The sequence below is a fragment of the Winogradskyella luteola genome (assembly GCF_019203985.1).
Taxonomy (GTDB): Bacteria; Bacteroidota; Bacteroidia; order Flavobacteriales; family Flavobacteriaceae; genus Winogradskyella; species Winogradskyella luteola.
The window spans coordinates 173,015-228,981 of sequence record NZ_JAGSPD010000007.1; the positions used below are offsets into that span (position 1 = coordinate 173,015).

At 33.6% G+C, this 55,967-nt stretch carries 45 protein-coding genes, 1 tRNA gene and 1 pseudogene (1 of these 47 cut by a window edge); 12 read left to right on the forward strand and 35 right to left on the reverse strand.

What is annotated here, in order from left to right; genetic code table 11:
• The 20 genes and pseudogenes from KCG49_RS10360 to KCG49_RS10450 all read right to left on the reverse strand — a co-directional run.
• Positions 1-691, reverse strand: the 5' portion of a protein-coding gene (locus KCG49_RS10360) for a DUF932 domain-containing protein (RefSeq protein WP_069831876.1). The gene continues 146 nt to the left of window position 1, outside the view; 691 of the gene's 837 nt are visible here — the first part of the coding sequence; its start codon is at positions 689-691; its stop codon lies off the left edge, out of view.
• 301 nt (positions 692-992) lie between these two features.
• Positions 993-2,957: a heavy metal translocating P-type ATPase gene (locus KCG49_RS10365; RefSeq protein WP_069831877.1), complete on the reverse strand. Its 1,965-nt coding sequence runs from the start codon at positions 2,955-2,957 to the stop codon at positions 993-995.
• 30 nt (positions 2,958-2,987) lie between these two features.
• Complete coding sequence (locus tag KCG49_RS16470; protein ID WP_083253427.1) at positions 2,988-3,197, reverse strand: GDCCVxC domain-containing (seleno)protein; 210 nt, start codon at positions 3,195-3,197, stop codon at positions 2,988-2,990.
• Positions 3,197-3,790: a mercuric transport protein MerTP gene (merTP, locus tag KCG49_RS10370; protein ID WP_069832103.1), complete on the reverse strand. Its 594-nt coding sequence runs from the start codon at positions 3,788-3,790 to the stop codon at positions 3,197-3,199. Before merTP ends, KCG49_RS16470 begins: the two co-directional genes overlap by 1 nt.
• Before the next feature lie 58 nt (positions 3,791-3,848).
• Positions 3,849-4,265, reverse strand: a complete 417-nt coding sequence (locus tag KCG49_RS10375; RefSeq protein ID WP_069831878.1) for a Fur family transcriptional regulator — start codon at positions 4,263-4,265, stop codon at positions 3,849-3,851.
• A gap of 2 nt (positions 4,266-4,267) precedes the next feature.
• Positions 4,268-5,473: an efflux RND transporter periplasmic adaptor subunit gene (locus KCG49_RS10380; protein WP_069831879.1), complete on the reverse strand. Its 1,206-nt coding sequence runs from the start codon at positions 5,471-5,473 to the stop codon at positions 4,268-4,270.
• A 4-nt stretch (positions 5,474-5,477) separates the two neighbouring features.
• Positions 5,478-9,812 carry a CusA/CzcA family heavy metal efflux RND transporter gene (locus tag KCG49_RS10385; protein ID WP_218546344.1) on the reverse strand — a complete coding sequence of 1,445 codons (4,335 nt, stop codon included), beginning with the start codon at positions 9,810-9,812 and terminating at the stop codon, positions 5,478-5,480.
• A gap of 97 nt (positions 9,813-9,909) precedes the next feature.
• Positions 9,910-10,221: a DUF6660 family protein gene (locus KCG49_RS10390; RefSeq protein ID WP_203255967.1), complete on the reverse strand. Its 312-nt coding sequence runs from the start codon at positions 10,219-10,221 to the stop codon at positions 9,910-9,912.
• Positions 10,222-10,326: 105 nt separating this feature from the next.
• Positions 10,327-10,767 carry a heavy-metal-associated domain-containing protein gene (locus KCG49_RS10395; RefSeq protein WP_218546345.1) on the reverse strand — a complete coding sequence of 147 codons (441 nt, stop codon included), beginning with the start codon at positions 10,765-10,767 and terminating at the stop codon, positions 10,327-10,329.
• Positions 10,768-10,802: 35 nt separating this feature from the next.
• Positions 10,803-12,581 carry an efflux RND transporter periplasmic adaptor subunit gene (locus KCG49_RS10400; protein WP_218546347.1) on the reverse strand — a complete coding sequence of 593 codons (1,779 nt, stop codon included), beginning with the start codon at positions 12,579-12,581 and terminating at the stop codon, positions 10,803-10,805.
• Entirely contained in the window at positions 12,571-13,065 is a 495-nt protein-coding gene (locus KCG49_RS10405; RefSeq protein WP_218546348.1) for a DUF305 domain-containing protein, read from the reverse strand. Before KCG49_RS10405 ends, KCG49_RS10400 begins: the two co-directional genes overlap by 11 nt.
• 19 nt (positions 13,066-13,084) lie before the next feature.
• On the reverse strand, positions 13,085-15,580 hold the full coding sequence (locus KCG49_RS10410; RefSeq protein WP_218546350.1) for a heavy metal translocating P-type ATPase: 2,496 nt from the start codon (positions 15,578-15,580) through the stop codon (positions 13,085-13,087).
• A gap of 14 nt (positions 15,581-15,594) precedes the next feature.
• Entirely contained in the window at positions 15,595-17,862 is a 2,268-nt protein-coding gene (locus tag KCG49_RS10415) for a multicopper oxidase domain-containing protein (protein WP_218546351.1), read from the reverse strand.
• Positions 17,863-17,865: 3 nt separating this feature from the next.
• Positions 17,866-19,101, reverse strand: a complete 1,236-nt coding sequence (locus tag KCG49_RS10420) for a TolC family protein (RefSeq protein WP_218546353.1) — start codon at positions 19,099-19,101, stop codon at positions 17,866-17,868.
• Positions 19,098-22,838 carry an efflux RND transporter permease subunit gene (locus KCG49_RS10425; protein WP_218546354.1) on the reverse strand — a complete coding sequence of 1,247 codons (3,741 nt, stop codon included), beginning with the start codon at positions 22,836-22,838 and terminating at the stop codon, positions 19,098-19,100. Before KCG49_RS10425 ends, KCG49_RS10420 begins: the two co-directional genes overlap by 4 nt.
• A gap of 108 nt (positions 22,839-22,946) precedes the next feature.
• On the reverse strand, positions 22,947-23,360 hold the full coding sequence (locus KCG49_RS10430) for an HYC_CC_PP family protein (protein ID WP_203255973.1): 414 nt from the start codon (positions 23,358-23,360) through the stop codon (positions 22,947-22,949).
• 89 nt (positions 23,361-23,449) lie between these two features.
• Positions 23,450-24,552: pseudogene (locus KCG49_RS10435) on the reverse strand (DUF4238 domain-containing protein).
• A gap of 4 nt (positions 24,553-24,556) precedes the next feature.
• Positions 24,557-26,242, reverse strand: coding sequence for a hypothetical protein (locus KCG49_RS10440; protein WP_203255975.1), 1,686 nt, complete (start codon positions 26,240-26,242; stop codon positions 24,557-24,559).
• The gene (locus KCG49_RS10445; RefSeq protein ID WP_203255976.1) at positions 26,239-27,819 is read right to left on the reverse strand and encodes a hypothetical protein; all 1,581 of its coding nucleotides are present in this window, start codon (positions 27,817-27,819) and stop codon (positions 26,239-26,241) included. Before KCG49_RS10445 ends, KCG49_RS10440 begins: the two co-directional genes overlap by 4 nt.
• A 218-nt stretch (positions 27,820-28,037) precedes the next feature.
• Positions 28,038-28,119: transfer RNA gene (locus KCG49_RS10450), tRNA-Leu, on the reverse strand.
• Positions 28,120-28,329: 210 nt separating this feature from the next.
• Between KCG49_RS10450 and KCG49_RS10455 the strand changes: the two genes are divergently transcribed.
• Positions 28,330-29,718, forward strand: coding sequence for a dipeptidase (locus KCG49_RS10455; protein WP_218546355.1), 1,389 nt, complete (start codon positions 28,330-28,332; stop codon positions 29,716-29,718).
• A 3-nt stretch (positions 29,719-29,721) separates the two neighbouring features.
• Here KCG49_RS10455 and KCG49_RS10460 read toward each other — a convergent pair whose 3' ends face one another.
• Positions 29,722-31,110 carry a M28 family peptidase gene (locus KCG49_RS10460; protein WP_218546356.1) on the reverse strand — a complete coding sequence of 463 codons (1,389 nt, stop codon included), beginning with the start codon at positions 31,108-31,110 and terminating at the stop codon, positions 29,722-29,724.
• A gap of 218 nt (positions 31,111-31,328) precedes the next feature.
• On the opposite strand from KCG49_RS10460, the gene KCG49_RS10465 reads away from it, so the two are divergent.
• From KCG49_RS10465 to KCG49_RS10480, 4 genes are all read left to right on the forward strand, one after another.
• Positions 31,329-31,694: a BlaI/MecI/CopY family transcriptional regulator gene (locus KCG49_RS10465; RefSeq protein WP_218546357.1), complete on the forward strand. Its 366-nt coding sequence runs from the start codon at positions 31,329-31,331 to the stop codon at positions 31,692-31,694.
• Between the two features lie 2 nt (positions 31,695-31,696).
• The gene (locus KCG49_RS10470; RefSeq protein ID WP_218546358.1) at positions 31,697-34,375 is read left to right on the forward strand and encodes a M56 family metallopeptidase; all 2,679 of its coding nucleotides are present in this window, start codon (positions 31,697-31,699) and stop codon (positions 34,373-34,375) included.
• 124 nt (positions 34,376-34,499) lie between these two features.
• Positions 34,500-35,597, forward strand: a complete 1,098-nt coding sequence (locus KCG49_RS10475; protein ID WP_218546359.1) for a DUF4407 domain-containing protein — start codon at positions 34,500-34,502, stop codon at positions 35,595-35,597.
• A gap of 94 nt (positions 35,598-35,691) precedes the next feature.
• Positions 35,692-36,159 (forward strand): YybH family protein, encoded by a 468-nt coding sequence (locus KCG49_RS10480; protein ID WP_218546360.1) that lies wholly within the window; start codon positions 35,692-35,694, stop codon positions 36,157-36,159.
• 93 nt (positions 36,160-36,252) lie between these two features.
• Here KCG49_RS10480 and KCG49_RS10485 read toward each other — a convergent pair whose 3' ends face one another.
• The 9 genes from KCG49_RS10485 to KCG49_RS10525 form a co-directional block, all read right to left on the reverse strand.
• Positions 36,253-36,543, reverse strand: a complete 291-nt coding sequence (locus KCG49_RS10485) for an STAS domain-containing protein (RefSeq protein ID WP_218546361.1) — start codon at positions 36,541-36,543, stop codon at positions 36,253-36,255.
• A 216-nt stretch (positions 36,544-36,759) separates the two neighbouring features.
• Positions 36,760-37,023 carry a DUF1272 domain-containing protein gene (locus tag KCG49_RS10490; protein WP_218546363.1) on the reverse strand — a complete coding sequence of 88 codons (264 nt, stop codon included), beginning with the start codon at positions 37,021-37,023 and terminating at the stop codon, positions 36,760-36,762.
• Positions 37,024-37,207: 184 nt separating this feature from the next.
• Positions 37,208-37,780 (reverse strand): PhnA domain-containing protein, encoded by a 573-nt coding sequence (locus tag KCG49_RS10495; protein WP_218546365.1) that lies wholly within the window; start codon positions 37,778-37,780, stop codon positions 37,208-37,210.
• Between the two features lie 28 nt (positions 37,781-37,808).
• Entirely contained in the window at positions 37,809-38,171 is a 363-nt protein-coding gene (locus KCG49_RS10500; protein WP_218546366.1) for an MmcQ/YjbR family DNA-binding protein, read from the reverse strand.
• Between the two features lie 58 nt (positions 38,172-38,229).
• Positions 38,230-38,844 (reverse strand): DUF4230 domain-containing protein, encoded by a 615-nt coding sequence (locus tag KCG49_RS10505; RefSeq protein WP_218546368.1) that lies wholly within the window; start codon positions 38,842-38,844, stop codon positions 38,230-38,232.
• Positions 38,845-38,955: 111 nt separating this feature from the next.
• Positions 38,956-39,705: a cyclase family protein gene (locus tag KCG49_RS10510; RefSeq protein WP_218546369.1), complete on the reverse strand. Its 750-nt coding sequence runs from the start codon at positions 39,703-39,705 to the stop codon at positions 38,956-38,958.
• Positions 39,702-40,901, reverse strand: a complete 1,200-nt coding sequence (gene hemW / locus KCG49_RS10515; RefSeq protein ID WP_218546371.1) for a radical SAM family heme chaperone HemW — start codon at positions 40,899-40,901, stop codon at positions 39,702-39,704. The genes KCG49_RS10510 and hemW overlap by 4 nt, the downstream gene beginning before the upstream one ends.
• Positions 40,902-40,907: 6 nt before the next feature.
• On the reverse strand, positions 40,908-41,486 hold the full coding sequence (gene ruvC / locus KCG49_RS10520) for a crossover junction endodeoxyribonuclease RuvC (protein WP_218546372.1): 579 nt from the start codon (positions 41,484-41,486) through the stop codon (positions 40,908-40,910).
• Between the two features lie 4 nt (positions 41,487-41,490).
• A complete protein-coding gene (locus KCG49_RS10525; RefSeq protein WP_218546374.1) occupies positions 41,491-42,129 on the reverse strand; it encodes an outer membrane beta-barrel protein in 639 nt (212 codons plus the stop codon).
• A gap of 27 nt (positions 42,130-42,156) precedes the next feature.
• On the opposite strand from KCG49_RS10525, the gene KCG49_RS10530 reads away from it, so the two are divergent.
• The 4 genes from KCG49_RS10530 (at position 42,157) to KCG49_RS10545 (ending at position 45,979) form a co-directional block, all read left to right on the forward strand.
• Positions 42,157-43,125, forward strand: a complete 969-nt coding sequence (locus KCG49_RS10530) for a lysylphosphatidylglycerol synthase domain-containing protein (RefSeq protein ID WP_218546375.1) — start codon at positions 42,157-42,159, stop codon at positions 43,123-43,125.
• Entirely contained in the window at positions 43,122-44,288 is a 1,167-nt protein-coding gene (locus KCG49_RS10535) for a glycosyltransferase family 2 protein (protein WP_218546377.1), read from the forward strand. Before KCG49_RS10530 ends, KCG49_RS10535 begins: the two co-directional genes overlap by 4 nt.
• Before the next feature lie 89 nt (positions 44,289-44,377).
• Positions 44,378-45,241 (forward strand): hypothetical protein, encoded by an 864-nt coding sequence (locus KCG49_RS10540; protein ID WP_218546378.1) that lies wholly within the window; start codon positions 44,378-44,380, stop codon positions 45,239-45,241.
• On the forward strand, positions 45,242-45,979 hold the full coding sequence (locus KCG49_RS10545) for a Bax inhibitor-1/YccA family protein (RefSeq protein WP_218546380.1): 738 nt from the start codon (positions 45,242-45,244) through the stop codon (positions 45,977-45,979). It begins immediately after the preceding gene.
• A 36-nt stretch (positions 45,980-46,015) separates the two neighbouring features.
• Here KCG49_RS10545 and KCG49_RS10550 read toward each other — a convergent pair whose 3' ends face one another.
• Together KCG49_RS10550 and KCG49_RS10555 are read right to left on the reverse strand one after the other, a co-directional pair.
• A complete protein-coding gene (locus tag KCG49_RS10550) occupies positions 46,016-46,492 on the reverse strand; it encodes a hypothetical protein (RefSeq protein ID WP_218546381.1) in 477 nt (158 codons plus the stop codon).
• 173 nt (positions 46,493-46,665) lie between these two features.
• Positions 46,666-47,025: a BlaI/MecI/CopY family transcriptional regulator gene (locus KCG49_RS10555; RefSeq protein WP_218546382.1), complete on the reverse strand. Its 360-nt coding sequence runs from the start codon at positions 47,023-47,025 to the stop codon at positions 46,666-46,668.
• Between the two features lie 115 nt (positions 47,026-47,140).
• Here KCG49_RS10555 and KCG49_RS10560 point away from each other — a divergent pair, with 115 nt between their 5' ends.
• A complete protein-coding gene (locus KCG49_RS10560) occupies positions 47,141-47,638 on the forward strand; it encodes a DUF456 domain-containing protein (RefSeq protein WP_218546384.1) in 498 nt (165 codons plus the stop codon).
• Between the two features lie 239 nt (positions 47,639-47,877).
• Here KCG49_RS10560 and KCG49_RS10565 read toward each other — a convergent pair whose 3' ends face one another.
• The 3 genes from KCG49_RS10565 to KCG49_RS10575 form a co-directional block, all read right to left on the reverse strand.
• Positions 47,878-48,546, reverse strand: a complete 669-nt coding sequence (locus KCG49_RS10565) for a response regulator (protein WP_218546385.1) — start codon at positions 48,544-48,546, stop codon at positions 47,878-47,880.
• Positions 48,543-50,501: a tetratricopeptide repeat-containing sensor histidine kinase gene (locus KCG49_RS10570; RefSeq protein WP_218546387.1), complete on the reverse strand. Its 1,959-nt coding sequence runs from the start codon at positions 50,499-50,501 to the stop codon at positions 48,543-48,545. The genes KCG49_RS10565 and KCG49_RS10570 overlap by 4 nt, the downstream gene beginning before the upstream one ends.
• Positions 50,502-50,715: 214 nt before the next feature.
• Positions 50,716-50,886: a hypothetical protein gene (locus KCG49_RS10575; protein ID WP_218546389.1), complete on the reverse strand. Its 171-nt coding sequence runs from the start codon at positions 50,884-50,886 to the stop codon at positions 50,716-50,718.
• A 952-nt stretch (positions 50,887-51,838) separates the two neighbouring features.
• On the opposite strand from KCG49_RS10575, the gene KCG49_RS10580 reads away from it, so the two are divergent.
• On the forward strand, positions 51,839-54,871 hold the full coding sequence (locus KCG49_RS10580; RefSeq protein ID WP_218546391.1) for a T9SS type A sorting domain-containing protein: 3,033 nt from the start codon (positions 51,839-51,841) through the stop codon (positions 54,869-54,871).
• A 463-nt stretch (positions 54,872-55,334) separates the two neighbouring features.
• Positions 55,335-55,967: hypothetical protein (locus KCG49_RS10585; RefSeq protein WP_218546393.1), on the forward strand; the 633-nt coding region annotated here is incomplete at its 3' end.

The following is a 55,967-nucleotide window of genomic DNA, read 5'->3' on the forward strand; positions in this document are numbered from 1 at the left end:
CGTAGTTCAAGGTTTCAATAACTTCACGGGATTTCTTTGAAGGCTCTTCGTTTTTATCACTACATTCATATTTGAACAGCTTAGTTTTATCCAAAATTGCTTTTACAAATTCTTTTGTGTCGATGATTTTAAAGTCTTTCATCTTTTCAAATTTCTTGACGATGGTATAAAACTCATTGTTCAGGAACTTATCGAATAAGCCATTCATTCTTGGCATAATCAATTCTGTATTATTTTTGCTATGCTTTATGGAAAACTCAATTTCTGCTTGCGAAACGTGCAGTCCATTTGAGCATACTTTTCTGTAAAAACCAAAATGTCCGGAAGTCTTCTCACTACCATCATAAGAATTTTTAAATCGTAGCATGGGTAGTATTAAATCTTCCTTGTTTTTCAATTTAAACTGATTGCTATCTTCAATGATAAAATCTATTATGAAAGACCTATCATTTCTATTAACGCTTCGTTTGTGATAGTTTAGTCCAGCATCCAAAAGCATCTGTTCCGCTTTTTTGAAGAATAATTGATTGGGAATATGGCCATAACTGTTTGATACCACATTAACGATTTTACCATTTGAGATAATGGCATTTTCAAGTCCTCTACGAGATTCCATCTGCGTGAGGCTTTTTAAGGATTTCATTTCTGAAGAAACAAAAATCTCATCTTGTTGTAAATTACTTAAATACATAATATTTGATTTTAGATTAAACAATATTTAAGCTAGAACCAAACGGAAGCTGAAATCACAGCTCAAAAGGAAACGGAATAAATAAGCGTTGGATATTGCAATGGCTTTATGCCGTAGTCTTTTGATGGGTGTATTTTACGAGTTTAACTTGCTTCACATATTGTATGAATAACTCTTTTTTTTAATAACGCTCTTGTTACTAAATATAGATTAATAAAATAAAAATCAGGTATAATTTAAAAACTAAAAACCCTCACAATTGTGAGGGTTTTTAGTTTACAAAAATACGCTTCAATAAGCTTTAATCAACCCATTTCATGCGCTGTAATCTAACAGCATTCAATATTGCTAACAATGCAACACCAACATCTGCAAAAACCGCTTCCCACATAGTTGCTAAACCACCTGCACCTAATATTAGAACAATTACTTTTACACCGAATGCTAATATGATATTTTGCCATACAATTTTGCGAGTGGAACGACTAATTTTAATAGCCCTAACTACTTTTGAAGGTTGGTCTGTTTGAATAATAACATCTGCGGTTTCTATTGCGACATCACTTCCCAATCCACCCATTGCAATTCCTACATCACTTGCTGCTAAAACTGGTGCATCATTAATGCCATCGCCTATAAAAGCAATCTTATTATTAGGGTTTTGTTTTAAAATTTCAACTTCATTTAGCTTATCTTCTGGTAACAAACCGCCTTTAGCGATTTCGATATTTAACTCGGAAGCTACTTTTTGAGTAATGGAATCCTTATCGCCAGAGAGCATCATTATATTTTTGACACCTACTTTATGTAATGCTGTAATCGTTTCTTTTGCATCCTCTTTTAATTCATCTGCAATAACCACATAGCCTGCAAATGTATTGTCTATAGATACCAAAACAATCGATTCTACAATAGTTTCTGTTTCTTCTAAAACATTAATATTATTGGCTGTCATTAGGGCTTTGTTACCAACTAAAACAGTCTTACCGTTTACGATACCTTTTAGGCCTTTACCTGCTATTTCAGATACTTCTGAAGCTTCATAATCTGTACCTTCATCTTTATATTCTAAAATGGCTTTTGCGATTGGATGTGTGGATTGTTCTTCCATCGCCATCAGGTATTTCATAAACTCTTTCTCATCCCAATTGATAGCTTCAATCTTTTTAATTTTAAAGACGCCTTTCGTAACCGTCCCTGTCTTATCCATTACCAATGTATTTATCTTGGTCATGGCATCTAAAAATGAAGCGCCTTTAAACAAAATTCCGTTTTTTGAAGCTGCTCCCAATCCCCCGAAATAACCCAACGGAATGGATATAACCAAAGCACAAGGACAAGAAATTACCAAGAAAATTAAGGCTCTGTATAACCAATCTCTAAACACATAATCATCTACAAAAAAGTATGGTAAAAATGTAACTGCAATAGCTAGAAACACAACTATTGGCGTATAAATTCGAGCAAATTGTCTAATGAATAATTCTGTTTTCGATTTACGAGCTGTTGCATTCTGCACCATATCGAGGATACGTGCAATGGAACTATCCTTAAATTCTTTGGTGGTTTCTATTTCAATAACTCCATCCATATTAATACTTCCTGCAAATACTTTTTCGCCTTTTGCAATCGTATCAGGTTTGCTTTCGCCTGTCAATGCCGCTGTATTAAATGAGCCTTTTTCGGAAAGCAGAATACCATCTAAAGGGATTTTTTCTCCAACACGGACTTGAACTTTTTCTCCAATTTCAACCGTTTCTGGGCTTACAGAAATGTAATCATTATTGCGATATACCAAAGCTTCATTAGGACGAACATCGAGCAAAGCTTTAATATTACCCTTTGCTTTATTTACTGCTGCACTCTGAAATAATTCTCCAACCGCATAGAATAACATTACTGCTACTCCTTCAGGGTATTCGCCAATCACGAATGCACCTATGGTTGCTATAGACATTAAGAAAAACTCTGTAAAAACATCTCCTTTTTTAATGCTTTTCCACCCTTCCTTTATAACAGGAAAACCTACGGGAATATATGCCATAACATACCAAAGTATGCGAATCCATCCTTTAAAATATGGGAACATATCGAAATAGTCGATTGCAATACCAATCATTAACATTACAAAACTGAAAATTGCCGGCAAATAAATATTAAACTTCCCTATGTTCTCTGAACTACTATGATTGTGACCATCGTTTTGATTGTGATCTATTTCAGAATTTGGTTTTATATCTCGTAAATTGACTTTCTTTTTTTTCATTTGGTTTCCTTACTTATTGAAATTATTTTGTTAGCAGCAGCAGTTTTTTCCTTTTTGAATTGGCGGACATGGAACCGTTCCAAAAGAACAATACACACAACAATCTCCTTCATTCGGTTTCAAAACCGTTTTACATTTCTCGCATTCGTAGAAAAACTGACAAGCGTTTGTTGGCATCTCTTCAACCTTTTTATGTTTGCAATTTGGACAAGTAATTTCTGATTTTAATATGACTTCCATTAATTCTGTTTTTTGTTAATTACTTTATAACCTGTTGCGTTAATTGCAATTTCAACTTCAGTTTCATTGGTTTTAGTTCTGTCGAACTCAACAACTGCATTTCCATTTTCGTAGGACGCTTTTGAGCTTAGAATTCCATTAAGTTTATTTACTTCGTGATTTACATGCTCTTCACAACTCGTACAAGTCATTCCGCTAATTTGAAATTTAGTTGTTTTAATGTCCGATTTGTCAACTACGACTATTTGCTTCTCTGTATTTGAGTAAAAAAATTTTGAATAAAATGGAAAAGCCAACATCACAATTGCAAAAACAGTTACTATTCCTAAAAACGCTTTTGACTGTATAAATTTCGAGTTTTCTTCAGTATCACATTCGCAATCAATTTTCTTTTGAGGTCTTAGTTTTTGATACCAAGCAAAACCAAGAATTAAAATTGTTAACCCTATTAGATAAGGTCTAAAAGGTTCTATCCAAGAAAACATTGAAGCAATCCCGCTTGTACCTGCAATCATTGCTAAAAAAGGTGTTATACAACACAATGAAGCTGCGATTGCTGAAATTAAACTCGTCCCTATTAATTTACTTTTCATCATTATTGTACTTAATTAAAACAAAGATGAGTTAAAATACAATGCAACGGAAGTGCATTTATAATCCACTACATTTATCACAAACACCTTTTACAACCAAGTTTATGTCTTCGGAAATAAAGCCATTTGGCACTTTTATTTGTGGAATTTTATGCTCGGTAAGACAAACCGTTTCGTTGCAGTTATTACAATGAAAATGTAAGTGTAAATCGGTTTCAATATCACAGTTACAGCCTTTTTCACAAAGCGCATATTTAGTAATGCCTGTGCCATCATCTATTTGATGTACAATCGTACTTTCTTCAAATGTTTTTACTGTTCTATACAATGTAGTTCTATCTGCTTTATCAAAAGCATTTTCGATATCACTTAATGTTACTGCTACTTGTTTCTCAGCAAGAAATTTATAAATTAATAAACGCATTGCCGTAACACGTATATTTTTTGACTCTAATAATTGTTCTATGGTTTGCATAATTAATGTTCGTGTTCTGCTTCTCCTTTTTTCATTTCAGCAATTAAATAATACGCATTATTATAAGCGAATTTTGTGGCTTTATCTTGTTCTTCAGCAAATTTAACCGCTATCCAATTACCATCTTTTTCTCCTAAAAGCACTTCAACTGGCTTAAAACTCCAATCGTCATTTTCTTTTTCTACTGAAAAGACATAAAATCTATCGCCTTCTTTTATAATTGCGCTTTCTGGCAATGCATGAGTTTCTGCGTTCTCAACTTGAATTTTACCTTTAATATACATTCCTGGAATTAGATTCCCTTTTTTGTTTTCAATTTCAGCATGGACGTGTAGTGCTTTAGGATTATCTTCAAAAGTTTTGCTTACCGAATAGATTTCTGCTGTAAGATCTTCGTCTGTATTAGATTGTAAATTGAAAATCACTTTTTGACCTTTCTTTACTTTATAAACGTCTTTTTCGAACACCATTAAATCTGCATGAACGTGATGCGTGTTTACGATTTCAAAAAGTTCGGTTTGCGGTTCTACATATTGTCCTGTTTTTACTTCAACTTTTTGGACAAAGCCTTCTATTGGGCTACGTAATGATATACTTTGAGCAATGGTTCCATTTCGTACTGATGACGTGTTTATGTTTAATAGTCTCAATTGAGCTTCCAATCCATTTACCATAGCTTTAGAGGCATCATATTCTGCTTCGGCTTTTTGAAAACTTGCACCAGAGCCAACTCCTGCATCATATAATTTTTGCTGACGTTCATAGTTCTTCTTTAAAAAATTACTGTTGCTAAAAGCATTTAAATAATCGGTCTGCATTTTTATAATATTAGGATGAGATAAATATGCAACCACTTGACCTTTATTAACTTTATCGCCTTCAATAACTTTTATTGATACCACATTTGCACCAACTACAGAAGTTATTGCTGCTTCGTTTTGTGGTGGTACTTCTAATGTGCCATTGGCTTCTACATAACCGCTCATATTACGCAATGCTAGGGTGTCTGTTTTCATTTTTAAGGCATCAAACTGTTGTTGTGATAGCATCACTTCTTCTTCATCACTATGAGCTTCTTCGGCTTCTGGCTTTACATCTTCATTGTGTGCATGACCATCGCCTTCTTTATGGCTTTCTTTATTTCCACAGGCAACTACTAAAAGTGAAACTGTTAGTAATGTTAAGATTATATATCGTGTGTTTTTCATTTTCTTATTTATTAAAATATTGTAGTTGAAATGTGCTTTCTAAATAATTTATTAATGCTTCTTGAGCTTGTAATTCAGATTGAATAGCTTCTTTTATGAGTTGTGTAAACCCTGTATAATCTATCTCTCCTTCTTTATAGGCAAATAAAGCCCCCAATTTTTGTTCTTTCACAAGTGGTAACACCTCATTTTTATAGAAAAACCAAGACGTTTTCCATTTTTGATAATTCTCTTTTGATTGTACAAACTTGGATTGTACTTCTTGTTTTTTGAACTGAATGTTCGTATCAGCAATTTCCTTATCGATTTTTGCGGTTTTAACCTTTGCTTTATTTGTACCAGACAAAAAAGGAATGGAAACACCTGCTTGATAGGTATAAAACCCTGAATTACCATTTAAGTTTTGTAAACCACCTTGAAAATTTAACTTGGGTAAATTATCTGCTTTGGCAGCTTTATATGTGGCTTCTGCTTCTGTTACCTGTAATTGTGCTATACCATATAAGGGATGTTCTTCTAAGTTAAAAGTATCAACATCAATTTCACTAGTGATTTCAAAATCATTGGGAACGGTATAGAATGTATCAGAAACCAACCATAGGTTTAACTGTTGTAATGCAATACTATATTCACTTTTTGATTGCATAAATTTATTTTGAATCTGTAAAGCTTGATTTTTAGCTGCTGAATATTCTAACCTTGAAATCGCTTCTACTTCATAATTTAATGCTACTGCTTTTTCAAAATTGGTATAAATTGAATCTAACTCTCTGTATAAATTATAATTCCTTTTACTCTGCAAGGCATTTGCCCAGGCTTTTTTCACTTCCAATTCTAAATCTAATTCTGAAAGTTGAAACGCTTTTTGAGCTAGTTGAATGCGTTGTTCTTGCAATCGTTTTTTTGCAGAAATACCAAACACATCAATGTTGCTTTGACCAATTCCTATAGTTGTATAAATACCATTTCCGTTATTAATTTCCTCGCCTCCAGTAAAAATTTGAGTCGTTCCAAAATCATAAGCTGTACTTTTTAACTGCTCTTGTTTGCTGATTTCTAATTGCTTTTGTTTTAAAAGTGGAAAATTTTCTTTTGATAATTTAACCGCTTCATTCATCGAAATGATTGGCAACGTATCGTTAACTTCTTGGGCGTTTCCTGTTATTGGTAACAAAAACATAAAAGCTACCATAGCAGTAACTGTAATCACTTTTTTGTCTGCTCTAAACTTGAATGATTTGTTTTCTACCCAATGATATAATATAGGTAAAACGAACAATGTTAATAGTGTAGATGTTAATAAACCACCAATTACAACCGTTGCTAAAGGCCGTTGTACTTCTGCACCAGCTGATGCCGAAATTGCCATAGGTAAAAAGCCTAAAACATCTGTAAAAGCGGTTAGCATAATTGGTCTAATTCTTCGTTTTGTTCCCTCTATAATTCTATCTTTAAGATTGGTAACACCTTCATCTTTCAACTCATTCAAACCACTAATCATTACTAATCCATTTAAAACCGCAACACCAAATAAAACGATAAAACCGACTCCTGCCGAAATACTAAATGGCATATCTCGTAACCACAACGCTACGACACCACCAATGGTTGCCATAGGAATTGCGATATAAATCATTAAGGTTTGTGGCAATGATTTTAAAGCAAAATAAATAAGTACAAAAATGAGCAATAACGCAATTGGTACAACTGTTTGCAGTCTATTACTAGCACGTTCTAAATTTTCAAAAGCACCACCATAACGAATAAAATAACCTGATGGCAACTCTAGTTTAGCATCTAACTTGGATTTTATTTCTGTTACCAATGATTTTACATCACGTCCCCTTACATTAATACCAACATAGGTTCTTCTGTTTGTATTATCCCTACTTATTTGCATTGGACCGGCTTTGTAGCTTATATCTGCAACTTCCCTAAGTGGAATTTGAGTACCAGACGGTAAGTTGATGTACAAATTTTGAACATCTGAAATATCCTTTCGATTTTGGGAATTTAATCTTACTACTAAATCGAATCGTTTTTCGCCTTCAAAAATAATTCCTGCTGTACCACCTGCAAAAGCCGATTGCACAATTTGATTTAAGGTGTTTATTTGCAGTCCGTATTGGGCTAATTTATTTCTATTGTAAGTAATAGTCATTTGTGGCAACCCTGTTGTGGCTTCGGCTTTCATATCTCCAATACCTTCAGTTCCTGCAATGATTTTGGATATTTCTTCTGCTTTTTGAGACAGGACATTTATATCTTCTCCATAAAGTTTTATGGCAATGTCTTCTCTAACACCTTCCAGCAATTCATTAAAACGCATTTCGATAGGTTGTGTAAATTCATAGTTAACACCAGGAACCATTTCTACCGCTTCTTTCATCTTCTCTATTAATTCATCTTTTGTAGTGGCTGTTGTCCATTCGCTTTTTGGTTTTAAAATCACAAAAACATCGGCTAAATCCATTGGCATTGGGTCTGTTGGGATTTCTGCAACACCAATTCGACTTACAATTTTTTCGACTTCTGGAAACTTTGCTTTTACAATTTGTTCAATTTTTGTGGTCGTTTCAATCGTTTCTGTAAGCGAGCTTCCAGGTTTTAAAATGGCGTGAAATGCAATATCTCCTTCATCGAGTTGTGGGATGAATTCGCCTCCCATTCGACTAAACATAAAAACTGTTAGTCCGAATAGCACGACTGCAATGCCTATAATCCATTTTCCTTTTTGTATCGCTTTAACTAATAAAGGTTGGTATTTTTCTTCTACCCAATGCACAAATTTATCGCCATAAGATTTTTTGTCTGACTTTGGTGCTCTTAAAACCAAGGCAGACATCATTGGCACATACGTCAAACAAAGTACCATTGCACCAATCATTGCAAAAATGAAAGTCAATGCCATCGGTTTGAACATTTTTCCTTCAATCCCTTCTAATGCCAAAATAGGCAGAAAGACAATTAGAATAATTAGCTGACCAAAAAAGGCTGCATTCATCATTTTTTTTGAAGCATTAGAAGCCACTTTATCTCTTTCTTTTGCAGTAAGTTTCTTCTTTTTTAGCACTTGTGATGCAATAAGAAAAACGGTACTTTCTACTATAATTACTGCACCATCGACAATAATACCGAAATCTATTGCTCCTAAGCTCATTAAATTAGCCCAAACATCAAACACATTCATAAGGATAAATGCAAACAACAACGATAACGGAATAGTGGATGCCACTATTAAACCACCTCTCCAATTTCCTAATAAAAAGATGAGTACAAATATTACTATTAATGCACCTTCAATAAGGTTTGTTGCTACAGTTGATGTAGTTTCTGCTATTAACTTACTTCGGTCTAATAAAGGTTCAATAATCACACCTTCTGGTAATGACTTTTCTATTAGAGCCATGCGTTCTTTTACATTCTCGATAACATCGTTTGAGTTTGCGCCTTTAAGCATCATTACCAAACCACCTACAACTTCTCCTTCTCCATCTTGTGTTAATGCGCCATAACGAATAGCAGACCCAAATTGTACTTTGGCAATGTCGCCAATAGTTATAGGAATATTATTGGTGTTTTTTACTGTGATTTTTTTAATATCATCCAAACTACGCACTAAGCCTTCGCCACGAATAAAATTAGCTTGATGATTTTTTTCAATATATGCACCACCTGTATTTTGATTATTGTTTTCCAACGCTTCAAAGATATCGGTAATTGTTAATCCGATTGCTCGCAACTCATTTGGATCAACAGCGACTTCATATTGCTTAATTTTTCCGCCAATAGCATTAACTTCAACAACACCTTCTACCATTGCCATTTGACGTTGTATAATCCAATCTTGCATGGTGCGCAAATCAGTAACTGAATATTTCTCTTTGTATTCTGGTTTGACTTTAAGTGTGTATTGATATATTTCTCCTAGACCAGATGAAATAGGACCCATTGAAGGTTCTCCAAATCCCTCGGGAATTTGTTCTTTGATGTCGTTGAGTTTTTCAGCGACTAATTGACGTGGCAGATACGTTCCCATATCATCGTCAAAAACAATGGTAACAACTGATAAGCCAAAACGAGAAATTGAACGAATTTCTTGGACATTAGGTAGATTGCTCATTGCTACCTCTACTGGATAGGTTATGATTTGCTCAATATCCTCTGTTCCTAAATTTGGTGCTTGCGTAATGACTTGTACTTGGTTGTTGGTAATATCTGGTACCGCATCTATAGGTACTTGAGTCATACTCCAAATACCAGCTCCAACAATGGTAAGCGTTAGCAAACCAATAATGAATTTGTTATTGATTGAAAAATCAATGATTTTATTAATCATAGAATTATAGTTATAATGAATTTATAAATAAAGAATAGTTACCAAAGAGTATCGATGGTAGCATAGATTTATAATACACCTGCGTAGCAGGTGCTCATTACACTTGTGGTGGTTGTAAAACGGAATTCGTGAAGTCTTTTTCTGAACCGCTTAGGTATAAAACATCTTTTGTGGAAATAAAAGATAATTCTAATTTTAAATCCGGTATATCAAAATGCACAGCACTTACATGGCAGCATTGACAAATACAAAAAGGCGAACATAAATCTGAATCTTGATGTTGATGGTCTTTGTCCATTCCTTGTGAAATTTCTGTTTGAACCTCATTATCAAGCGTAACATTATCTTCGCAGGGTGCTAAATTAAGCGCGAAAATATAAATTGATAATATAAAAGCTAAAAATTTCATCGTAGCAAAGATATAAATTATTTAATGCAATGGTATTGCAAATAACGTTAGTATGATTTTTTTATAATAGAAGAGCCTTTCGAAAAAGACTCTTAAATTATTGGCTTAATGGTCGTGATTTGAATGGTCTTCCGATTTCATTTCACCTGACTGATTCATCATCATTTCGTGGTCGTATTGACAACAACCTGGTAAACCATCATAAGCTTCTACACTTCCTGCAACTTTTTCGGTATCGTAACCTGAAGCTGAAATAGCTTTGTGAATTGTCATAGCATCTGTTTTTGAATCATCAAAAGAAACATCAATCTTCTTTTTATCGACATCCCAATTGGCACTTGCAACACCTTCAACACTATTGGCTGCTTTTTCAATGGTACTTTTACACATACCACAATTTCCTCTTACTCCAAAAGATAAATCCGTCATTGCGATTTCTTTTGACACTTCTGTTGTCGTAGTATCTTCAACTTTTTTAGTTTCGTTTTTACAACTTGTTAAACCTAATGCTGCTATTGCAACTACACTTAAAATTACTTTCTTCATTGTTTAAAATTTAATTGTTATTATTTGATTTATTATTATTCTATTACTTGTTTTACTTCTCCACAGGTTAGCATTGCTTCACCAAAATATGGATTGATTACTTTTTCTTCTTTACTCAACCAGTATGCGCCATTGTTATTATCTGCCATTGGACAAAATTCCACATACACTTTTTCATTAACACCAAACAGTTGTACAGCATTTATTAAGTGTGATGATAGATGTTTGAAGTGGTCTCTTTGTCCTTTTATATCTGACGTTTTAGAAATAGCTGTTGCAGAAGATTGTATTTCTTTTACTAATGACATCCAATGTGCGTGAGCATTATTGTCTGATAATAATTTCATATCAACTTTAGCTAAATTTTCTAATAAACTTGTTGCATTAACTGAAGTAATTTTTGAATCTTCTTTAACTAAAGCATCTTTTAAATTGATATAGTCATTGAAAACAACTTTTAATTGTTCTTGGAATTTCTCTGATACTGTCAATCTTTGGTTCATATTAGTATGGTCACTTTCTTTTTTTGATGTCTTATTATCCATTCCTAAATGTCCTTCGTGACCAGTCATTACTTTGCCACCATCTTTATTCATCATTGATTTTTTGCCTTGTAATTGAGCTGCTGCATCAACCGTAAAAGTTCCGTTAGTTACGATTTCATTTCCAACAAATAATCCTTCTAAAACTTCATATTCATTACCAATTTGATTACCTAAAACAACTTCACGCATTTCAAAAACGGTTTGGTCTGGATTGGTTTTTAAATAAACCACAGAACGTTCACCTGTCCAAAGTATAGCAGATGCTGGGATTGTTAATACCTCATCATTACTTCTTGAAACTTGTTCAATATTGGCGGTTACAAACATTCCTGGTTTAAATACATCGTTTTTATTATTAAGCACCACACGTAAGGTTACTGTTCTTGTTTTGGTATTTAATATTGGTTCAATGAAATCTACTTTCCCTTTAAATTCCTTATTAGCATAAGCGTTTGTAGTCACTAAAACTTCTTGTCCCTTTTTAAATACATCTATTTGATTTTCATAGACATCAAAGTTTGCCCAAACCGTATTGAGATTTGCAATTTTAAGCAATGGTTGACCTTGTTTGATGTAGTCGCCTTGTTCTACTAATTTTTCGGTAACTGTTCCTGAAACGGTTGCATAAACTGGAAAGTTTTCTTTTACTTTTTGGGCTTCTTCAATCTGATTGATTTGACTTTCCGATAGCTTCCACAACTTCAATTTATTACGAACTGCCTTATATAATTCAGGTTGGGATTCCTTTAAAGATGATGCTGTAATTAACTCTTGCTGTGCTGCATACAATTCTGGCGAATAAATGGTTGCTAATAATTGACCTTTACGAACTTCTTCGCCTGTAAAACTAACATTCAAACGTTCTATTCTACCGGAAAAATAACTGACTTGTACTGCGTTTGCTTCTTCATTTTCAGCAATTTTACCAGATAATTTAAGGGTGTTGCCATCAACATTACCTTTGCCTACAACAGTTGTTTGAATATTGGCTAAAGCCATCGCATTTTCGGTTAATTTGAATTGGTCTGCTAACAGGCCATCACTTCCACTTTCGGCAGGAATTAAATCCATTCCACAAATAGGACAATCACCTGATTCTGGTTGCATAATTTGTGGATGCATAGAACACGTCCACATTTGATTGGTTTCTGAAACCTTGTCGTGATTATGCTCTGTTTCTTCTTTTGATGAACCACCAAATAGGAACCAACCCAAGAGCAAACCTACTGCCAATAAACCTATGTATATGACTATTTTATTATTTTTCATTTTCTAATCGTTTTATCATTGCTTTCATTTCTTCTATTTCCTTTTTCTGTGCTTTAATAATATCCTCTGCTAATTGTTTAACTTCTGGGTCTTTTATATCTGCTCTTTCGCTTGTTAGAATTGCTATGGAATGATGTGGTATCATACCCTTCATCCAAAGTACATCACCTACGGTTGATTTTTGGTCACGTACTAAACCTAAAGCACCAAGGAAAAGGATGATGCTACCTAATACAATACCCAAATTTTTCCTTTTATTCTTGTACATATTCTTCATAAAGAAAAACATAATTAAGGCCATAGCTGCAATACCTAAACAGACCATATAAAATCGTGTTAGACTAAACCATACGTGGTCAAATTCATAAGTATTTAAGTACATTGTGATATACATTGCAACAAATGATGAGCCTAACATCAAAAAGAATTTAGTGTAATTGCTCATACCTTTATTATCGTTGTTTGTGTGTTCTTGTGTGTTCATAATATTTTGATTTTAATGGTTAAACTTTAATTGTTCTTAATCGTAGTGCATTACCTATAACCGAAACAGAGCTAAAACTCATTGCTAACGCAGCTATCATTGGCGAGAGTAGTATTCCGAAGAATGGAAACAACACACCTGCTGCAATAGGTACTCCTAATGTGTTATAAATAAGTGCAAAAAATAGATTCTGCTTAATATTCTTCATTACGGAATGACTTAAATTTTTAGCCTTTACTATTCCGTGTAAATCGCCTTTTACTAACGTTATCATTGCACTTTCTATCGCCACATCTGTTCCTGTACCCATTGCAATACCTACATCACTTTTTGCTAATGCTGGTGCATCATTAATACCATCACCTGCCATAGCAACTACTTTGCCCTTTTCTTGCAGTTTCTCTACTTCTTTGAGTTTATCTTCTGGTAGCATACTGGCTTTAAAATCTGCGAGATTCAATTCTGATGATACAGCTTGTGCTGTATCGTGATTATCGCCTGTAAGCATTATAACATCAATGCCTTTATCTTGAAGTGTTTTAATTGCTTTGGCACTTGTTTCTTTTATTTTATCTCCAATAACTACATAGCCAACAACGGTTTTATCTATCGACAAATAAGAAACTGTCTTACCTTGTTTTTGGTAAGATTTAGCTTCGTATTTCATTTTAGAAGTAATATCTGCTTTGGCATATTCCATCATTTTAGGATTTCCTAATGCTATTTTTTTATCATTTATTATCGCTTCAACACCTTTTCCTGTGACAGCACTAAAGTTTTCAGATTTTATTATTTCAGCGTTATGTTCTTTTCCATATTTAACTGTCGCTTCTGCCAAAGGATGTTCACTATTGGTATTTAATGAAACGATGTATTGAAGTAGCTCATTTTTGTTTAAAGTATCACTAAAAGCTCCTATTGTTTCTACCGTTGGTTTTCCTTCTGTAATAGTTCCAGTTTTATCAACTATAAGTGTATTTACCTTATCCATTTTTTCAAGAGCTTCTGCATTTTTAATCAATACACCATTTTGAGCACCTTTGCCCACACCAACCATTACAGACATTGGTGTTGCTAAACCTAAAGCACAAGGACACGCAATAATTAGTACTGCTATTGCATTCACAAACGCATACACATAAACTGGTTCTGGACCCCAAATTGCCCAAACAATAAATGTGATAATAGAAATAAGAACTACAACTGGCACAAAATAACCTGATACCTTATCTGCTAAATTTTGAATAGGTGCGCGACTTCTACTGGCATCATTAACCATATGAATGATTTGTGAGAGTAACGTATCACTTCCTACTTTTTCCGCTTTCATCAAGAATGATTGATTCCCATTAATTGTTCCGCTACTTACTTTATCATCTTGAGATTTGTTTACAGGAATAGGTTCTCCCGTAATCATAGATTCATCAATGGTTGTTTCGCCTTCAGTTATTACACCGTCCACAGGAATTTTATCACCTGGTTTTACTTTTAGAATATCATTTAATTCTATCTTATCTATACTGACTTCAACTTCTTCACCATCTACCATTTTTATGGCTTTATTAGGTGCTAACTTTAGTAACTCTTTTACTGCCGAATTGGTTTTACTATGCGCACGAGCTTCTAACAACTGTCCTAAAAGCACCAAGGTTAGAATAACCGTTGCTGCTTCAAAATAGACGTGTACTGCACCTGATTCAGTTTTAAATTGTTCAGGAAATACATCTGGAAATAACATCCCAAACACACTAAATAACCAAGCCACACCTGCACCAATCCCAATTAGGGTAAACATATTGAGATTCCACGTTTTTATACTTCTATAAGCACGTTCAAAGAACATCCAAGTCGCATAAAATACAACTGGAATGGATAGTGCAAACTGAATCCAATTCCAATATTTCTGTTCCATTATATCGTACAATGGATTGTTATTAAGCATTTCGCTCATTGCGATTATAAAAATTGGTAAAGTGAAAACGGAAGCTATCCAAAACTTCTTTAATAATTTTTTATAGGTCTTTTCTTCTGCTGAAAGGTCAGGTTGCATTGGTACTAAATCCATACCGCAAATAGGACACGAACCTGCTTCATCTTTTACAACTTCTGGGTGCATAGGACACGTCCATTGTTCTGTTGTAGCTGTTGTTAGATTTTGTTCTTCTACCAAATCCATGCCGCAGACTGGGCAATCTCCTGCTTTATCATAAGTTTTATCGCCTTCGCAATGCATAGGACAATAAAATGTACCTGTGCCTTTTTGCTTTGGTTGTTTTTCCTTTTCTACTATGTGATGATGTTCTCCTTGTTTATGAATACTGTATCTACCTCCATCATTTTTTAAGGCTTTTTGAAAGGTTTCTATTGGAATATGAGATGCCATTTCGATTGTAGCTTCTGCCTTTTCTAAATTGACTGTTGCTTTTGAAACACCTTCCACTTTAGAAAGTGTTTCTTCTACGTGAGTACGACAACCGTTGCAAGTCATTCCGTGTATGTGATATGTGTGTTTCATAGTTTTGTTTTTATTTAAAATCTAATTGAAAGTCCTCCACCCCAACCATATCGGTTGTTATAATTTCCTTGAATTGAAAAGTTACGGGATAAGATGTACGACGCTCCAACTAACCATTGGGTTTCACTTTCATAAGATGTGTTATTTTCTAAATCATTGACCCAGCCAAAGTCAGCTCTATATTCGTATTCTCCTTCCAAGAAAATTCTTGGGAAAATCAATAATTCCCTGTCCAGTCGTATTCTTGGGCGCAATTGGTGGTCCATACTCAAGTCTACATTAAATCTATAGGGCGTAAAATATTTTATACCAACCAACCCTACGGTATTAAACTCATCGTAGGAATTTGGAATTTCGGTTTCGGTATTTACACCTACATATAGACGAACCCAATCATTGAGGTATCTATTGTAGTTAACTTCAGCTTCAAGATTTTTGTCATAATCTAACTCTGCTCTTAAACCAAATTCATTTCTTATATTACTTGTAGTTAAAAAAAGTTCATTAAAGTTTGAACCTGTTCGAGCCATTCCCCAAGAATAATAATGGTCTGTCTCGTCAATTAGGTTTTGTACTGGATAAGGCTTCATCCTTTCATCTCGTGGTGTATCATAACTAAATACTCTTGCCATACCACCCATCATATGATATAAAATGTGGCAATGAAAGAACCAGTCACCATATTCTTCATTATAAAATTCGATGACCATTTTTTGCATTGGTGGTACGTTAACCGTATGCTTTAATGGCGAACGCTCTCCATTTTCATTAATCACTCTAAAATAATGACCGTGCAAGTGCATTGGGTGATGCATCATTGTCAGATTATTTAAGGTGATTCTTGTAACCTCATCACTTTTAATTTTAATCTTGTCTGTTTCGGACAATGGTGTACCATTCATACTCCAAACATATCGTTGCATATTACCAGTTAGATTAAGTAGAATTTCATTTACTGGCGCATCTGTCTTAAAAGTGGTGTTTTCCTTTGCCTTTAAAAAATCATAATTGAAATAAGTTTTACGTGTATCATAATTAAACGAACTGGTGTCCTTTTGCATCATAGACATCTTATGATTCATTGGCATCACATCCTTTTTCATTTCATTCTTCATCTTCATCTGTCCGTCTTTTATATTCATCTTCATTCCATATTTCTGCATTAGGACTACTGGTGTGTTTCTGTTTTTATTTCCCACTAAAGCAGGTGCACCCATCTTCATATCCATTTTTGCCATTTGCTTCATCATCGCCACCTTGTCTGGCCTGTCTATTACAGTTGCTGGATATAATTTTCCGCTACCCAAGTGAATGGACGTATCACCAGAACCATCTTGTGCTGTTGCGGTTATTTCTAATGTACCTTCTGGAATGGTTACAATCACATCATAGGTTTCGGCAATAGCAAAAAGAAATCGGTTTTTATATTCTGGTGTTACATCCACACCATCACTTGCAACTATCATCGGGTTACCACCACCAAAATCCACCCAATAATAAGATGAAGCAGATGCATTGATAAAACGCAGCCTTATTTTTTCTCCAGGTTTAAACTCTGGATATTCCGCCATTTTTTTACCATTAGACAGAAAAGCAGGATAATAAATGTCTGCAATATCTGCGCCTTCCATTCTATCGCGCCAAAATTTGAATTGTGCGCCTAATGCACCTTCTTTTATAACTCTGCTTAATGGTACTGCTGTCCCTTTTTTAACCTGATACCATTCGTTTCCACGTTTAAGGCTTCGTAGTACATTCATTGGTTCTTCATTTGTCCAATCGGAAAGGACTACGACTAAATCCTTATCATAGTCCAACGTCTTTTCTTTGGGGTGAATGACTATAGAGCCATAAACTCCTTTTTGCTCTTGCAACATCGTGTGAGAATGATACCAATACGTACCCGATTGGTTGATAGGAATTCTATACTGAAATGTTGTACCAGGCTTTATTGGTGGCGTGGTTAAATAGGGCACACCATCATAAAAATTGGGAAGTATCAGTCCGTGCCAATGTACCGAGGTTTCTTCATCCATTTTGTTTGTAACATTAATTATGGCAAGGTCTCCTTCATTAAATTCCAAAACTGGTCCGGGAATAATACCGTTGATAGTCATACCTTTTGCTGTTACACCAGCAAGTGTGATTTCATTTTCTTCTATAGTGAGGTTATACTCTTTTATATTTCTTCCTTCTTCGTTTCTATCATCTCCATTAGTCCCTACTTGGGCAAATGCGATTGACGTTAGGAATAAAAGAAGTATTGTGTTTAATGTTTTCATTGTTTACTGAATTAAATAATTAATTATAGTACTCTGAACATAGTAGGTCTTCACAGATTCTATTTGGTTCATTTGAAACTTTAGTTGCAATTCCTGAATATCCAAAACATCATTAAAATCTATCGTTCCTGTTTCGTAGCTTTTGATTAAAATGTCTTCAGCATCTTTGGCTTGTTTTAAGTTCTTGGTTTGCGTTGCATAACTTATTCTTGCAGAAATACGTTCATTAATCGCTTTACTTAAAAGCGTTTCCAAAGTGTTTAAACGTTCCTGTTTTTGAGCTGTTATTTCTTGCTGTTCTAACTCATTTTGCTTGGTTTGGGATTTATATTTTTTATTAAAAATTGGGATTGACACCGAAACCATAGGCATTACAATATCTTTACCGTTATCCGAGAAATTCATATCTGGTCTTTCTGAAACATTGATATAGTCCAAGCCAAAACCAATCATAGGACTACTTTCTTTTTGGTTTAGTAATTCTGATTGTTCTATGGACTGATAGAGTTTATCATACTTCAATAGTTCAGGATGTAATGCTAAATTTTCAGAATTAATTTCAAAGTCTTCTGAAGGCATCATTAAGCTCTCTACCACAGTAACAGCAATATCATTTTCCCTATTTAAAAGCTTATTCAAATTAGTTTGTTCTGCTAAAAACTGTTGACTTAAAACATCTTTTAATTGTTGCATTTCATTTTGACGCATTTGTAATCGCAATACATCTACAGCGGATGCTTTATCAACCTCAACAGATGTTATTGCTAATGTTTCGTAAGTTTCTAATAGTTTGATGTTTTCAGTTAAAACCTCTTGCTTTGCTTTGTTGGCGTATAGATTATAATAGGATTGTGATACCGAAGCCATTAGTTTTCGCTTTGCGATAACAATGTCCTCGTATTTAGCATCTGCCAATGAACTCACATAATTTTCTCTCGATGTAATGGTTCCGAACCACGGTAACATTTGTTTAGCCGATACTTTAAAGCGTTGTGCTCCTGTTCGTGTTTCCGGCTCACTTACAAAGTAACCTACACTAAATTCGGTATTAGGAATGGTGTTGACCTCGTTTACTTTTTCGGAAGCTCTTTTGTATTGTAACTCGAATTTTTGAATTTCTGGATTGTTTGTTAAGGCTTCATCTATGAGCACTTCTAATTGTTGTGCATTTCCTTTGAGAACAAAGAATAACGAACAAAGAATAAAGACTGTTTTTATGTATGATTTTATCTGTTTCATTTTACAGTTCTTTTAAGTTGAACTTCGGATTTCCAGCTGTATAATACTGGAACTACAAATAAGGTTATTAAGGCTATAAGCATTCCACCAAAACTTGGTATTGCCATCGGAATCATAATATCGCTTCCTCGTCCTGTAGAGGTTAATACTGGTAATAATGCTAAAATGGTTGTAGCTGTAGTCATTAAACAAGGTCTGATACGTTTTTCTCCTGCTTCTACTATGGACGCTCTAATTTCCTTTTTATTCTCTGGTGTATTTCTATCAAAAGTTTGCGTTAAATACGTTGCCATTACTACACCATCATCTGTTGCAATACCAAAGAGTGCAATAAACCCAACCCAAACCGCTACACTTAAATTAATGGGATGCATCTGAAATAAGTCTCGCAAATTTTCGCCAAAGAAACTGAAGTTTAAAAACCAATCTTGACCATAGAGCCATATCATTACAAACCCACCTGCAAATGCTACTGCAATACCAGTAAACACCATTAATGAGGTTGCCACAGAACGGAATTGGAAATACAGTATTAAAAAGATAATTGCCAATGCTAATGGCACAACAACAGATAGTGTTTTTTCTGCTCGTAACTGATTTTCGTAAGTTCCTGTGAACGCATAATTGATACCTTTTGGAACTACCAATTTACCAGAAGCTATCTTTTCTTGAATCAATGCTTGTGCATTTTCAACAACGCTTACTTCTGCAAAACCATCTAATTTATCAAACAAGACATAACCTACTAAAAAGGTGTCTTCACTTTTAATGACTTGTGGACCTTGTTCGTAGCGAATAGTTGCCAATTCGCTTAATGGAACAGGACTGCCTTTTTCAACTGGCACATAAATCTGTTGTAAGTCTGTTGGGTTTGCTCGTAATTCTCTTGGGTATCGTACTCGAACACCATATCGCTCTCGACCTTCGACTGTTTGGGTTAATACCATACCGCCAACTGCGACTTTTAATACATCTTGAACATCTTGTATAGAAATGCCATAACGTGCAATTTTATCTCTATCAATATCAATTAACAAATAGGGTTTACCAACGATACGGTCTGCAAAAACAGCTTCTTTTTTAACACCTTCAGCTTCCTTGATGATGTTTTCTAATTGTACTCCAAACGCTTCAATTTGCTTTAAGTCTTGACCTTTTACTTTAATTCCCATAGGTGCTCGCATTCCTGTTTGAAGCATTACCAATCTTGTTTCAATAGGTTGTAGCTTTGGTGCTGACGTAACACCTGGTAATTTGGTAACTCTTACAATTTCATTCCAAATATCGTCTGGTGATTGGATTTCTGGTCGCCAATTACGGTAGTATTCGCCATCATCATCTTCGATTAGTTGAGAGCTTTGGATATTTAATAAAGTTGACTTGATAATCGCTTTGTTCTCAACTGCGCTTGAACTGACAGCTATATTTTCGTTATGAATTAATCGACCATCTTTTAATTCAAACAAACCATCACCATTTACTTTGTAGCGTTGCCGTTCTCCATCTGCATTCAGCAAATATTCTGATTTATACTGAATGATATTCTCGTACATTGATAGTGGTGCTGGGTCTAAAGCTGATTCTGTTCTTCCTGCTTTACCAACAACTGTTTCAATTTCTGGAATACTGGCTACTGCCATATCTAATTGTTGTAAAACTCGTTTGTTTTCTTCTACGCCAGAATGAGGCATTGAGGTTGGCATTAGTAGAAATGAGCCTTCATTTAAGGATGGCATAAACTCCTTGCCTGTGTTCTTCATAATGAAAAACCCTGCAATTACAATAGCTGTTGGCACAGATAGAAACAATAATTTATTATCTAAACACCACCTTAAAATACGTGTGTAGAATTTTATGAATAGTGAAAAAACACCTAATAAACCAAAGCATATAACACTTACAAAAATGAGATTCCAAAAGATGCTTTTATCAACGCCTAATGGTCTCCAATATTCTGCTAAAAGGAATACTATCGCAGATGCTGAAATAATGATATTGACAAGATTAGTTTGTTTGTCCGTTATCTTATTTTGAAGATTGAGAAGTGCTGTAATTCCGAAAGCTATCAAAATCAATCCTAACCAATACCCATATACTATTGCTATGATTCCTAAAGCTATTAAAACACCATTTAAACCATATTTAAAAGTGGTTTTAATACTTTTCTTTCTGAATAAAAATGCTGCAAATGGCGGAATTAAAAACAAGGCTACAATTATAGAAGCTGTTAATGCAAAGGTTTTAGTAAATGCTAACGGTCTAAATAGTTTTCCTTCTGCACCAATCATTGTAAATACAGGAATGAAACTGATGATGGTTGTCATTACTGCGGTTACAATAGCACCTGAAACTTCTGCTGTCGCATTATAAACTACTGTATTAATAGATTGTGTTCCATCATCTTCATCTAAATGCCTTATAATGTTTTCTGAAAGTATAACACCAACATCGACCATTGTTCCAATAGCAATTGCAATACCTGATAAAGCGACAATGTTTGCATCTACTCCAAAGAACTTCATAGCTATAAAAACCATTAAAACCGCAACAGGCAATAATCCAGAAATTAATACTGAAGCTCGAAGATTAAATACCATAATGATAATAACCAAAATGGTAATAAGTATTTCTAAAGTCAATGCCTCGTTAAGTGTACCTAATGTTTCTTGAATTAATACGGTTCTATCGTAAAATGGTACAATGGTTACTTGTGATGTTCTACCATCTGCTAATACTTTTGAAGGTAATCCTGCACTTAATTCGTTAATTTTCTCTTTTACATTATTGATTACTTCCATTGGGTTTGCGCCATATCGCGCCACGACAACAGCACCTACAACTTCCGCACCTTCTTTATCTAATAAACCACGTCGTGTTGCTGGACCTAATGATACTTTTCCAATGTCTTTAATTCGTATTGCTGTATAATCTTCGGAAGTAACGACTGCATTTTCTATGTCTGAAATAGACTTTACATAACCTAAACCACGTACTAAATATTCTGCATTATTGATTTCAATAGTTTGTGCACCAATGTCTTTATTACTTTCCTTAACTGCTTTTACAACGTGATGTAATCCAATATTATATTGACGCATCAATTCTGGATTAACATCTACTTGATATTCCTGAACATAACCACCAATTGAAGCTACTTCAGAAACACCACTTGCAGAGGATAGTGCATATTTAACATAGTAATCTTGAATACTTCGTAGCTCTTGTAAATCCCAACCACCAGTTACGTTTCCGTTTTCATCACGTCCTTCAAGTGTGTACCAAAATATTTGTCCTAATCCTGTTGCATCTGGTCCCAAAGCAGGATTAACACCTTCAGGTAATAAACCACTTGGTAATGAGTTTAGTTTTTCGAGAATACGACTTCTACTCCAGTAAAATTCTATGTCTTCTTCAAAAATGATATAGATACTTGAAAAGCCGAACATAGACGAACTACGAATGGTTTTTACTCCAGGAATACCTAACAAGGATGTGGTTAATGGATAAGTGATTTGGTCTTCTATATCTTGTGGCGAACGACCATCCCACTTTGTAAATACAATTTGTTGATTTTCTCCGATATCTGGGATGGCATCAACCGCTACAGGGTTGCTTGGCAAAAATCCTGTATCCCAATTAAAAGGTGCGTTTACAGTTCCCCATCCTACAAAAAGGACGAGTAACAGAACTGCTACGAGTTTATTTTCTATTAAAAATTTGATGCTTTTATTTAGCATTGGCTTTGATTATTAAACAGTTAGACATTGGCGTTAGAAAAACACCGAATACAGCAAATTATCCTTATGACATAAATTCATAGGATAAATCAGTCTATTGTTTAAAAATCAAATTAAATACGTCTCGTCAATTTTGTAGAGTTGCCTTATGACGAGTGGCGGTTTGTATTCTTCAAAAGAAGATACATTGTTATCTAAACCTTCAAAAAGGTTAATATAAGTATAAACAAATGAAGCGATGAATACTTGTTGTTCAAAAGAAATTTTGTCAACTTGTAATTGTAGTTCGTCTTGACCATCAACTACCAATTGTTCATCATTACAACAATTCTTTTTTGTAATAGAACAACCTTCAGTTGAAGGATTATCCATTTCCATTCCGCATCCTTCAGCTTTATGGAACATAGCAGTTTCTACCAAAGTATCTCCACAATAATGCATACTGAGCGTAAATGACATTGTAGAGAGTAACACTACAAAAGCCATTGCCAAAGACATTGCTTTATGGAATACTTGTTTCATATTGAGTACAAAGGTATAAAATTTTAACAACTCCTAAATTTTGTTTAACAGAAGTTTAGATATAAAACTGCAAAAAACAAATAATCAATTTACCACTTACCCATTTTTGATAGCACCTTTTTGTACTTCAACATTTGGATATCGTCTTTACAATATGGATGTTCTAAAAGTTCTTTAAGTTTACCTATAAACTCTTTTGAAACAAACCCTTTTTTCTTTAAAACATCAAATAAAACGAGGGCTTGCTCTGCCCTATATTTAGCTTTTTTCAAAAACTCTTCTCCATTTTCTGGGTTTTCATAATGGTTTTGAATATCAAAATGTTTATCAATATCTCCTTTGTATGCTACTAATAAGTTTTCAGCATTCTGTTGTGTAACTCCATTTGTTGTAAATACATAGTCTCTGTCTTGAGTAAGTCTATTAATTCTCGTTTGTCCATCTGCGTAATCATTAGGATGAATCTCTAAATAATGTGAACGATCCAAGGGTAAAGTAATAACTGCTTTGGGATCATATAAACCTTGAAATTTATTAGTTTCAAAATGCCTAATTGAAACTGGATTATCGCAAGTAATTATTGGCGCATTTGAATCTTCTATTTTAATTACATTTATTGTACAATCGTATTTGTATTTAACAAAGTTTCCCCATTGTTCAAGATGGTTAACTAAGAAGGCAGTTCTTGAACGTTCATCGTACTGTTTTTTAACCTCCTCTATTTCATCAATATGAAATTCCATTTTCTCTCCAAATAAATTCATTTTTATCAAACCATGTTCATTTGCTGTATGAGCTGCCCTATCAAAGATTTGTTTATTCATACCTTTTTGAAGATTTAAAATTCTTGGTGTACGAAAATATAATGATAGACATACATATAGTATTTGAATTTTTTGCTCTTGACTAACTGTCAATACCTTTTCATCAACAAGTAATTTATATATTTTTGGAAACTCGCTATCAACATTTTCAGCATAATGTTTTTCTAAGGCGTATTTTACTTCATCTGATTCGGCAGGAATTGTATAAATGTTTTTTTCAAACAAATATCTTTTGTGCTTATTTGCTCTAAAAGCATATCATTGTCCATTTTATAAACATCGACAAAATGATTTCTTTTTCTTCCTTCAACTGCAAAGTTCTTTAAATATGAACGTGGTATATAATGTTGCTTTATTGGATTTGACATTATTCTATTCTTTTGTTGAGACTTCTTGTTTCATTAAAACTCGCCACGTTAAAGGAAAAGGCTGGCTTTTGTAGTGCCTACTTGCAACGTGAGCAACAATATCGAAACTATGCTTAAAAATTTTAAAGTCCTTTTCTGGTCCGAAGAGTTCCATTTCTGATACCATTTCTTTTTTGTACTCTTCTACATTCTCGTATATTGTTACAGAATGTTTTAGTGTTCCTTCGCCACGACTATAATCCTGAACACATATTTTATTTTCCATTTCTTCAAGTGGAAACCATATTTGCAAGTTCAAATCTGGAAAAAGTTCAGTAGGGATCTTGCGGACAAACTGATATAGGTCTTCATCCTTTAAAACTAAAGTGTATTCTGCCAATATAAGAACTATCATTGAAGACTGAATTTCACATTCTTCATCTCCATTATGAATATCCACCAGCTTATCATAACTTTTTCTAAACAATGGGAAAAACTTATTTATTTTATATCTGTTATTAAAACCTAAAGTCATTTCAGAAATCCATTTTTTGGCTGGGTTAAAGTTTCTTGTAAAATTCATTAAGTTAAGTGCTAAAGCTATTTCAATACTATGCACATCGTATTCTGGATATTTTGAAGGTGGATTGTTTTTTATAAACAAACATAATCCGTTACTAATTGAAAGAGCGCTTTGGTAATATGTTTGAGCATGCTCTTCATTACCTTCTCTATAATGGATTCTAAACTCTTGTATTTCCGTTAACCCTATTGTTGCTATAATTCCTATTTCTTCCCAAACATTAAGACTGTACTCTAGACTATTTCTGCTGTATTTATATATACTGTGCTCTGTTTTGTAATGTTTAGCAACTTTGTTAAAATAATAGACACCTATATTTCTTTTTAAAGAATGGATTTTGTAAAATTCCTGTCTTACAAAATTTTTCTCCAAATGATTACCTTCTTGCATAAAGTGCCAGCTTAGTAACAAACATCGTTCACTTGCATAAATTGAAGGTTTCAAATTATTATTGTCTTGAGACCATTTATATATAATGTTAAGGCATAATCGTACCAGTCTTAACTTTTTTAATATTTGTCTTTTTTGTTTGGGTTGTTTGTCTAAAATTTTTTGAATCAGCGTATAGAAATGTGATAAATCATAATCTGGTAAATCTAAAAATGCCAAAGACTTTCTTAATAATGATTGATATTCTTGTGGAAATAGTTTTTCACTAACAAGATAGTCGTCAAGCATTGCAGTTATTTCGCCTGTACCCCAAAAATCATATTCAACAGCATCTGTAGTATTCTGGTCGATATATTGTGTCCAATCAACTAAAACATTTTGATTTATAACACCATTAGTACAAACTATTATTTTTTTAGGAAGTTTTTTTAAACGATTTGTAAGTGATGTTGGAATAAACGTGTCTTTAATTTGGTTTAGAGTTGAGCGTATGGCGTTGACATCTCCATCCCAAGTGGTTCTTGTTAGATTACCTTGTTTTACAGCGAACAAAAACACCTTCTTAATACCATCTTCTGGATCAATACCTACAGCTGAAATATCTACACCAAATTGACGACCTTTCATTGGCTTTGAGATAGTTGTAAATTTCATTCCAACTAGCAGATCAGTCAGCAACACATCAAGTTCTTTATCTTCTTTTAAAAGATTAATATATTCACTCAGTAAAAATCTCATTGCCTTCTTTTAAAATTTTGCCATAGTAACCGTTCTGTTGCTTGACCTATGGGGTCTATAAATTCGCCTCTTGGCATTTCGCCACTATGCGAAATAAGTGCTGGTGTCATCTTTTCGGTGTATTTGCCTTGGTATTTTGAAAATGTAGACTTTCCCGTTCTGTAATTGATATTCGTAATCATACTTAAAAATGATGAACTTTCTGACTCACTCTCTTTATAGGATTTATTAAATTTTCTATTCTGTATTTTATTATAATATATCATTCTTCTCTCTGAAGGCGCAAACTCTTTTAGGTTTTCTAGATCTGAATACGCCTTGTATTTATCTTCCCCTTCATCAACAATATCTTTTATTATTTTTTTAAGTTTTCTATTGGCAGTCTTCTTTTTTAAATTTAAAAACTCAATAGTTGAATAATAATTAAAAATTAAGTGGTTAATAAATAAATCAGCTAAGAAAATTACAACCTCTTTATTGTCTACTTTTTGTTCGAGTATGGAATATATCAAAGATAAAGAGGTGTCTTTATCATAAACATAGGCAAGTATTTTGTACGTGATATATTCAATATCGTAATCTGAAAAGTCCTTTATTAGAACTTCTGAAACCGTCAATCCTGATAAATCTCTCATATATCTAGCACTATTCATTTCAAAAATGGCAATATGAAAATTTGGATTGTCTTTATTTAACCAATTTGTATATAGCTTTTGGAAATCTGAATAAAAATCATCGCAAAGTGTATTCAGCAAATGGCTGAAATATTCTATTTTTCTAGCATTTTTTGGACTTATCCCTACCCAATCTGTAATAAAACCAACTACCAAATCTAAATTGGTTTTAGCCACATTTTCCAATCGATAAGCCAATTGATTATACGCTCCTGCATGTTCTATATCAATGTGAAGCAACAATGGAAGATATTTTTTAAAGAGGTGTATTTCGTTACCTAAATCTATATTGTAATCCAAAAAGTAAATGAGCTCTAATTGAATTTCAATAGTCTTAATACTTGATAGCTTATCTATAATTTTATCTGTATTTTTTAATTCATTTCTTTTATTTCTAATGGTAAAGAAAACTGATGGCCATAACTCCTTAAGAGTCTTATTATTAATAATACTATTGAATTGTTTCTCAATCCAGCTCACAAATGTTTTTGGTGTTGTTTTCGCTATCAAATCAATTTTGACGATAGATTTTATTCCTATTTCATTTAAGCTTATGTTATCATCTTCGATTAGGCGTTTAATTTCATCTATTGAAAACTTTTGGTCTGAATGATATAATCCGGATAGAATATCCATTAATGTAAAATACGAATCAGGATTTTTCGTTTCAAGTGTTTTTAAATAAATTTCTTTACCAAAAGAAGCATCCTCTTTTGCTTCGCGAGTAATGGCTATTTGAAGATTTCTTACAGGATAGTTACTTTTTAAGTTTTTAAGCAATTCTGGTAGTGCCTTAACATAAAGGTCTATATCAACATTTTTAATATTGTCACAAAAGGTTCTATAATCTTGCCATCGATTGGAAGGCTCTTTATTGTCTAATAAGTCTTGTAGAAATTGCAAATGAAAAGGGTTATAATTTTGACTAAAGTTAAAAAAGAATTGATACCGTTCTGAAAAAGAGTAACAAAGTTTTTTTCCATTCTACCAAAAGAAATCAAACTATATCAAATACTATTAAATGGACAAAAAGAAACAAAATGTTGTACCTATGTTGTACCCAAACATTTTTCCGAGCTTATTTTAAATAAAAAAAGCCGAAGATTTCTCTTCGACTTTTGTACAGGCGGCGAGACTCGAACTCGCACACCTCGCGGCATTAGATCCTAAGTCTAACGTGTCTACCAATTCCACCACGCCTGCATTTTATTTTTTTTAACACTAATAATTAGGTTAAATCCTAAGTCTAGCGTGTCTACCAATTCCACCACGCCTGCATTTAGCAGTTAAACTGCTACTATCCATTATAAAATGGGATGCAAATATAAACAATAGTTTCAATATTCAAACAGCAATTAATCAAGAAATATTCAGGTTAGTTTTTCTTATTTTTGTTAGAAATCAAATCCTATCATGCAAAATATAAATTCCTATATCAAAGTAAACAAACAACGCTTTTTAGATGAACTCATTGAACTTTTAAAAATTCCATCGATAAGTGCGGACTCAGCTTACAAAGCTGATGTTTTAAAAACTGCTGAAGTGATTAAAACCCGTCTAAAAAAAGCAGGCTGTGACCATGTAGAAATCTGTGAAACCGATGGTTATCCTATAGTATATGGCGAAAAAATTATAGACGAAAATCTGCCTACTGTTTTGGTATATGGCCATTATGATGTACAACCACCAGATCCATTAGATCTTTGGAACTCTCCACCTTTTGAGCCTGTAATACAAAACACGGACTTGCATCCAGATGGTGCTATTTTTGCTCGTGGAGCATGTGATGACAAAGGGCAAATGTATATGCACGTCAAGGCTCTTGAATATATGACGACCCACAACGAGCTGCCTTGTAATGTTAAATTTATGATTGAGGGGGAAGAAGAAGTTGGAAGTGAAAATCTAGGCGTTTTTGTAGCCAACAACAGAGAGAAGCTTAAAAATGATGTCATCCTAATTTCTGATACAGGAATGATTGCTAAGGATGTTCCATCGATTACAACTGGGCTGAGAGGTTTAAGCTATGTTGAAGTTGAGGTTACTGGGCCAAACCGCGATTTGCATTCTGGTCTTTACGGTGGCGCAGTGGCAAACCCAATAAATGTTTTAACTAAGATGATTGCATCGCTCCACGATGAGAATAACCAAATTACTATTCCGGGATTTTACGATAAAGTCGAAAATTTATCTAATGCTGAACGTGCCGAAATGGCGAAAGCTCCATTTTCTCTAGATGCCTATAAAGAAGCCCTAGACATTGATGCGGTTTATGGAGAGAAAGGCTACACCACAAATGAGCGCAACGCTATCAGACCAACATTAGACGTTAATGGAATTTGGGGAGGTTATATAGGAGAAGGTGCTAAAACCGTTATAGCCAGCAAAGCTTATGCTAAAATCTCTATGCGTTTGGTACCACACCAAGATTGGGAAGAGATTACAGAATTGTTCAAAACACATTTTGAAACTATTGCACCAAAAGGCGTTAAGGTAAAAGTAACCCCTCATCATGGAGGACAAGGCTATGTGACCCCAATAGACAGTATTGGCTACCAAGCTGCATCAAAAGCTTACGAGCAAACCTTTGGCAAAACGCCAATACCGCAACGAAGCGGTGGCAGTATTCCTATTGTATCGCTTTTTGAACAAGAGCTTGAAAGCAAAACCATTTTAATGGGCTTTGGCTTAGACAGTGATGCCATCCACTCGCCAAATGAACATTTTGGAATTTGGAATTACCTCAAAGGCATAGAAACGATTCCATGGTTCTATAAGTATTTTACAGAATTAAAAAAGTAAGATTTAATCTTTTACGATTTTATAAGTCGAAGACTTGGTTTCAGACTTTAGAGTAACAAAATAGACTCCCGAAGGCACATTATCGAATTCAATTTTGATATGACGCTTTAGGGAACTTTGTTTGTCAATTACTTTGCCTAAAATATCATTTATAGTAATGTTCAATTCGGTTTCAGTAAAGTTTTCAATTTTTAATTTAGAGATAACCGGATTGGGGAATAGGCTTATTTCATCTTTTAAAAACTCTTCTGTGGACAGTACGGAAAAACTAATGCAGCTACTCATTTCTGTACATGTCCCATTGCTGACCTCAACCGCATAATTACCAGTTGTTATTGGCGTAAATACTTGGTTGGTTTCACCTGGAATCTCAGAATCTGTATCGCAATTATACCATTGGTAAGCTCCAGAAGTTTCGTTAGAAACTAATTCAGTTTGCGATTGGGCAATCGTGTTATCTACAGCAAGTAAACCTGCTTTAATTGCCATATATGCTGTAACTAATTTGGTTAACTCCGTCATATATTGAAAATCAATATCGTCAACCCTATCGTCTGAGGTATGGTAATCTGGGGTTTGGTCATTAGTTTCCCAAGATTCACCTATCAATACGGCAGAATAGCCTTGATTCCAAAAACGTGAGTGATCGCTTGCCGTAGTACCCGGATTAACCACAATCTCGCTTAAATCGAACGTGTATGTATTTAGGATATCGATTAGGTCATCCTTTATGGCTACAGAATTTGCGATGTCCCTTACATCAATATCAAACTCATTGTCACCAGCAGTTCCCGGAGCATCACCATCGTAACCTATCATATCCATATTGATAACACCTAGAATATTGTCTCTAGTATTTCCATTAGTTTCGTCTGCTGCTTGCTGTGCATAGAAATTAGCTCCCAATAAACCGATTTCCTCTTCATCCCAAAGTGCATAAACAATGGTATTATCAATACATTGGCTGGACAAAACTCTTGCTACTTCTAAAACTGCAGAAACGCCTGTTGCATTATCATCTGCACAAAATGTAGTTACAGAATCGTTATGTGCACATACGATATAAATGTTATCTGGATTGGTTTTTCCAACTTTTGTGGCGATAACATTTTTTCCTGAAGTATTAAAATTTTGAAATTCAACAGTAAGATTTGGTAAGGCTTCTAATCGTTCTTTAATGTAATTAGCTGCCAAATCATTATTACTCTGCACACGACTGGTTATAGTTTGCATCGTTCCATTAATCATGGCAGTCTGTTCACCAGAAAGTTGAGCAACACCTGTTTGTAAATTAGCATTGCTGATTTGGTTCATTAAATCTTCAACTGATTGTGCGTACGAAAAACCAAGAACTGCTAAAACAGATGATACAGAAAGTAAAATCTTTTTCATTTTGTAAAGGTAATTATTTAAGATAAGAGTGAGTCCATTGAAATTTCAGACTTAACTCTCATTAAGTTTCCTCAAGGTAATAATTCGTCATATAGAATTAGTTACGACTGTTTCTTTTAGTAAAGTTAAGAGATGTTCATTGTAATATATTTCATGAATTTTTTGGAAATTAATTTTTTTATTCTACATTTGTAGAGTTAATTCTAAATATGTAGAACATGCAACTTTCAAAAACCGAAGAACAATTAATGCAATACCTCTGGAAACTCGAAAAAGCTTTTATGAAAGACCTATTGGATGCTTACCCTGAGCCTAAACCTGCTACTACCACAGTTGCTACGCTATTAAAACGTATGATTGGTAAAGGCTTTGTGGATTATAAAACCTATGGAAAATCGAGAGAATATTATCCGTTGGTAAAGAAAGAAGACTACTTTTCTAAACATGTTAATGGATTGATTAAGACCTTCTTTAATGATAGTGCTTCTCAGTTTGCTTCATTTTTTACAAGAAAAACAGACTTAACAAAAGAAGAGCTCAAAGAATTAAAATCCGTCATTGACCAAGAAATTAAAAATAAGTAATTATGGGAATGTATCTATTAAAATTCTCTTCATGTTTATTAGTGTTTTGGCTGGTTTATATGTTTCTGTTAGAGCGCCAAAAGATGCATCAGTTTAAGCGTTTTTATCTTTTAGGTTCTATAATCGTCTCGCTAATCATTCCATTATCAACCATAACGTATTACATAGAACCAGTAATAACCGATTTTGAAGCTTTGCCGATGTACATTCCAATAGAACCTTCATTTAATAATGTCTCTGTGGAAGAAACATCTTTATTCAGTTTAGAAGCTATACTTTGGCTTATCTACGGATTTGGAGTACTTCTATTAAGTATTCGGTTTGCCTATAATCTTATTAAACTTTATCAAAAAATTTCAAGAAGTGAAAAAATCGCAAAACACTCATTGATTTATGTATTACTAAAAGAGTCTCGTATACCACATTCTTTCTTTAAATATATCTTTTTAAATAAGTTGAAATTTGAAAAAAACGATATTCCTAAAGAAGTTATATTACATGAAGAAACTCATGCAAAACAGTTACATAGTTTAGATATTGTTTTGCTAGAGTTATTACAAATAATTTTCTGGTTTCATCCTTTAATTTACATACTAAAGCATCATATTAGACTCAACCACGAGTTTTTAGCAGACCAAGCTGTTCTAGAATATGGTGCGGACTCCAAAGACTATCAAAATATACTATTACAATTTTCATCAAGTACTCAAGAGTATCAACTCTCGAGTGCCATCAATTATTCATCATCTCGCTTAAACGGATTATTTTCTAAAAATTCATTTGGGCAAATCAAAAAACGATTTACAGTTATGAAAACACAAACATCAAAAACCAGAATTTGGTTGAGTACACTTTTACTCTTACCTATTATTGCTATTCTTTTTTACAGTTTTTCTGAAAAAGAATATGTTGAAAGAAAGCCTGCTGAAACTTCTGAAATATCTCTCATTCAGAACAAAATAAAAAACAAAGGAGCTACTGAAACAATGATGCAAGAATACAACAACTGGATTATAAAGTTTAACACAATACATCAAATAGACCATGCAAAATACGAGCGTATTGTTGCGATATATAATATGATGACTGAGGAACAACGAAACACTGTTGAATCCTATCCGGTTATCCCAGACATGAATTTATCTAAAGTAAAATCAAAAGCACCAACACAAGCACAATTTGAATCTTGGAAGGATAAAAATAAATTTGCTATTTGGCTTGACGGTAGACATGTATCAAATTCAGAATTGAATAATTATAAAATCAGTGATATCGCCCATTTTGTTGGTTCTAAGGTTCATAAAAATGCCCGCAGCACAAAATTCCCACAACCCTTTCAATATAGCTTATATACTAAAGAAGGCTTTAAAAAATTCTATCAAGAAACTACTGTTAAAAAATATAAAGCTTCAACCAAAACATATACCGACGCTATAAAAAACTATCTAAAAGGATCACAAACCAATAATTCTGAACTAAGAATCCTAAAGGCACAGGCCGATAAAATCTATAACCTGTTTACTGAAGAGGAATTGAAAAAACATAGCATCCTACCTCCACCACCAGTCCCAGCTGAAAAGAAAGTTAGCCCTAACAAGGCTATGGGTAAAAAAACAAAAGGTGGTCCCAGAGTCGGTGACACACAGCAAGACACATACAACCCAACATTTTTGGAGTACATTATGGAAATGGAAAAAAAAGGTGCTTCGTTCTATTTGGATGATGTAAAAATAACAGCTCAAAAAGCAAAGTCTATTGCTAAAACCAATAAAGGAAAGCGAACAGAGATGTTAACCCAAAAAGACACTAACGGGAAATATGTTGTAAAGTTATCATCACCTAAATTAATAGATAGCCAAGAAAAGGCCTCAAAAAAACAAGTTGATGAATATAACAGATTAGCAAAAAAATACAACGATGCTCCAAAAAACAAAATGGTGATTAAATTTGAAGAACAAAAACGTATCGAATACCTCTATGGATTAATGTCAGATGAGCAAAAGAAAAACGCTCAACCTTATCCTAATTTTCCACCAAAACCACAGATTGTTGAAATTAAACCACCAACACCGCCTAAGCCAAAATACAGAGCAAGAGAAATTAAAGAGGTAGAGCCACCTGCACCTCCAAAGGTTATACAAGTGAAGGAAATCCCAAATCCTGAGCTTGTTGAAATTCCGCCTCCACCTCCTGCCCCAGAATCAACTTTAGATTTTGTTACAAGGATGGCAAAGACAGATGCCAAGTTTTTTAGTGAAGGGAAAACAATCTCATCAGACAAAGCGGTTAAGCTGTTAAAGAATAATCCAAAACTAAATGTAAAAGCACAAAAAACAGACACCAAACAACCTCTAGTTTACATTTCTAAAAAGCCCATATTAATTGGTATAAAAGGTAAATCGCCACTAATTTATGTAAACAAAAAGATGCCGAAAAAAGGGCGTATTTCATTAACTAAAGAAGAATTCAAAAAGCTAAAAATCACATTATCCGAAGGTAAAGTTGTTAGCTTTAAACTAAAGATTCCCAGTGTGAAAACTGACTTAATTAGCGGTAATTCAATTTCTGGAACAAGTATTAAGAACTTAGAAAAATTTGAAAAAGGAATGATTACCTTATTCGACATAAAAGACAATAACAACTCTAAGCTTCCGCCAGTAATAATTGAGTTGAAAAAATAACTCCACTAACAAATATATTCTAAGACCTCAGAGAATTTAAAACTTAGAGGTCTTTTTTCATTAGAACATGTAACAAAACCATAGTTTTTGCGTTCTAATATATTATCAATCAAAACAATCAATCATGTTAAAGCAATTCTTCATCTTGTGTTCTGGATCAGACACCGATATTTTAAACGACTGCTCTATTGGAGAACAAAACAAATATGCTGGTATTGGTGCGACAGTTTTTTTTACAGCCTTAATGGCAACTATTGCCTCTAGTTATGCACTTTATACCGTTTTTGACAATCTCTACACATCTATTTTTTTCGGAATAATTTGGGGCTTACTCATTTTTAATCTCGATCGTTATATTATTTCTACTATAAAAAAGCGCGACAATGTTTTAGACGAAATCCTACAGGCAACTCCAAGGATTTTTCTGGCTGTGATTATTGCTGTAGTCATTTCAAAACCGTTAGAACTAAAGATTTTTGAAAAGGAAATCAATCAGGTTTTATTAGAACAGAAGAATGATTTAACCCTTGCCAATCAAAACCAAATTGCTCAGCAGTTCAACCCAAAAATTACAGATTTAGAAAACCAAATTTTAGGCTTACAATCACAAATTGACAGCAAGGAAGCAGAGGTCAATGCGCTTTATGATACCTATATTACTGAAGCCGAAGGCACATCTGGCACCATGAAACTTGGTAAAGGCCCTGTTTACAAAGAAAAACGTGAAAAGCACGATACTGCTCTAGCAGAATTACAACAGCTAAAAACTGATAACAAAGCCAAAATCGCTACCATAGAAGGTGAAATCATGGCGTTGCAAGGAGATTATAAGGCCAATGTTGCCGAATCGCAACCTGTGATTGATAATTTTGATGGTTTAATGGCACGTGTTAATGCTTTAAGCCAATTTTGGCTACCTTCATTTTTTATTTTTCTGTTGTTTTTAGCTATTGAAACATCTCCAATTATTGCTAAATTATTATCCCCAAAAGGTGAATTTGATTTTAAATTGGAAGACCAAGAAACCACCGTTAAAAGTTGGACCATGCAACAAGTTGCAGAACGCAAACTGCTTGTTAAAACCGATAATGACATTAATAATAAGGTTTATACCGAAATTGCTGATGAAGAAGAGGTGATGAACTACAAACGGAAAAAAGCACGCGAATTAATGCAACATCAAGCTGATGCGTTTTTGAAGAAGCAAAAAGGTGTACTTTAGGTTTACTTGAAGTTTTAGATTGTACCCCTAAAAATTCCTTTAGGGAAGTTTTAAAATTAACGCACTAAATTTAGAGAACTAAAACTTCAATCTTATGAAAAACATTTGTGGACTTTTACTTTTAGCTTTATTTACAAACTGCATCAGTGTAAAGGCTGATATTCATGCAGATTCCGACCACCAACCTACAGACTTTGAAATAGCTGAAGCTGGCATTAGGTTAGTTATGGAACGCCAAGAAATAGCATGGAACAATCATGATCTTGAAGGTTTTATGCAAGGTTATTGGAAAAGTGATTCTCTTAAATTCTACGGAAGCAATGGTCTTACAAAGGGCTGGGAACAGACTTTGGGCAACTATAAAAAGGGTTATCCAACAAAAGCCGAAAGTGGCACACTTAATTTTGTAATTAATGATATATCTAAAATAGAGGGAGATAATTATTGGGTTATGGGAGAATATCACCTAAAACGAGAAGTTGGAAATGCAGATGGTGTCTTTATCATTATCTTCAAAAAGATAAATGGCGAATGGAAAATAGTTGCAGACATGTCTTGCTAAATACCAAAAGAGAAAAGTGCTTCCAAGAGTATTAATCTGTCACGAAAAACACTGGTCGGAAACACTTTAATTTAAGTCTTATATAATTTGCTATTATGCAGCTACAGTTGTATTTTCTTGTGTTTTAAAATGGTCGTACAATTCCTTGCATCCTAAACCTATGATGGACAATCGCTTTGATTTTGTAATCGATTCATTATGCAGCTTTGCTAATGCCATTACACCTGCTCTATCGATACTTTCAACGCTTTCAATATCCAACAGGATATCATCGAGCTTATCAAAGATGTTAGAAAAATGAGCATTGAATGTTTTAAGATTTAACTTGTTTAAAGTTCCTTTAATCTGAAAACGGTTGTTGTAGTTGGTAATTTGTAAATCCATAATAAATAATGTTAAAAGCGTTCATACTAATTTAGGGCTATTAATCAGTAAACTTTAGTGCTATTAATTAGAGGGATGACCACAATATCTAACATAATATTATTGAATCACGATAAAATCGATAAATGGTAATTTAGATTGGATTATTCGGTAAAGTCTGTTTATTTTTTCGATAAACAACACACATACAATAAGATACGCAATAATAAAATAAAACTATTGAGATCGTAGTTTTTTAAGGTGTGCTTCTATGTCAACTGGTTTGTAAACAATAGTGGTTGAAACAGGATATTTCTTCAAAAGTCTTTCTGGTCGTATCGGACGCTTTTCAAAACCACCACCGCAATTAGGGCATACATGCTGTAAAAGCTCTACGCAATCTTTACAATATGTACATTCAAAAGTACATACCATAGCTTCCTCTGAATCGAAGGGTAGTTTTTTATTGCAGTTTTCACATGTTGGTCTAATCTCTAACATGACATTTTTTAATTTCTACTTTAAAATTAGTCATTTATTTTTGCACAATGAAATATAATCTCAAAGTTGTGTTAATGGTCATTTTAGCTATAATTACCATTTACGGATTAGTTACAGGCAAATACCTATTTCTAGTTTTTATGCTACCTATTGGATTTGGTTTTTTCAAAAAGAAAGACTCAGACTAAATCTTTTTTACATATTGTGTAATAATAACTATTTGCTGCCCATCTACTTTACCTTCAATATAATCAGCATTTTCGTGGTCTAATCTTATATTTCTTACGGCCGCACCTTGTTTAGCGACCAGACTAGAGCCTTTTACCTTTAGATCTTTTATTAAGACCACAGAATCACCATGCTCTAAAACTACACCATTAACATCCCTATGAACTAATTTGTTTTCATCCTCACCATCACCTGATGCTTTTGCAAGCTCTAAAGTTTCATCTTCTAAGTACATCATATTTAATAAATCTTGTGGCCAATCGGCATTAATTCGATTTAGCATTCTCCAAGCCATAATCTTAACGGCATCATGCTCACTCCACATACTATCATTAAGGCATCTCCAATGATTGGGGTCTATTTTGTCACTATCATTCATCTGTTCTATACAAGTGCTACAAGCGTATAAACTTGTACTTAATCCGTTTTCTTTTATATCTGGAAGGTTATAAATAGATAAATTTTCATCACTGTTACAAAGCTCGCATTTTGAATTACCGCGCTTCTGAAGTTCTTTTTCTTGAGACATATTAAAAGTTAAGGTTGCAAATGTAGAATTATTGGAGCTTTTCTCTCACTTTTTTAGGCAAACCTTTTACCACCATATTATATGAGTGGTCTATCAGATCTGTAATAAGTTGAGGAGAGAGTTCACCTGTGTGGATATAAACACTATTCCATTGTTGCTTATGCATATGGTAACCTGCTTTTATACTGTCGTATTCTGCCCGTAACTCTTGCGCATACTCTGGGTCGCATTTTAGATTGATAAACGCTTCGCCATTTTCCCACCGTTTTAAAGATGCCAATGCAAACATTTTATTACAAACCTTAAATACTAAGGTATCATTATCAAAAGGAAAATGTTCGGTTACTTCCTTTTTGTTCATGCAGTAATTTCTGTAATCTTCTATGTTCATGTTGATAATGTTTTCCTAAAAGGTTGTATTCAATGTAACACTTGACAATGGTAAAAAATCATTTCTGTTCTAACATTTTTTTGTCATCCTCTTCAATTTTTAAAGCTGAATAATCTAAAGTCCACCCAATAGTTTCAACTAAATTTTCAATAAGTTGAATGGCCTCAAGAGCTTCTAGTTTGGCTACATTATATAGACCACTTTCTGGAATTTTATCCATAATATGCTCCTTCGCTTTGGTATGCAGTTCTGTTAAATCTGAAGCTTCGAACTTATTAAACATACCGTCTTGCTTATCGTAATAGTTAATGTTACTTTCTATAGATAATACTTCCGGCTGTGGAAAATGCGACAACACTACAGTTTTGGATTTCGGGTGGGAATTCATCCTTACCTTACTCAAATCGAAACCGACATGTGCTTTGGCATTGATAATTACCAAAGCTTTTTTTCTGCTAGAAATTAACTTCAAAAATTTTTCCTTTACGTCTTCGTAATGATAGATTTCTGCAAAATCACCTTCAACGGTTATAAACTTACAGACACGCTTTATTTTATCTAAAAGAAGAATGGACTGTTCGTTTGTTTTCTTTTTGGTTTTCCATTGTTTAAGAACAGTAACCAAGCCCAAGGTTACCAGTATACTAATTATGATTGTAAAAAATGTTTCCATTTATAATATTTTATTTTTAGACACTTTTGAGAGTCTTGTTGTCACTCTGCAAATATCTTTATATCTCTGTATGAGATGCTGAAACGAGTTCAGCATTACAAATAGAGTTTATTATTCTATAATTTTGTACAATATTGGCTTACTTGGTGTCGCGTCATTTTCAAAAGGCGCAATCTGAAGATTGAGCATATAAGTACCATCTTCAATTTTATTAGACACATAAATAAGCTCTGTTATAGTAGCATCTTTTCTTAATCTACCCTTTGTATTCCAAAATGCGTTATGTGCTCTTAATTCGCCACCATCTTCTTCCCTATCTATACTTGGCAAATCAAAAAGTAAATGCTTTATCCCTTTTCTTACTAATAAGTTTATGGCGTCCTCCATAAAATAGGCCCAATTGGTATTAGAATACTGCATGGATTTTTTGTCCTTCATATTAGGAAGTGTTCTTACAACCAAAGCATCTCGTTTCTTGTTACCAAGAGCAAACTGAAGCTGTTTAGCAGAAATCACATTATCTTTCATATACTTCTCAGGTGCCACACTAACCACTTCAGCTAAAAAGAAAAATTGTTTTAAGTGTTTATTAATCGAATAGCTTTCTTTTACGATGTGGCCAACAGTTTCTGTATGTGTACAATGAGAATGTGGATTAAAGGTTATAGTGTTAAAGTTGACAGATGCCCCTTCTTCCACACTAATAATATCATTATCAAAAACTTCTGGTTCAATTTTTGGCGGTCCAATATGCCAAGCATTTACGTTAGTTATGTTCCCTTTTATGGGCATAGAAATATCTAAAGGCTGTGACAAATCTATTTTTAGTTTTCTAGAATTGTATTGTATTGTTGCTATCAAGATAGATTGAGTTTAAATAGTTCGCTTGCAATACCATCACTTAAAAATTGTCCTTTTTTAGTGACTTTTATGTGGCCATCATCAATATACAATAAATGTTGATTTATAAAAACTTTGGATTGCTCAATTAAGTAATCTTTAAAGACTGTGCCAAAATCAGTTTCAACTTTGGTGAACGACACTCCCCAGATGGTGCGTAAACCTGTCATTACATATTCGTTATATTGATCGGTAAGCGTAAGTTTTTCTATCTCAATTGGCAATGTATTTTGTTGAATGGCTTTTATATATTTTGAATTGTTTCTCACATTCCAACCACGTTGTGTTCCTTTGAATGAATGCGCTGAAGGTCCAATACCCAAATAGGGTTTGCCTTGCCAATATGCCGAATTATTTTTACTAAAATAATCGTCTTTACCAAAGTTTGACAGCTCGTAATGTATAAAACCCTCATCCTCTAATCTATCCTTTAAAATATGAAATTGCTCATGAGCCTGTTCGTCATCAACATTGTCTATAATGCCTTTTTTAATAAAAGAAGCCAGAGTTGTTTTGGGTTCTACGGTTAAGGCATAACTAGAAATATGTGGCACATTATAACTTAAAGCAGTTTCAATATTTTCTAACCATTGGTCATTTGAAGCATTAGGGATTCCATAAATTAAATCGAGTGATATATTATCAAAGTGCTTTGTCGCCTCTTCTAAACAAGCTTTAGCTTCTTCGGAGTTATGAGCACGGTTCATAAGTTTTAAATCGGTTTCAAAAAAGGATTGAATGCCTATACTTAGTCTGTTTATTGGTGTATTTGTTAAGTCGATTATTCGTTGATAAGACAAGTCATCTGGATTCGCCTCAAGTGTAATTTCGGGATGGTCAATGACGTTGTAATGTTTATAAACCGAATCAACTAAAAATTGTAATTCGCCAATAGCCAATAATGAAGGTGTTCCTCCACCAAAATAAATAGTCTCTACTGTAGTGCCTTTAAATTCATTTTTACGAAGTTCTAACTCTTTTACCAGCGCATTCACTAATTCATCTTTCTTTTTTAATGAGGTTGAAAAATGAAAGTCGCAATAATGGCAGGCTTGTTTACAGAATGGTATGTGAATGTAGATACCACCTGAAGCCGCTTTTAACTTCCCCAAAAGGGAAGGACCATTAACTACACCTTCTTCTGGTTGATTTTTCATTCTGACTCATTTTCCCTTTTGAGATTTAAGGGGCTTTTCTATTCGCTTTTCATTCTGTTTTACAAAAGCAGACCAGCCTGTATAACTTTTACCAACCTGTACACGACCTTGGTTGTAAAAATGACAAACCGCAGCAGCCAAACCATCTGTGGAATCAAGGTTTTTTGGCAACTCTTTTAACTGTAGTAGACTTTGAAGCATCTTCGCTACTTGTTCCTTACTGGCATTTCCATTACCTGTAATTGCCATTTTTATTTTTTTAGGAGAATACTCAGTAATAGGCACCTCTCTAGAAAGGCCTGCAGCCATGGCTACGCCTTGCGCTCTGCCCAACTTCAACATACTCTGAACGTTCTTGCCAAAGAACGGAGCTTCAATCGCTATTTCATCAGGATGATAGTTGTCGATCAATTCTACAGTACGTTCAAAAATAAGTTTTAGCTTAAGGTAGTGATCATCATATTTTTTGAGTTGCAATTCGTTAAGCTGCATAAAGCTCATGGTTTTACCAACAACTTTAATGAGCCCAAAACCCATAATGGTGGTTCCTGGATCAATACCTAATATAATTTTTTCTTTAGTCATTATTTTAATCGCAAAATTGACAACCGCTCAAAGAGATCGCTAACCCAAAAGTTAAGTTAAATACGTTACCATTAAACGCTCCCAAACCACTTAAAACTGGGTCGTAATCATCTAATGATGTAAAACCATATATATAGGCCAAGTCCGTATATACCGAAACTTTTTTACTTATGGCATAGTGAACTTCTAAGCCACCAAGAAAATTTAGATATGACTGTTTGTTTTCATCAAGATTCCCTAGAGGTTTTACAAACGAATATCCAGGGCCAGCATGTAAAACTGTACGAATCTGTGGTGGTAAAAAATCAATATAACTTGATGGATCATATACAAATTGTACATTGACACGTGAATAATTTATCTTCACCTCAGGTGAAACGTTATCTAACTTAAAACGATTAAAACCATAATCTAATTTAACACCAAACTGTTGCTTAAACATATGCTGAACACCAATATTAACTGTAGGCAAGTTAATGGATTGTGCTTCCGTACCTTCAACAAAACCGTTAGCAGAAGGACTGTTAAAACCGACTGCAAAAAGTGCTTTCCATTTGCTGGTCTCTTTAAACTGTGCATGACTATTTAAAGCCATAAAAATGACACTAAAAAATAATAGGTATTGTTTAAAATAGGGCTGCATATCTAAGTTTTTGGTTTAATTTGTAATATGTACTCAAGCGTACCTTACAAAACTAAGCAATTCTTCTTTGTACTTATTAAATTGAGTATTGTTGTTGGTGCATTTTATTTTATTTATTCAAAATTGGTAGAAAACGAAAATCTACAATTCAGTGAATTTTGGTCGTTTCTGAAGAAAAACGATGCATTTTCAACAAAAAATATAGTCTTTTTAATCATTTTGAGTGTTTTTAACTGGTTTTTTGAAATTCTCAAATGGCAATTTTTGGTAAAAACCATAAAACAGATTTCATTTAAAAACGCTTTAGAACAAAGTTTAGGTGGTTTAACAGCTTCACTAATTACACCAAACCGTATTGGTGATTATGGTGCAAAAGCCGTGTACTATGTTAAGTCATTTAGAAAACAGATTGTTTTATTGAATCTTTTAGGCAATATGGCTCAAATGACCATTACCACTATTTTTGGTGTGGTTGGATGTATCATTTTTGTAAACCACTATCAAATTGATGTCGACTATTATAAAATGGCAAGGTTTGGTCTCATACTTGTTATGATTAGTTTTTTTGCAATTTTCGGCACAAAACAAAAACGTTTTAAAGTAAAGGGATATTCGATTGCGCGTATTTTAGATTACATCAAAGGAATTACTGTGAAAACACACATTATCAATCTTGGTTTAGCACTAATTCGTTACTTGATTTTCTCTTTTCAATTTTACTATTTACTTATAATATTTGGTGTAGAAGTTGATTATACTAAAGCGATGGTCGTTATTACAAGCATGTATTTTTTAGCTTCTATTGTGCCGTCGATTTCAATTTTTGATGTCGTTATCAAAGGGAGTGTTGCCGTTTTTCTGTTTGGATTTGTCGACGTGAACGAACTCACGATTTTATCCATAATCTTGCTGATGTGGGTATTGAACTTTGCTACACCCAGCTTGTTTGGCAGTTATTTTATTCTGAATTTTAAACTACCAAAAACAGAAGAATGATCTCTACCATAGCCATAATTATTATTGTAGTTTATCTTTTTCTGATTGGTATTTTTATCTATGGATTTGATATGGTCAATGGTTTTGAACTTCAGGATTTGGAACCCAAAAATCAATTCTCAATAGTAATTCCGTTTAGAAATGAAGCTGATAATTTACCTCAATTACTAGATTCGATTTCTAGGCTCAACTATCCTAAAAACTTATTTGAAGTAATTTTGGTTGATGATGCTTCGAGTGATAATTCGGTAGGATTAATTAGAGATTTTATTTCCAATAAATCTCTAGGAAGCACTTCAAATTTACTTAGTGAGCACAATCAAGGCGGCATAAAAGTTATTCAGAATATTCGTGTTTCAAACGCACCAAAAAAAGATGCCATTAATTCTGCAATCACTATTTCGAAATATGAATGGATTATAACTACCGATGCAGATTGTATTTTACCAACATACTGGCTTGATGTTTTTGATGAGTACATTCAGACGACAGACTCAGATTGTATAGCAGCTCCTGTAACTTACAACGTGCAACAGAGTTTTTTTGATCGTTTTCAAACTTTAGATATTTTAAGCTTACAAGGAATAACCATTGGCAGTTTTAGTATCCGCAAACCTTTTTTGTGTAATGGTGCAAATTTTGCATATCGAAAATCTGTATTTAAAGCCTTAGAAGGTTTTGATGGCAACACTGAAATTGCAAGTGGAGATGATGTTTTTTTACTTCAAAAATTTATTGAAAAGGATGCTAAAAAAGTGCGTTATCTTAAATCTCAAAAGGTTATCGTAACTACACGTCCTGTTTTAAATTTTCAAGAATTAATTCAGCAACGCTTACGTTGGGCTTCCAAAACAAGTAAAAGCTCTAATAATTTTTCAAAACTTGTTGGTTTGTTGGTTGTTTTGGCTAACCTCTTCTGTATTTTAATTATTCCTTTGGTACTTTTCAACCTACTAATGCTAAAAACTGCCTTGGCCTTATGCGTTATTAAGTTTAGCATTGACTTTCTTCTAATTTACAAGGCCACTCGCTTTTTTAAGCAGAAAAACGTATTATTTTCTTTCCTTTTTTCAAGCCTATTATATCCTTTTTTTAGTATTTACATAGTTGTATTGTCATTATTTAAGTCCTACAAATGGAAAGGAAGAACCTTCAGAAAATAATAGCATATTGAATATTTTTGGTAGCTTTACTCTATAATAAGTATGTGATCGTTCTACGAACTATTTCAAAAACCAAATCCTAACAACCAATGAGAAAGATATTTTTATGTGTACTGCTTTTTTTGGCTTTTCAATTTAACCATGGTCAAGAGCGTTATACCATTAATGGAGAAACACTAGAACTTAAAACCGAAATTGATGGTAAACTAGATTTACTTTGGAATATCGTTGACGGTAACTATCGCTACTTTGTGAGAACTGAAAACGGCACTATTACTGAGCTAAAAAATACTAAAGATGCTGATAAAAACTATCAAGAAGAATACAAAACGACTTTGAGTGGCTTAACCGACGGAATGGCTACAGAAAAATTAAAGTTGACGCTCTTTAGCCTCAGAAATTATATTGATGCTTACAATACTTCAGTAGACTCTAACTATAACTCAACTTACACTGTGAGCAAGGTACAGTTTAGGCTCGGTTTTTCTGGCGGAATTACCAATAATCCTTTTGTTGGCAACCCCAATAATGAAAAAGCACCAATGCTAGGTGCAGAACTAGAAATTTATGAAGCTAACGTGTTGCCTAGACATTCTGGTTTTTTACAGGTTCGCCATGCTTTTGATAGTGATGATTTTCCGTACAGCACTACAGAATTTTCATTAGGTTACCGTTACAGAATAATAAATAAAGAACGTTTTTCAATTTATGGACAGGTGAAGCTTGCCACCATAAATTTTACTGACCTCACTTTCATTAATGAAGATGATATGGAAATTGACCAAAATGACACATCTTTTGACATTCCTTTTATTTTTGGAATTGGATCTGATATTAAAGTTGGAAATAACAGTTATATCACTATTATTTATGGTGAGTTATTTGCTCTTTTATTAGATAACCAAGGTAATTTTTCAACTGATATTGCCATTGGTTATAAATTCAATCTATAAATGAGTTTACGAAATTTTAAAACCTCAAATCCTGTTTTCAATGGTTATTTTTGGGATGATGGCAAATCGTCTACAAGAACTATGTCTGTCGCTGGCATCTTCTTTAAATCCATGCTTGGGATTTTAATCATTGCTGCTATTACAGCTTACCTCTGGAAACTAAACGAAGAAGGTACACCTATGAAATGGTTTACGCTGGGTGGCATGTTGGGCGCTATTGTAATGAGTGTTTTAATTTCGGTACGTCAAAACTGGGCTTCTATTTTAGTTCCACTTTACATTATAGCCAAGGGCTTCTTTTTGGGTGGTTTTTCGTCTTATGCACATCGTAATTTTCCTGAGCTACCCTATCAAGCCATTGGGGTTACCATAGTTACTTTTTTTGTAATGCTTTTATTCTATCAATTACGTATTATTGTTGTTACCAAAAAACTACGTAGCGTCATCATTACTGCAACTGTTAGTATTATGGTGGTATATCTCATTTCTTGGATTTTAGGATTTTTTGGTATTAAAACCTACATTTGGGGAACATCTTGGTTAGCCATTGTGTTTAATGTTTTGGCTGCTATTGTTGCCTCTTTTGCTTTACTTTTAGATTTTGATTATATAGAGCGTTATAAAAATAGGGCACCAAAACAAAAAGAGTGGTTAGCCACATGGGGGCTTTTAGCAACACTTATTTGGTTGTATGTAGAAGTATTACGGTTGATGCAGAAGTTGGCAATACGATTTTGACTGACAGGCTTAGTCACCAAAAACATTGCATAAAATCTAGTCAATTTTGACTATAACCGGTAGCTCAAAAGCTGTAGTGACTTGTTGCCCTCTTTTAATCGCAGGATATATTTTTGGAACACGCTTTAAGCTCTGCCTGAGTAAACTATCTATTTTTGGTATTTGAAATTGGGTTTCTGGCTTTACCATTATAGATTCAACTTCCAACTGCCCTTTGTTATCAATAATAAGTCTTAACCTAATAGTATCATTTACATCCTCTGATACAATAATATTTTGACTTCCTAAATATAAATTGACACTTTCAAGAAATGTATTCTGAAAACAAATTTTACTATCTTCTTTTGCTGTAATAGAATCGCAACTGCCAAAGGTTGGATAAGTATCTACATCATTCCAATTTAAAGTTTGTAGCTCTTCTTTATATAGATCTTCGGAATTTAGTTTTTTCTTTTCAAAATAACTGCATGAGGTTGCGAATAGCAAAACAAAAAGAAAAAGAATCGGTTTCATTAGCTCATTTTGATACCGAAATGTACGATTTTTTAGAATTTTAGTGCTCTTCCAATAATTTTTCTTCTTTAAGTTGTTTCAGTTTGTCCTCAGCAAAAGGCTTAAAAATTGATTTTTGATGCTTTTCAATATAATATTTGTACATCTTAATTTTAGCATCTGTACCAGCATAATCACTTGTTCTTATTAATCTCGGTAAGTAGTGTTTCAATATCCTTGACATCCATATCATTTTTCTGGACAAAGAATGACACCATGCTCTTAAAAGATCCTTGAAAATAATTATCTATCAATTTATTTATAGATTGATTACTATAAGCATCCACATCCACAATCGGAAAGTAAACATGGCCTTTACCTTGTTTTTCGTAATCTACAAAGCTTTTAGACTCTAGTATCCTAACTATGGTAGAAACCGTATTGTAGGCAGGTTTTGGTTCTGGCAAGATTTCTATTATAGATTTAACGTTGGCTTTTTTTAGCTGCCACAAGGCTTGCATGATCTGCTCTTCTGCTTTTGTGAGTTGTTTCATGATTGGGTATTCGTCAATCAAATATAACTAAAGATTTAGTTTTAACTAATGATTTAGTTGAAAATGTAACTTTGATTCAATTATTGCGTCATATAAACAAATTTAAATTATTTGTATGGAACTTTTCTTAGTGCTGATTGCACTACTATTAATGATATTAGGGATCATCGGTAGCTTCTTACCTATTCTACCTGGACCGTTGACCAGCTGGGTTGGTCTTTTGGTATTACATTTTACTGATGGAGTAGAATTGGGTAGAACATTTTTGATTGTAACGCTTTTGGTGGCAATATTTGTGTATGTATTAGATTATATCATCCCTGCCATAGGTACAAAACGCTTTGGAGGGAGCAAAGCGGGCGTGGTTGGCACAACGCTTGGCCTAATTATTGGTTTGCTTACTCCTATTCCTTTCGGAATTATTATCGGTCCTTTTATTGGGGCACTTATTGGAGAGATGATTCACAGAAATGATATAGAAAAAGCGCTAAAGGCTGCTTTTGGGTCTTTTTTGGGTTTTATAGCCTCAACTTTTTTAAAATTCATTGTAGCCATAATTTTCTTAGGCTTCTTTATTGTAAAGCTATCTGAACATAATACCAGTGTATTCTAATAGAAAAAAACCTAGTAACTTGAGATGCTACTAGGTTTAATTTTCTTGCTATTAACTCAACAATTACTTAAGAGGGATTAATTAATTCTTGTTGACATGGTGTAAAAGTAGACAACTGTTTACACTTTTTGTTGTGGAAAAACCGTAGACTTGTTGTGGAAAAACCGTACTTTGTAGTATTTAAAAGGGTTTGAAGCGTGCTTTTTAAACTTGGATATTGATACTTTTTTTACTTTTTTCTATAAATATCCTTTTTCTCTCGCCTCCACTAACAAGGTTTCGTCCTTACCATCTGTAACTGAAAACAATAATTTTAGCTGCTTTTTTCGTTTTTCGATAGCACTTGTAGATAAAGGAATATACTCACTGAGGCTTTTGGTTTTAATACCTTGGGACAATAAATGTAGAATTTTTCTATTAATATCATCCACATATATTTCACTCCGAATTGTCTTTTTTACATAGTTGCTCACGGTACTGCTGTAATAAGGCGGGTATCTTAGAATCTGTTGAAATGCATCAGCCAATTCCATAGACGTTAAATCGCTTTTAATGAGAAAACCATCTGGGTTTATTTCTTTAATAATATTATGAATGCGAAACGATTCATTAAACATTGTAAGGATTATGATCTTAGCCTCTGGTAACACTCTTTTTGCTAAAAGTGCCAAGTCTTCTCCCGAGGCATACCTACCATCCTCGGATGGTGGTAAGCTTATATCAAAAAAGCAGACATCGTAAGGCGTATCTTTTGATGCTCTATTTATCATTAATTGGGCAGTGTCACAATTATTGGCCGTGTCAATTAGCAAGGTCTGGTCATCTTCTTTTGTTGCCATTAACACATTTTGGTAGCCTTCTATAATTATTGGGTGATCGTCTACCATTAAAATGTTAATATGTTTCATGTCGATTGGTTTGTGTAGGGGATTTTAACATTAACCTTTGTACCATTACCAGATTGAGAGGTAAAGATGATTTTTCCATTAATATCTTCAACACGAGATGTCATGTTTTTTAAACCAATACCTTTTTTACTTTTCGATGTGTCAAATCCCTCTCCATCATCGATGATGTCTAGGCAAATTACACTTTTTTCTAATGAAATACTAATTTTTATAGCTTTGGCGTTGGCATGCTTATAGATATTTTGCATGGATTCTTGTATAATCCTGTAGATATTAATTTTGGTTTTATTAGGTACAATATCCCAGCTAATATCGTCCGTGTAATCAAAATCATATTTCAAACCATAGGCTTGCGTCTGATTCTCAATAAGTTCTGAAACAATATCCATAAATCCGGTACCTGAGACAAAATCAGTGTTTAATTCATGGGATATTTTACGAATGTCTTCTTCTATAGTTTTTAACTGACCTATATAATTTGCTCTGGTCATCATAGCCTCTTTTCCATCCTTAAAATTAATGCTGTCTAAACTAAGGCGTGTCCCAAAAAGCCGACCTAAAACACCATCGTGTAATTCTTCTGAGATACGTTTCTTTTCTTGTGTCCTCGCTTCATCGACTTTGTCTTGTTGACCAAGCATTAGGTTATAGATGTCCTCGTTTGCCTTTTGTCGTACCTGTATAAGTTTTAACTTTCTATTTTTAGCACGTTGTGATATTACAACATAGGTCAGTATAGCTGTTAACAATAATCCTATTGATAAAATGGCTAAATATAAGTTTTCTTTGGATATCTGTTCGTTTTCAGCTTCGAGTTGGTCGGTTTGAAGCTCTATTCTGGCATGCTTGTTCCGCACACCTCTTTCAACCTTTAATAGGCTATCTGTAATTTTAATATGTTCATTTAAGTATTTTACAGATTCTTCCCCTTCATTTAATTTGGACAGTAACAGTAATGACTCCAGAAGAATTTCGTTTGATTCTATGTTCTTAGCTAAATTATAAGCATCCTTAACTTTGCTTAAAGCGTTTTGCTTTTCGTCAATCCCCATGTAAAATTTTGCCATGCTAATTGCTGTTCCCATCTTTGTAATGTCATCATCAATACTATCAGCAATTTGGTATGAGCGTTCAAACGTATCTATTATTTCTTTCTTTTGATAAGATCCCGTTAAGAAATTTGTGTATGCCAAATTTTCCAATATTAATGCATAGAATGAAGGGTCTTTTTGATATAGAGTATTACTATCTAAAATATTTTCAAATATCTTAATAGCCTCAGCATATTTTCCTTGTTTCCGTTTTACAAAAGCTATATTATTTAAAGTATAAATGCTATTGTTAAAATCATTTTCCATTCGTTGGGCAACCTCATAAGCCTCATTATAATACTCTAAGGACTGTTGGTCATCATCCAAAGCCTCAGATATACTGGCTAATGTGTTATACAAAATCCATTTTTGATCTTGAATGTCATTTGTTTCTTCAACACCATTTAATAATCTTAAGGCCTTAACAGCACTCTCACCTGCACCAAAATAATCTTTACCATCTAATTGTAATTTGGACAAACTGCCTAAAGCATATGAGAGATTAACATCAGCATTAATCTTATCAAAGGCTTTTACCGCTTTAGAATAGTAATAATAGGAACTATCTTTTCTATCATTTAGAAAATAAGCATAACCAAGGGCATTATATGCATGAGCAAGAGAACTGGAATCGTTAAGTCTTTTAGCTAAAAGCTTTATCTTCTGATTGCTTTCTATATAGCCAGAAAAATCTTCATTGTTAAAATAGTAATTACGTATTTTTTTTTGAGCAAGTAAAAGGATGGAATCATTTTGTAATTCCTTGGCTAGGGAATTGGCTTTGTTTAAAAAATTAAGCTGTTTTGAACTGGAGAAATCTTTATTTTCGGAATAGCTTATAAGACTAAATATGCTATCTATCATTATCCTCTCATTGATAGACTGAGAATAACTAAGCTCTATTACTGAAAGTAATATTAATATTCTTAGGAGAATTGACTTCAATAGTTATGATCTGAATATTTAACCAAATTTAAAGTAAAATATCCTTTTTTTTCTTTTTTATCTGTATCAATGCAAAAAAGCCTTTACAAATTAATGCAAGGGCTTATCATACATTATAAATAAAAATTAAATACTATCCGTTAGTAGGTGCTTTTAATTTATTTTTTTTGTGGGCCAACAGATTAATGTGTGTTGAGCTCTCCTTATAAGTTGGCTCATTATTCACAACTTTATCAGATTGTACACCAGACACAGTTAACATAGCGATTGCAACTAAGGCTAAAGTAATTTTCAGGGTTTTCATAAATATCAATTTAGGGTTTATTAAATAGTCAACATTAAATTTGCATAACGATTATCGTTACACTGAGGGAAGGGAATGGATTATTAACTATTATAGGTCTTAACCTAAAATTGTACTAAAATAAAACGAGGGACGTTTTAATGAGACAACCAGTGTCTTGTAGTAAAATGGATTAAAAATTTCCTTGATAAGCGATTTGAGGTCTTAAGAAGGACTACAAATATAAGGCTATTAAATGTAAACGAAGAAATATCATCGATAAAATGTTTGTTTTTATCGACAAAAATCGTTTATTTCTTTATAACATGTTGAAAACTGTATAAAATACTTCGATCCACACTAATAAAACAATAGTACAAAACAAAAAAGCATCCCGATTTTCTGTAAGGAAAAAAGGAAAGCTTCTCATTGGATTACCTTTAGTTAAAAGGCTTTCACTACGTCTCAAATAAAATTTGAGAACAACACAACTATCTTTAGTATTGAAAAACTTTTTATTAAAAGCCGCTTCAATCAATAAGGACTTCATTAAAAACGGTTCTAGTTATACTATATCAATTAAGTTTGATCATAGTATTTTGAAATTTTCGATTATCATAATTACAAATAAGAAAATTATCTACATTCCAAGATTTACAACCGGGTACAAATATAACTAAATTTTAAATCTTCGCAACACTTACTACTTGAAGAATTATGATAAAAAATACTTAATCGCTTTCATAAAGAAGTAAATACAAGAACTATATACAACATACATTATAGAAATTATTTTAGAATATAACTTATTAAAAATCATGTGTTTAACACAAAAATTCTTCTTTTAAATTTCAGGAAATACAAAAGTATTAGTCTTTATATGTAGTATATAAATTCATAACATTACAAGGATAAAAATAACATTTTAAGATTAGTTCTTTGATGTTAATTGTAAAACTAAATTAACTTAAATATGAGAAAAATTACCTTGCTTATTACGATGCTGTTGAGTATTACAGCATTCGCTCAAGTAGAAATCATTGAAAATTTTGATAGTTCGCAAAATTTCAGTCTTCCTGATGGCTGGTCCCAGACAGGATTTTTTAATGCCTCAGAAGTTAACCCTTGTGGGGGAAGCGGAAAAAGTGCCACGGTAGATATGCAGCCTTTTGCAATTCCAGGGGAAGCTACTTTAACCACACCCAGCTACACGTCTGCAACCAATGCTACTGACCTAACCATCAGCTATTCTATTAATGTATATGAACAATCTCCTATTTTTCCACCCCCAGCTACACAAAATTCACCTATGGCAGGATGGGGTAGCGTGGTGCTTGAGTATACATTAGATGGCGGTACTAATTGGATAACCGCATCTACAATAGATGATTCTAACTTTACTTTTACTGATGCACAAAACTGTACTGAGATACCTGCAACAAACTTAGGTCCGTTGGCCGCTGGCAGCGACTTTCAAGCACGTTTTGTTGTTGATGTACAAAATAATGTATCCGATAACTATTCTTTTGTGGTAAGCATAGATAATGTTTCGATAACGCAAGAACCAACTACCACGCCTAACTGTGATGTTACGCTGTTGTCTCCAACTACCGACACTAACCTTGATGAAACTTTAATGTGGCAAGCCGCTACAGGTTTACCTACCGGATATACCGTTTCGATAGGAACAACTTCAGGAGGTACAGATGTATTAGACAATGAAGTCTTAACAGAAACGAGTTATGCAATGTCTGGACTAGGCTTGGCTTACGACACACAATACTTTGTTAACATTGTACCGTTTAATGGCTTTGGTGATGCTACTGGCTGTACAGAACAAACTTTTACCACACGTTCAGAACCTATAGAAGGGGCTACATGCTCAAATCCATTTGAAGTAACTTCTTTTCCGTATGTCGTAGCCAACGATAGTACAGGAGATTATGAAAACAACATCAATGAAGGGCCTTGTGGTAATTTTCCAGCTGCTTTTATAGACGGTTATGATGTATTTTATACTATTACCCCAACTACAGATATTTCAATTGATATTAATTTGGCTACGATATCTAGCAATGGTGCAGCCATACATGTTATGGAAGACTGTCCAGATGTAGCAACAAGTTGTGTTGCTATAGTAGGTGATGACTATTCTAATCCTCCACCATATAATTTAGAAATTAATGATTTAACACTACTAGCAGGTAATACTTATTTCGTAGTATTGAGTAGTGCAGGTTTTGATAGCAATTACACTTATAGTTTAGTAATTACTGAAAACAGCTGTATCAACCCTACATTCTCAGTAACACCAGTTCCTAATTGCACAAACGATGAATTTAATGTTGATGTCGACGTAACCTATCTAGGTGGCGCTTCATCTTTAACATTATCAGATAACTTCGGTAATACGGACAATAACATTACTTCTACTGGTATAGTTAGTTTTGGGCCATATGCAAGTGCTGATGTCGTTGAATTTACATTAATAAATAACGATGACAATACATGTTCTGCCACTGACTCAACATTTTTCTATTGTCCTCCTGAAAACGATGATTGTTCTAATAGCATAACACTAGATGTAAATACAGACGGCACATGCACCTTATTTACAAATGCAACTAATGCAGGTGCATCAGAATCCCTGAGTGACCCTGTTAACTGTGAATTTACTGGCACTAACGATGTCTGGTTTAGTTTTACTGCTACTCAAACTACTATGGTTGTAGAATATCTTAATGTTACTAATCTCGTTGGTGAGTTTGGTACGCTTCAAGCTACAGAATTACTCGAAGGAAGTTGTGGTTCGCTTACAAGTATAGCCTGTTACACAAATAACTATATTACATTAAATAATTTAACAGTAAGCAACACATACTACATTAGAAATAGTTCTAGTGGCACTGGGGAATCTGGGCAAAAATATGATATTTGTTTACGGGAAACTCCAACTCCCCCTGTTAATGACGACTGTTCTGGTGCTATTGCATTAACTCTTTCTACCGATGAGAATTGTGACAACCAGCTGTCTGGCTCAACTTCGGGAGCAACACCTTCTCCAGATAATTCATGTAATGAAGGTTTTACAGAAAACTGGAAAGATGTATGGTATACATTTACGGCTTCAGAAGATGGGCTTTATGAATTTTCATTTAACCGAGTAGGTTTTGATCCAGGAGCTGATTATTTCATCTATTCAGGAGCTTGTGGGGCTCTAGTTGTAGAAAGTCAATCTTTTTGTTTCAACACAAACCCAGAATCTTTAGAAATGGATAATGGAGAGACCTTTTACATTATGGTAAGATCGGGTGATAACGGTCCTGGAATAGACTTTGACCTTTGCGTGTTTAAATTACCACCTCCAGTATCTAATGATGATTGTTCTACACCAATAGAATTATTAGAATCTACAGACGCAAGTGGAAACAACATGATTTCTGGTAATTTTGACAACTCATATCCTTCAGCAGAGTCTTGTGATACTAGTGCTAGTACTATTTGGTATAGCTTTACACCTACCTATACTGGTGAGTATAACTTTAACTTTACAGCAGGATCTGGATTCCCTTACTATACTGTATATAATACTGATGATTGTTCTCAAACAACTAATAATTTTGCATCTGGTTTTACGTGCTACACCACTGGACCAGTGGCCTCAGATTTAGTTGCAGGTAACACGTATTTAATTTCTGTTTTTAGTTATTCAGATACTGATACGTTCGATTTATTAGCTTATCCCGATCCTTCTTTGAGTGTAGCATCTAATAATTTAGACGCATTTGAATACTATCCAAATCCAGTTGTTAATAGCTTAACTGTTAAAGCCAAAAGCCTTATTTCAACTGTAAGCGTTTACAATATCTTAGGTGAAAAAATTCAAGATTTTGCACCTAATGATTTAGAGGCTGAAGTTAACATGAGCCAATTGAACGATGGTGTATATTTCGTTAAACTAACGATCAATAATGTGCAAAACACTATTAAAGTTATTAAAGAATAACCCCTTAATTACATTAATAACTATCTAACTATATGGGCTATATTAAAATATAGCCCATATTTTTTTAGCATTACAATTATACTTTTTACAAAGTGTCATTCTTAATGAAACAAATAAGAAGTTTCAATCTGCTCTAAGCTACAAAACTTAACCATTTTCAGAGAGTCACTTTTCTCTCTACCTAAAGTATAAAGAAAACCTAACTGCTTTTATATATCAAAATTTGATAAGATATGATGGAAATATCTTTAAGCGAATTGTTTATTTATAATAAAAAATAATGTACTGCAGTAATTCTTTTTTAAAGTTTAGTGTGTACATTTATGTTTATTTTTATGAGAATTATGGATATAATTTCATAATCTTATAGTGATTTTTATACATGACCCATTTTTTGACACATAAAAGTATAGCCAGTTTATCTAAGGTTTTTTTTGCAAGAAAAACTTTAAAACTTGTAATTGTGGCTTTATTATGTTCAAAAAGCATATACCCACAACAGGATAACCTTATAACACGGGCTAAAGAACTCGTATATTCAAACCCTGATGAATCTATCAAAATAGCAGACCATATTTTAAATATCTCCCACCAACCAGAAGAAAGTGCGATAGCTAATCTATTGCTCTCCAAAGGCTATTTGGTAAAAGGAGATTATAATAATGCTTTGCTTCATGCCTTTGATGAAATTAATCAATTTGAGGACATAGCCATAGAAACACGAATAGAAAACTATATCCTTAAGGCTACACTCTTACGAAAACTATACTTAGACACCCAATCTGGTGAATACCTCAATAAAGCAAAAATGCTGGCTTCTAAAATGGATTCAGGAAAAAACCATATAAACTACCTGATTTTTTTAGAGCGAACAAACATGCTATTGGATAGGCTTAATACAAACGAGGCGATCTTAGATATTAGAACATCAGAAATTAAATTCGAAACTTTACTAAAAAATGATGTGGATAAAGAAAGGGCTTATTACCTAATCAAGGAACGTGCTTTCAATAGACTATCACAATATGATTCGGCTTTTGTGTATATGAACAAAACTCGCGATCTTTTAGAGCTTTCAAAGCAAAATAATCTTTAT

Bases quoted from the DNA above. Each gene is read 5' to 3' on its own strand.
- KCG49_RS10535 (WP_218546377.1), top strand. From the start codon at position 43,122: ATGATCTCTACCATAGCCATAATTATTATTGTAGTTTATCTTTTTCTG.
- KCG49_RS10570 (WP_218546387.1), bottom strand. From the start codon at position 50,501: ATGATAGATAGCATATTTAGTCTTATAAGCTATTCCGAAAATAAAGAT.
- KCG49_RS10395 (WP_218546345.1), bottom strand. From the start codon at position 10,767: ATGAAGAAAGTAATTTTAAGTGTAGTTGCAATAGCAGCATTAGGTTTA.
- KCG49_RS10575 (WP_218546389.1), bottom strand. From the start codon at position 50,886: ATGAAAACCCTGAAAATTACTTTAGCCTTAGTTGCAATCGCTATGTTA.
- KCG49_RS10385 (WP_218546344.1), bottom strand. From the start codon at position 9,812: ATGATTAATAAAATCATTGATTTTTCAATCAATAACAAATTCATTATT.
- KCG49_RS16470 (WP_083253427.1), bottom strand. From the start codon at position 3,197: ATGGAAGTCATATTAAAATCAGAAATTACTTGTCCAAATTGCAAACAT.
- KCG49_RS10550 (WP_218546381.1), bottom strand. From the start codon at position 46,492: ATGAAACCGATTCTTTTTCTTTTTGTTTTGCTATTCGCAACCTCATGC.
- KCG49_RS10400 (WP_218546347.1), bottom strand. From the start codon at position 12,581: ATGAAAAATAATAAAATAGTCATATACATAGGTTTATTGGCAGTAGGT.
- KCG49_RS10380 (WP_069831879.1), bottom strand. From the start codon at position 5,473: ATGAAAAACACACGATATATAATCTTAACATTACTAACAGTTTCACTT.
- KCG49_RS10565 (WP_218546385.1), bottom strand. From the start codon at position 48,546: ATGAAACATATTAACATTTTAATGGTAGACGATCACCCAATAATTATA.
- KCG49_RS10560 (WP_218546384.1), top strand. From the start codon at position 47,141: ATGGAACTTTTCTTAGTGCTGATTGCACTACTATTAATGATATTAGGG.
- KCG49_RS10405 (WP_218546348.1), bottom strand. From the start codon at position 13,065: ATGAACACACAAGAACACACAAACAACGATAATAAAGGTATGAGCAAT.
- KCG49_RS10545 (WP_218546380.1), top strand. From the start codon at position 45,242: ATGAGTTTACGAAATTTTAAAACCTCAAATCCTGTTTTCAATGGTTAT.
- KCG49_RS10420 (WP_218546353.1), bottom strand. From the start codon at position 19,101: ATGAAACAGATAAAATCATACATAAAAACAGTCTTTATTCTTTGTTCG.
- KCG49_RS10500 (WP_218546366.1), bottom strand. From the start codon at position 38,171: ATGAACATAGAAGATTACAGAAATTACTGCATGAACAAAAAGGAAGTA.
- KCG49_RS10425 (WP_218546354.1), bottom strand. From the start codon at position 22,838: ATGCTAAATAAAAGCATCAAATTTTTAATAGAAAATAAACTCGTAGCA.
- KCG49_RS10505 (WP_218546368.1), bottom strand. From the start codon at position 38,844: ATGGAAACATTTTTTACAATCATAATTAGTATACTGGTAACCTTGGGC.
- KCG49_RS10555 (WP_218546382.1), bottom strand. From the start codon at position 47,025: ATGAAACAACTCACAAAAGCAGAAGAGCAGATCATGCAAGCCTTGTGG.
- ruvC (WP_218546372.1), bottom strand. From the start codon at position 41,486: ATGACTAAAGAAAAAATTATATTAGGTATTGATCCAGGAACCACCATT.
- KCG49_RS10430 (WP_203255973.1), bottom strand. From the start codon at position 23,360: ATGAAACAAGTATTCCATAAAGCAATGTCTTTGGCAATGGCTTTTGTA.
- KCG49_RS10410 (WP_218546350.1), bottom strand. From the start codon at position 15,580: ATGAAACACACATATCACATACACGGAATGACTTGCAACGGTTGTCGT.
- KCG49_RS10470 (WP_218546358.1), top strand. From the start codon at position 31,697: ATGGGAATGTATCTATTAAAATTCTCTTCATGTTTATTAGTGTTTTGG.
- KCG49_RS10460 (WP_218546356.1), bottom strand. From the start codon at position 31,110: ATGAAAAAGATTTTACTTTCTGTATCATCTGTTTTAGCAGTTCTTGGT.
- KCG49_RS10580 (WP_218546391.1), top strand. From the start codon at position 51,839: ATGAGAAAAATTACCTTGCTTATTACGATGCTGTTGAGTATTACAGCA.
- KCG49_RS10455 (WP_218546355.1), top strand. From the start codon at position 28,330: ATGCAAAATATAAATTCCTATATCAAAGTAAACAAACAACGCTTTTTA.
- KCG49_RS10490 (WP_218546363.1), bottom strand. From the start codon at position 37,023: ATGTTAGAGATTAGACCAACATGTGAAAACTGCAATAAAAAACTACCC.
- KCG49_RS10465 (WP_218546357.1), top strand. From the start codon at position 31,329: ATGCAACTTTCAAAAACCGAAGAACAATTAATGCAATACCTCTGGAAA.
- KCG49_RS10480 (WP_218546360.1), top strand. From the start codon at position 35,692: ATGAAAAACATTTGTGGACTTTTACTTTTAGCTTTATTTACAAACTGC.
- KCG49_RS10440 (WP_203255975.1), bottom strand. From the start codon at position 26,242: ATGAGATTTTTACTGAGTGAATATATTAATCTTTTAAAAGAAGATAAA.
- KCG49_RS10415 (WP_218546351.1), bottom strand. From the start codon at position 17,862: ATGAAAACATTAAACACAATACTTCTTTTATTCCTAACGTCAATCGCA.
- KCG49_RS10390 (WP_203255967.1), bottom strand. From the start codon at position 10,221: ATGAAATTTTTAGCTTTTATATTATCAATTTATATTTTCGCGCTTAAT.
- KCG49_RS10530 (WP_218546375.1), top strand. From the start codon at position 42,157: ATGTACTCAAGCGTACCTTACAAAACTAAGCAATTCTTCTTTGTACTT.
- KCG49_RS10495 (WP_218546365.1), bottom strand. From the start codon at position 37,780: ATGTCTCAAGAAAAAGAACTTCAGAAGCGCGGTAATTCAAAATGCGAG.
- KCG49_RS10540 (WP_218546378.1), top strand. From the start codon at position 44,378: ATGAGAAAGATATTTTTATGTGTACTGCTTTTTTTGGCTTTTCAATTT.
- KCG49_RS10485 (WP_218546361.1), bottom strand. From the start codon at position 36,543: ATGGATTTACAAATTACCAACTACAACAACCGTTTTCAGATTAAAGGA.
- KCG49_RS10475 (WP_218546359.1), top strand. From the start codon at position 34,500: ATGTTAAAGCAATTCTTCATCTTGTGTTCTGGATCAGACACCGATATT.
- hemW (WP_218546371.1), bottom strand. From the start codon at position 40,901: ATGAAAAATCAACCAGAAGAAGGTGTAGTTAATGGTCCTTCCCTTTTG.
- KCG49_RS10525 (WP_218546374.1), bottom strand. From the start codon at position 42,129: ATGCAGCCCTATTTTAAACAATACCTATTATTTTTTAGTGTCATTTTT.
- merTP (WP_069832103.1), bottom strand. From the start codon at position 3,790: ATGAAAAGTAAATTAATAGGGACGAGTTTAATTTCAGCAATCGCAGCT.
- KCG49_RS10365 (WP_069831877.1), bottom strand. From the start codon at position 2,957: ATGAAAAAAAAGAAAGTCAATTTACGAGATATAAAACCAAATTCTGAA.
- KCG49_RS10375 (WP_069831878.1), bottom strand. From the start codon at position 4,265: ATGCAAACCATAGAACAATTATTAGAGTCAAAAAATATACGTGTTACG.